This window comes from Actinomadura opuntiae (assembly GCF_030283205.1).
In the GTDB taxonomy this organism is placed as follows: Bacteria; Actinomycetota; Actinomycetes; order Streptosporangiales; family Streptosporangiaceae; genus Spirillospora.
This window is the reverse complement of the sequence record NZ_JASNWF010000007.1, coordinates 113,466-169,993: the sequence shown is the minus strand read 5'-3', so window position 1 is coordinate 169,993 and position 56,528 is coordinate 113,466. Positions and strand designations below refer to the sequence as shown.

At 73.5% G+C, this 56,528-nt stretch carries 54 protein-coding genes (1 of these 54 only partly in view); 26 read left to right on the top strand and 28 right to left on the bottom strand.

What is annotated here, in order from left to right:
• Positions 1-926, bottom strand: partial view of an alpha/beta fold hydrolase gene (locus tag QP089_RS16815; RefSeq protein WP_285912556.1) — the 5' portion only. It extends 31 nt beyond the left edge of the window; the window shows 926 of its 957 coding nt (coding positions 1-926); it begins with the start codon at positions 924-926; the stop codon falls past the left edge of the window.
• 187 nt (positions 927-1,113) lie between these two features.
• Between QP089_RS16815 and QP089_RS16810 the strand changes: the two genes are divergently transcribed.
• Both QP089_RS16810 and QP089_RS16805 read left to right on the top strand, forming a co-directional pair.
• Positions 1,114-1,950, top strand: a complete 837-nt coding sequence (locus tag QP089_RS16810) for a 3-hydroxybutyrate dehydrogenase (protein WP_285912555.1) — start codon at positions 1,114-1,116, stop codon at positions 1,948-1,950.
• 11 nt (positions 1,951-1,961) lie between these two features.
• Complete coding sequence (locus tag QP089_RS16805) at positions 1,962-3,845, top strand: helix-turn-helix domain-containing protein (protein ID WP_285912554.1); 1,884 nt, start codon at positions 1,962-1,964, stop codon at positions 3,843-3,845.
• Between the two features lie 62 nt (positions 3,846-3,907).
• Here QP089_RS16805 and QP089_RS16800 read toward each other — a convergent pair whose 3' ends face one another.
• From QP089_RS16800 to QP089_RS16780, 5 genes are read right to left on the bottom strand one after another with little or no spacing between them, the layout of a single operon-like run.
• Positions 3,908-4,888 carry a branched-chain amino acid ABC transporter permease gene (locus tag QP089_RS16800; RefSeq protein ID WP_285912553.1) on the bottom strand — a complete coding sequence of 327 codons (981 nt, stop codon included), beginning with the start codon at positions 4,886-4,888 and terminating at the stop codon, positions 3,908-3,910.
• On the bottom strand, positions 4,889-5,749 hold the full coding sequence (locus QP089_RS16795) for a branched-chain amino acid ABC transporter permease (protein ID WP_285912552.1): 861 nt from the start codon (positions 5,747-5,749) through the stop codon (positions 4,889-4,891).
• Between the two features lie 11 nt (positions 5,750-5,760).
• Positions 5,761-6,999, bottom strand: coding sequence for an ABC transporter substrate-binding protein (locus QP089_RS16790; RefSeq protein WP_285912551.1), 1,239 nt, complete (start codon positions 6,997-6,999; stop codon positions 5,761-5,763).
• A gap of 51 nt (positions 7,000-7,050) precedes the next feature.
• Positions 7,051-7,743 (bottom strand): ABC transporter ATP-binding protein, encoded by a 693-nt coding sequence (locus QP089_RS16785; protein WP_285912550.1) that lies wholly within the window; start codon positions 7,741-7,743, stop codon positions 7,051-7,053.
• On the bottom strand, positions 7,730-8,506 hold the full coding sequence (locus QP089_RS16780) for an ABC transporter ATP-binding protein (protein WP_285912549.1): 777 nt from the start codon (positions 8,504-8,506) through the stop codon (positions 7,730-7,732). Before QP089_RS16780 ends, QP089_RS16785 begins: the two co-directional genes overlap by 14 nt.
• Before the next feature lie 286 nt (positions 8,507-8,792).
• Between QP089_RS16780 and QP089_RS16775 the strand changes: the two genes are divergently transcribed.
• On the top strand, positions 8,793-10,112 hold the full coding sequence (locus QP089_RS16775) for a tannase/feruloyl esterase family alpha/beta hydrolase (RefSeq protein WP_285912548.1): 1,320 nt from the start codon (positions 8,793-8,795) through the stop codon (positions 10,110-10,112).
• 9 nt (positions 10,113-10,121) lie between these two features.
• Here QP089_RS16775 and QP089_RS16770 read toward each other — a convergent pair whose 3' ends face one another.
• Entirely contained in the window at positions 10,122-11,147 is a 1,026-nt protein-coding gene (locus tag QP089_RS16770; RefSeq protein ID WP_285912547.1) for a PHP domain-containing protein, read from the bottom strand.
• A gap of 83 nt (positions 11,148-11,230) precedes the next feature.
• Here QP089_RS16770 and QP089_RS16765 point away from each other — a divergent pair, with 83 nt between their 5' ends.
• The 9 genes from QP089_RS16765 (at position 11,231) to QP089_RS16725 (ending at position 20,492) form a co-directional block, all read left to right on the top strand.
• Entirely contained in the window at positions 11,231-12,544 is a 1,314-nt protein-coding gene (locus QP089_RS16765; RefSeq protein WP_285912546.1) for a sensor histidine kinase, read from the top strand.
• Entirely contained in the window at positions 12,541-13,209 is a 669-nt protein-coding gene (locus QP089_RS16760) for a response regulator (protein ID WP_285912545.1), read from the top strand. Before QP089_RS16765 ends, QP089_RS16760 begins: the two co-directional genes overlap by 4 nt.
• A gap of 139 nt (positions 13,210-13,348) precedes the next feature.
• The gene (locus QP089_RS16755; RefSeq protein ID WP_285912544.1) at positions 13,349-14,320 is read left to right on the top strand and encodes an alpha/beta hydrolase; all 972 of its coding nucleotides are present in this window, start codon (positions 13,349-13,351) and stop codon (positions 14,318-14,320) included.
• 144 nt (positions 14,321-14,464) lie between these two features.
• Positions 14,465-15,487, top strand: coding sequence for an alpha/beta hydrolase (locus QP089_RS16750; protein ID WP_285912543.1), 1,023 nt, complete (start codon positions 14,465-14,467; stop codon positions 15,485-15,487).
• A gap of 86 nt (positions 15,488-15,573) precedes the next feature.
• Entirely contained in the window at positions 15,574-16,755 is a 1,182-nt protein-coding gene (locus tag QP089_RS16745) for a PucR family transcriptional regulator (protein ID WP_285912542.1), read from the top strand.
• Positions 16,756-16,844: 89 nt separating this feature from the next.
• Positions 16,845-17,759 carry an ACP S-malonyltransferase gene (locus tag QP089_RS16740; RefSeq protein ID WP_285912541.1) on the top strand — a complete coding sequence of 305 codons (915 nt, stop codon included), beginning with the start codon at positions 16,845-16,847 and terminating at the stop codon, positions 17,757-17,759.
• Entirely contained in the window at positions 17,756-18,721 is a 966-nt protein-coding gene (locus QP089_RS16735) for a beta-ketoacyl-ACP synthase III (protein WP_285912540.1), read from the top strand. The genes QP089_RS16740 and QP089_RS16735 overlap by 4 nt, the downstream gene beginning before the upstream one ends.
• 56 nt (positions 18,722-18,777) lie before the next feature.
• On the top strand, positions 18,778-19,029 hold the full coding sequence (locus QP089_RS16730; protein ID WP_151544105.1) for an acyl carrier protein: 252 nt from the start codon (positions 18,778-18,780) through the stop codon (positions 19,027-19,029).
• Positions 19,030-19,184: 155 nt separating this feature from the next.
• Positions 19,185-20,492, top strand: a complete 1,308-nt coding sequence (locus QP089_RS16725) for a beta-ketoacyl-[acyl-carrier-protein] synthase family protein (protein WP_285912539.1) — start codon at positions 19,185-19,187, stop codon at positions 20,490-20,492.
• Between the two features lie 232 nt (positions 20,493-20,724).
• Here QP089_RS16725 and QP089_RS16720 read toward each other — a convergent pair whose 3' ends face one another.
• Positions 20,725-21,219, bottom strand: a complete 495-nt coding sequence (locus QP089_RS16720; RefSeq protein ID WP_285912538.1) for a DUF3145 domain-containing protein — start codon at positions 21,217-21,219, stop codon at positions 20,725-20,727.
• 285 nt (positions 21,220-21,504) lie between these two features.
• On the opposite strand from QP089_RS16720, the gene QP089_RS16715 reads away from it, so the two are divergent.
• From QP089_RS16715 to QP089_RS16700, 4 genes are all read left to right on the top strand, one after another.
• Positions 21,505-22,668 carry a S8 family peptidase gene (locus tag QP089_RS16715; protein ID WP_285912537.1) on the top strand — a complete coding sequence of 388 codons (1,164 nt, stop codon included), beginning with the start codon at positions 21,505-21,507 and terminating at the stop codon, positions 22,666-22,668.
• Positions 22,669-22,770: 102 nt separating this feature from the next.
• On the top strand, positions 22,771-23,337 hold the full coding sequence (locus QP089_RS16710) for an RNA polymerase sigma factor (protein ID WP_285912536.1): 567 nt from the start codon (positions 22,771-22,773) through the stop codon (positions 23,335-23,337).
• Positions 23,334-23,783, top strand: coding sequence for a hypothetical protein (locus QP089_RS16705; RefSeq protein ID WP_285912535.1), 450 nt, complete (start codon positions 23,334-23,336; stop codon positions 23,781-23,783). The genes QP089_RS16710 and QP089_RS16705 overlap by 4 nt, the downstream gene beginning before the upstream one ends.
• Positions 23,780-26,374: a CHAT domain-containing protein gene (locus QP089_RS16700; protein WP_285912534.1), complete on the top strand. Its 2,595-nt coding sequence runs from the start codon at positions 23,780-23,782 to the stop codon at positions 26,372-26,374. The genes QP089_RS16705 and QP089_RS16700 overlap by 4 nt, the downstream gene beginning before the upstream one ends.
• Before the next feature lie 48 nt (positions 26,375-26,422).
• On the opposite strand, the gene QP089_RS16695 is transcribed toward QP089_RS16700, so the two are convergent.
• The 4 genes from QP089_RS16695 to QP089_RS16680 all read right to left on the bottom strand — a co-directional run bounded on the left by QP089_RS16695 (position 26,423) and on the right by QP089_RS16680 (position 31,979).
• The gene (locus QP089_RS16695; RefSeq protein WP_285912533.1) at positions 26,423-27,253 is read right to left on the bottom strand and encodes a sulfurtransferase; all 831 of its coding nucleotides are present in this window, start codon (positions 27,251-27,253) and stop codon (positions 26,423-26,425) included.
• Between the two features lie 115 nt (positions 27,254-27,368).
• On the bottom strand, positions 27,369-28,502 hold the full coding sequence (locus QP089_RS16690) for an alkaline phosphatase family protein (protein ID WP_285912532.1): 1,134 nt from the start codon (positions 28,500-28,502) through the stop codon (positions 27,369-27,371).
• A 7-nt stretch (positions 28,503-28,509) separates the two neighbouring features.
• A complete protein-coding gene (locus QP089_RS16685) occupies positions 28,510-29,091 on the bottom strand; it encodes a DUF5998 family protein (RefSeq protein ID WP_285912531.1) in 582 nt (193 codons plus the stop codon).
• Between the two features lie 443 nt (positions 29,092-29,534).
• On the bottom strand, positions 29,535-31,979 hold the full coding sequence (locus QP089_RS16680; protein WP_285912530.1) for a bifunctional acetate--CoA ligase family protein/GNAT family N-acetyltransferase: 2,445 nt from the start codon (positions 31,977-31,979) through the stop codon (positions 29,535-29,537).
• A gap of 165 nt (positions 31,980-32,144) precedes the next feature.
• On the opposite strand from QP089_RS16680, the gene QP089_RS16675 reads away from it, so the two are divergent.
• Positions 32,145-33,068 carry a carbohydrate kinase family protein gene (locus QP089_RS16675; protein WP_285912529.1) on the top strand — a complete coding sequence of 308 codons (924 nt, stop codon included), beginning with the start codon at positions 32,145-32,147 and terminating at the stop codon, positions 33,066-33,068.
• 5 nt (positions 33,069-33,073) lie between these two features.
• Here QP089_RS16675 and QP089_RS16670 read toward each other — a convergent pair whose 3' ends face one another.
• Positions 33,074-34,099 carry a LysR family transcriptional regulator gene (locus QP089_RS16670; RefSeq protein ID WP_285912528.1) on the bottom strand — a complete coding sequence of 342 codons (1,026 nt, stop codon included), beginning with the start codon at positions 34,097-34,099 and terminating at the stop codon, positions 33,074-33,076.
• Between the two features lie 183 nt (positions 34,100-34,282).
• On the opposite strand from QP089_RS16670, the gene QP089_RS16665 reads away from it, so the two are divergent.
• Entirely contained in the window at positions 34,283-34,462 is a 180-nt protein-coding gene (locus tag QP089_RS16665; protein ID WP_285912527.1) for a hypothetical protein, read from the top strand.
• 127 nt (positions 34,463-34,589) lie between these two features.
• On the opposite strand, the gene QP089_RS16660 is transcribed toward QP089_RS16665, so the two are convergent.
• Together QP089_RS16660 and QP089_RS16655 are read right to left on the bottom strand one after the other, a co-directional pair.
• Positions 34,590-35,039 (bottom strand): HPP family protein, encoded by a 450-nt coding sequence (locus tag QP089_RS16660; RefSeq protein ID WP_285912526.1) that lies wholly within the window; start codon positions 35,037-35,039, stop codon positions 34,590-34,592.
• Positions 35,036-35,527, bottom strand: coding sequence for a carboxymuconolactone decarboxylase family protein (locus tag QP089_RS16655; protein ID WP_285912525.1), 492 nt, complete (start codon positions 35,525-35,527; stop codon positions 35,036-35,038). The genes QP089_RS16660 and QP089_RS16655 overlap by 4 nt, the downstream gene beginning before the upstream one ends.
• An 84-nt stretch (positions 35,528-35,611) precedes the next feature.
• Between QP089_RS16655 and QP089_RS16650 the strand changes: the two genes are divergently transcribed.
• Complete coding sequence (locus QP089_RS16650) at positions 35,612-36,184, top strand: CGNR zinc finger domain-containing protein (RefSeq protein ID WP_285912524.1); 573 nt, start codon at positions 35,612-35,614, stop codon at positions 36,182-36,184.
• 52 nt (positions 36,185-36,236) lie between these two features.
• Positions 36,237-37,142, top strand: a complete 906-nt coding sequence (locus QP089_RS16645; protein ID WP_285912523.1) for an NADP-dependent oxidoreductase — start codon at positions 36,237-36,239, stop codon at positions 37,140-37,142.
• A gap of 74 nt (positions 37,143-37,216) precedes the next feature.
• Here the strand turns inward: QP089_RS16645 and QP089_RS16640 are convergent, their stop codons facing one another.
• The gene (locus tag QP089_RS16640; RefSeq protein ID WP_285912522.1) at positions 37,217-39,310 is read right to left on the bottom strand and encodes a RecQ family ATP-dependent DNA helicase; all 2,094 of its coding nucleotides are present in this window, start codon (positions 39,308-39,310) and stop codon (positions 37,217-37,219) included.
• Positions 39,311-39,498: 188 nt separating this feature from the next.
• Between QP089_RS16640 and QP089_RS16635 the strand changes: the two genes are divergently transcribed.
• The 3 genes from QP089_RS16635 (at position 39,499) to QP089_RS16625 (ending at position 42,388) form a co-directional block, all read left to right on the top strand.
• Positions 39,499-40,827, top strand: coding sequence for a threonine/serine exporter family protein (locus QP089_RS16635; RefSeq protein ID WP_285912521.1), 1,329 nt, complete (start codon positions 39,499-39,501; stop codon positions 40,825-40,827).
• 71 nt (positions 40,828-40,898) lie between these two features.
• The gene (locus QP089_RS16630; RefSeq protein WP_285912520.1) at positions 40,899-41,225 is read left to right on the top strand and encodes a DUF8820 family protein; all 327 of its coding nucleotides are present in this window, start codon (positions 40,899-40,901) and stop codon (positions 41,223-41,225) included.
• A gap of 11 nt (positions 41,226-41,236) precedes the next feature.
• Positions 41,237-42,388: a DUF6745 domain-containing protein gene (locus tag QP089_RS16625; RefSeq protein ID WP_285912519.1), complete on the top strand. Its 1,152-nt coding sequence runs from the start codon at positions 41,237-41,239 to the stop codon at positions 42,386-42,388.
• Positions 42,389-42,486: 98 nt separating this feature from the next.
• Here the strand turns inward: QP089_RS16625 and QP089_RS16620 are convergent, their stop codons facing one another.
• From QP089_RS16620 to QP089_RS16565, 12 genes are all read right to left on the bottom strand, one after another.
• Positions 42,487-42,873: an ATP-binding protein gene (locus tag QP089_RS16620; protein ID WP_285912518.1), complete on the bottom strand. Its 387-nt coding sequence runs from the start codon at positions 42,871-42,873 to the stop codon at positions 42,487-42,489.
• A 270-nt stretch (positions 42,874-43,143) separates the two neighbouring features.
• Complete coding sequence (locus QP089_RS16615; RefSeq protein ID WP_285912517.1) at positions 43,144-43,998, bottom strand: STM4011 family radical SAM protein; 855 nt, start codon at positions 43,996-43,998, stop codon at positions 43,144-43,146.
• Entirely contained in the window at positions 43,998-45,290 is a 1,293-nt protein-coding gene (locus QP089_RS16610; RefSeq protein ID WP_285912516.1) for an STM4012 family radical SAM protein, read from the bottom strand. The genes QP089_RS16615 and QP089_RS16610 overlap by 1 nt, the downstream gene beginning before the upstream one ends.
• Positions 45,287-46,087 (bottom strand): STM4013/SEN3800 family hydrolase, encoded by an 801-nt coding sequence (locus QP089_RS16605; RefSeq protein WP_446474036.1) that lies wholly within the window; start codon positions 46,085-46,087, stop codon positions 45,287-45,289. The genes QP089_RS16610 and QP089_RS16605 overlap by 4 nt, the downstream gene beginning before the upstream one ends.
• On the bottom strand, positions 46,075-47,160 hold the full coding sequence (locus QP089_RS16600) for an STM4014 family protein (RefSeq protein ID WP_285912514.1): 1,086 nt from the start codon (positions 47,158-47,160) through the stop codon (positions 46,075-46,077). The genes QP089_RS16605 and QP089_RS16600 overlap by 13 nt, the downstream gene beginning before the upstream one ends.
• Before the next feature lie 22 nt (positions 47,161-47,182).
• On the bottom strand, positions 47,183-48,154 hold the full coding sequence (locus tag QP089_RS16595) for an STM4015 family protein (RefSeq protein WP_285912513.1): 972 nt from the start codon (positions 48,152-48,154) through the stop codon (positions 47,183-47,185).
• 96 nt (positions 48,155-48,250) lie between these two features.
• Complete coding sequence (locus QP089_RS16590; RefSeq protein WP_285912512.1) at positions 48,251-49,066, bottom strand: MetQ/NlpA family ABC transporter substrate-binding protein; 816 nt, start codon at positions 49,064-49,066, stop codon at positions 48,251-48,253.
• A gap of 32 nt (positions 49,067-49,098) precedes the next feature.
• Positions 49,099-49,755 carry a methionine ABC transporter permease gene (locus QP089_RS16585; RefSeq protein ID WP_285912511.1) on the bottom strand — a complete coding sequence of 219 codons (657 nt, stop codon included), beginning with the start codon at positions 49,753-49,755 and terminating at the stop codon, positions 49,099-49,101.
• Positions 49,752-50,819: a methionine ABC transporter ATP-binding protein gene (locus tag QP089_RS16580; protein WP_285912510.1), complete on the bottom strand. Its 1,068-nt coding sequence runs from the start codon at positions 50,817-50,819 to the stop codon at positions 49,752-49,754. The genes QP089_RS16585 and QP089_RS16580 overlap by 4 nt, the downstream gene beginning before the upstream one ends.
• Before the next feature lie 643 nt (positions 50,820-51,462).
• The gene (locus QP089_RS16575) at positions 51,463-52,296 is read right to left on the bottom strand and encodes a DUF4097 family beta strand repeat-containing protein (RefSeq protein ID WP_285912509.1); all 834 of its coding nucleotides are present in this window, start codon (positions 52,294-52,296) and stop codon (positions 51,463-51,465) included.
• Positions 52,293-52,940 carry a response regulator gene (locus QP089_RS16570; protein ID WP_285912508.1) on the bottom strand — a complete coding sequence of 216 codons (648 nt, stop codon included), beginning with the start codon at positions 52,938-52,940 and terminating at the stop codon, positions 52,293-52,295. The genes QP089_RS16575 and QP089_RS16570 overlap by 4 nt, the downstream gene beginning before the upstream one ends.
• A complete protein-coding gene (locus QP089_RS16565; protein ID WP_285912507.1) occupies positions 52,928-54,199 on the bottom strand; it encodes a sensor histidine kinase in 1,272 nt (423 codons plus the stop codon). The genes QP089_RS16570 and QP089_RS16565 overlap by 13 nt, the downstream gene beginning before the upstream one ends.
• A 518-nt stretch (positions 54,200-54,717) precedes the next feature.
• Between QP089_RS16565 and QP089_RS16560 the strand changes: the two genes are divergently transcribed.
• The 3 genes from QP089_RS16560 (at position 54,718) to QP089_RS16550 (ending at position 56,489) form a co-directional block, all read left to right on the top strand.
• Entirely contained in the window at positions 54,718-55,197 is a 480-nt protein-coding gene (locus QP089_RS16560) for a hypothetical protein (RefSeq protein WP_285912506.1), read from the top strand.
• A gap of 97 nt (positions 55,198-55,294) precedes the next feature.
• Positions 55,295-55,867 (top strand): hypothetical protein, encoded by a 573-nt coding sequence (locus QP089_RS16555; protein ID WP_285912505.1) that lies wholly within the window; start codon positions 55,295-55,297, stop codon positions 55,865-55,867.
• 40 nt (positions 55,868-55,907) lie between these two features.
• Entirely contained in the window at positions 55,908-56,489 is a 582-nt protein-coding gene (locus QP089_RS16550) for a TetR/AcrR family transcriptional regulator (protein WP_285912504.1), read from the top strand.
• Positions 56,490-56,528 lie beyond the last annotated feature (39 nt).

The following is a 56,528-nucleotide window of genomic DNA, read 5'->3' as shown; positions in this document are numbered from 1 at the left end:
TCGTTCACCTCGGCGGGCCGCTCCTGCTGGGTCCAGTGGCCGCATCCGGGCAGCCAGACCGTGCGGCGGAGGTTCGGCACGAAGTCGGCCATGGTCTCCACCGCGTGCATGGCGCCGACGGCGACGGTGTCGCGGTCCCCGGCGACGTAGAGGGCCGGCGGGCTGATCTGGGCGCGGTGCCAGGCGGTGGTCAGCTCCCAGTTGCGGTCCAGGTTGCGGTACCAGTTGATCGGCCCGGTGAAGCCGCTGTCGGCGTATTCGGCGACGTAGGTGGCGATGTCGTCCTCGCTCAGCCAGGCGGGCAGCTTCTCCGGCTCCGGGATGGCGTCGAGGAGCCCGCCGCCCTCCGGCGCGATCCACCCGGCGGCGGCGCCGCTGCTGTCGCCGGACGCGCCGTACATCAGCCGGCGGAAGGTGGCGGCGCGGTCGCGGTCGAGTTCGGCCTCGGGGACGTCCGGCTCCTGGAAGCGGACCATGTAGAAGCCGTCGCCGAACATCCGGCGCATCGCCTCGACGGGCGGCTTCGAGCTGCGCGGCCGGTGCGGCACCGACAACCCGACGACGCCGCGGACCTTGTCGGGCCGCAGTTGCGCGGTGTGCCAGGCGACCGGCGCGCCCCAGTCGTGTCCGACGACGACGGCGCGGCCGCCGCCGAGCGCCTCGATCAGGCCGACCACGTCCCCCACCAGATGCAGGATCGAGTACTGCCCGACGTCCGCGGGGCCGCCCGTCCGGGCGTAGCCGCGCTGGTCGGGCGCGACGGCGTGGAAGCCTGCGTCGGCCAGGGCGGTGAGCTGGTGGCGCCAGGAGTACCAGCACTCGGGGAAGCCGTGCAGGAGCAGGACGAGCGGGCCCTCGCCCGCCTCGGCCACGTGCATGCGCAGGCCGCTCTGGGACGCGATGCGGCGATGCGTGATCTCGGTCATCGGAACTTCCAGGGCTGTCAGGGGACCGGGCGGGCCCAACGGTAGCCCGTGTCCAAGATCATCGCGTGGCGACCGGAGCCCTCGTGACGAGGAACGGACCACTGTAAGGGTCGACCATACTGTTCGTCATGGGATTGTGTGTCGAGGCCACATGGGAGCCCGCCGCCGCGCTCCGTAGGTTCTGCCCATGACGAGCGTGACACCGCGGCCTCCCGCGCAGGACGCGCCGGGGCCCGCCGCCGGGCCGGCGCAGGGGCCCGCGGCCCGGGCCGGCGCAGCGCCGGACCTGTCGGGCAAGCGAGCCCTGGTCACCGGCGGCGCGAGCGGCATCGGGCGCGCCTGCGCCCGGGTGCTGGCCGGCGCCGGCGCCCGGGTCGTGGTCGCCGACGTGGACGGCGAGGCGGCGCGCCGCGCGGCCGAGGAGATCGGCGGCGTCCCCCTGCTCGCCGACCTCTCCGACGTCGACCGGCTGGACGGCATCGCCGCGGGCACCGACATCCTGGTCAACAACGCGGGCGTGCAGCATGTGGCGCCGGTCCACGAGTTCCCGCCGGAGGTGTTCGCGCGGATCCTGCGGCTGATGGTGGAGGCGCCGTTCCGGCTCGTCCGCGACGCGCTGCCCGGCATGTACGAGCGGGGCTGGGGACGGATCGTCAACATCTCCTCCGTCCACGGGCTGCGGGCCTCGCCGTTCAAGTCGGCGTACGTGACGGCCAAGCACGGCATCGAAGGGCTCTCCAAGGTGATCGCGCTGGAGGGCGCCGCGTACGGCGTGACGTCCAACTGCGTCAACCCGTCCTATGTGCGGACGCCGCTGGTGGAGGGCCAGATAGCCGACCAGGCGCGCGCGCACGGCATGGCACCGGACGAGGTCGTCGAGCGCGTCATGCTGGAGCACTCGGCGGTGAAGCGGCTGATCGAGCCGGAGGAGGTGGCCGCGCTGGTCGGCTACCTGTGCTCACCGGCGGCCTCGATGGTGACCGGCGCGTCCCTCGCCCTCGACGGCGGCTGGACGGCGCACTGACAATGGCCCGTATGTCCTGCGGCGTCTTCCTCGAACTGCTCGCCCGCGAGGCGTCCCCCGTCGAGTTCGAGGGGCCGCTCGTGCAGGCGCGGGCGCAGGGCGCCCCGGCCGCAGTGCTGGCGGAGCTGGAGGCGGCGAAGCTGGCCGCGCTGCGGGTCCGCGCCGTCATGCGGCGGCACGCCCGCCGGGAGGCGGAGCTGGCGGCGCTGTTCGACACCGCGGGCGACCTCGCCGGGCTCCGCGACCTGGACGCGGTGCTGGAGGCGATCACGCGGCGCGCCCGGCGGCTGCTGAGCGCCGACATCGCGTACCTGACGCTCAACGACGACGAGCGCGGCGAGACCTACATGCGGGTCACCGACGGGTCGGTGTCGGCGGCGTTCCGGCGGCTGCGGCTGCCGATGGGCACCGGCCTGGTCGGCCTGGTCGCGCAGACGGCGATGCCGTACACGAGCGCGCACTACCTCGGCGACGAGCAGTTCCGGCACCGCGGGTTCATCGACGAGGCGGTGGCCGAGGAGGGCATCGTCGCGATCCTCGGCGTGCCGATGCGCCTCGGCAGCCGCGTGATCGGCGTGCTGACGGCCGCGAACCGCAGCGAGCGCCCGTTCGACCAGGAGGAGGTCGCGCTGCTCGGCTCGCTGGCGGCGCACGCGGCGGTGGCGATCGACAACGCCCGCCTCCTGGAGGAGACGCAGACCGCGCTGGAGGAGCTGAGCGCCGCCAACGAGGTCGTCAAGGCGCGCAGCGCGGCCGTCGAGCAAGCGGCGCGCGCACACGACCGGATGACGGCGGTGGTCGTGCGGGGCGGCGGCGTCGAGGACGTCGCGGCGGTCGTCACCGAGCTGCTCGGCGGCACGCTGCACGTCCTGGACGCCGACGGCCGGCACCTCGCCACGACCGGGGCCGCGTCGGCGGCGCTGAGCGAGGATGAGCTGTCCGGCGTGATGGCGTCGGCGCACTCGGCGCGCGCGCAGGGACGCACCGTCCGGCGCGGCGACCTGTGGATCGCCTCGGTCACGACCGGCGACGAGATGCTCGGCACGCTGGTGCTGCGCACCGCCGACGAGGTGTCCGGCGCAGACCAGCGCATCCTGGAGCGGGCCGCGCTGGTGACCGCGCTGCTGGTGCTGTTCCAGCGCAGCGTGACCGAGGCGGAGGGCCGCGTCCGCGGCGAGCTGCTGGACGACCTGCTGTCGGACCGGCGCACGGACGCCGGCACGCTGACCGTCCGGGCCAGGCGGGTGAACGTCGACCTGACCGCGCCGCACGTGGTGCTGTGCGCGCGGTACGAGTCGCACGACCACCGGCAGCGCGCCGCCTTCTGGGCATCGTCGTTCGCGGCGGTCGAGCACGGCCTGGCCGCCTCGCGCGGCGACGAGATCGTCCTGCTGCTGCCGGGCGAGCGGGCGGGCGACGCGGCGCGCCGCGTCGCCAAGGAGCTGGGCGCCTCGCTCGGCCGCCCGGCGACCGTCGGCGCCGCGGGCCCGGTGCGCGGGCCGTCCGGCATCGCGGCGGCGCACACCGAGGCGCGGCGCTGCGCGGACGCGCTGCTCGCTCTCGGCCGCCTCGGGGACGGCGCCGGCGCGTCCGAGCTGGGCTTCGTCGGCCTGCTCATCGGCGACGCGCGGGACGTCCCGGGCTTCCTCACCGGCACGATCGGGCCCGTCCTGGACTACGACGAGCGGCGCGGCACGGCGCTCGTGCAGACGCTGGACGCCTACTTCGGCACGGGCGGCAGCCTGTCCCGGACGGCCGAGCGGCTGCACATCCACGTCAACACCGTCAGCCAGCGCCTGGACCGCATCGGCCGCCTCCTAGGCGACGACTGGCAGACCCCCGAACGCGCCCTGGAACTCCAACTCGCCCTCCGCCTGCACCGCCTATCTCGTTGAGTTGCGGCGAGTCGTCGTTATCCGAGGCCGCATAACAACGACTCGCCGCAACTCAACGCGGGTCAGACGGGGGTGGTGACCTTTGCGGGGGCCGGGTCGGGGCGGCGGGCGGTGCGTTTCGCCAGCAGGATGCGGGCGGTGCCCCAGACGCCGCGCCGGAACACCAGGACCACGACGATGAAGATCGCTCCGGTGATGATGCCGGTCTCCTGGAAGCCGGACGTGGCGAGGTAGTCGTTCAGCTCCACGATCAGCGCGGCGCCGATCGCGCCGCCCCACAGGGTGCCGATGCCGCCGAGGACGACCATCATCACCGCCTGCCCGGAGGTCGTCCAGTAGACGCCGTCCAGGGACGCGAAGCCGTGGCCGATGGCGAACAGCCCGCCGCCCAACCCGGACAGCGCCGCCGACAGCACGAACACCAGCAGCTTGTAGCGGTCGATGCTGTACCCCAGCGCGCGCGCACGCGCCGGGTTGTCGCGGATGGACACCAGCACGCGGCCGAACGGCGACCGGACGATCCGCCAGGCGACGAACAGGCCGGCGAGGATGAACGGCAGTCCCGCGTAGTAGAAGAAGAACGGGTCGGACAGGTCGGCGCCGAAGAAGTCCCTCGGGATTCCCTGCAGCCCGTTCTCGCCGCCCGTCACGTCCCGCCATTGGTTGGCGACGAAGTACACCATCTGCGCGAAAGCGAGGGTGACCATCGCGAAGTAGATGCCGCGCAACCGGATCGACAGGTAACCGATCGGGACGGCGAGCAACGCGGAAAACGCCGCGCCGCCAAGGATCGCCACCGGGAACGGCAGCCCGGAGTGCACCGCGATCAGGCCCGTCGCGTACGCGGCGGATCCCCAGAACGCGGCATGGCCGAACGACAGCAGCCCGGTGAAGCCGAGCAGCAGGTCCACGGCGGCGGCGAACAGCGCCCAGCAGGCGATGTCCAACGCCACCGGCGGGTAGACGAACCACGGCAGCACCAGCGCCGCGACGAGCCCGGCGGCCAGCAGGACGGGCCGTCCGGCGAGCCTCGACAACACCATTTAGAGGGCCTCCTCGCGGCCGAACAGGCCGGCCGGGCGCCACAGCAGCACGGCCGCCATCAGGATGAACACCAGCGTCTGCGACAGCGAGGGCACGTAGTAGTTGCCGAGCGCCGAGACGATCCCGACCGCGAACCCGGCGGCGACCGACCCGAACACCGAGCCGAGCCCGCCGATCACCACCACGGCGAACACCGTGATGATCAGGTCGGAGCCCATCAGCGGGTTGACCGCCCGCATCGGCGCGGCGAGCACGCCGGCGAACGCGGCGAGCGCGATGCCGAACCCGAACACCGGCGTCACCCAGCGGGCGACGTCGATGCCGAGCGCGCGGGTCAGCTCGGGCCGCTCGGTCGCCGCGCGGACGATCATGCCGACGCGGGTGCGGGTCAGCACGACCCACACCGCCCCGCACACCACGACCGACACCGCCAGCACGAACACCTGGTAGGCCGGGTAGGTGAACAGGCCGAGGTCGATGGAGCCGCCCAGCGCGGACGGGCGCGGGTACGGCTGCGACTGCACGCCGTACTCCCGCTTGACCAGGTCCTGGAGGATCAGCGCGAGACCGAAGGTGAACAGGAAGTTGTAGAGCGGGTCGAGCGGCGCCAGGCGGCGGATGAACAGCCGCTCCAGCACCGTCCCGGCCGCGCCGAGCAGGATCGGGACGAGCGGCAGCGCGACCCAGAAGTCCACGCCCCACGAGTCGAGCAGGACGTAGGAGCCGAACGCGCCGAGCATGTAGAACGCGCCGTGCGCGAAGTTGACCACGCCGAGCATCCCGAAGATGACCGACAGGCCGAGGGCGAGCAGGGCGTAGAACGCCCCGCCCACCAGGCCGTTGAACGCCTGTTGCAGCACGCCGGCCCGCCCTACGGCTTGCAGGCGGGGTCGGGCTGCTGGAACGCCTGCGCCGCCGGGATCGTCTTGAGGATCTTCTCGTAGTCCCAGGGCTCCTTGACCTCGCTGGACGGCTTCACCTGCGCGATGTAGGCGTCGTGGAGGAGGAGGTGGTCCTGGGCGCGGATGGTGCCGGTGGAGGTGAACACGTCGTCGACCTTGTGGCCTTCGAGCTGCTTCACCACGTCGTCGGCCTTGTCGGTGCCGCCGCGCTGCACGCCCTCCAGGTACTGCAGGGCCGCGGAGTAGTCGGCGGCGTGCACGGCCGTCGGGCGCTTGCCCGTCTTGGCCTGGAACTTGTCGGCCCAGGCGCGGTTGCCCTGGTTGGCGTTCCAGTACCAGAAGTCGGTGAAGCGCGTCCCGGCGAGGGCGTCGGGGCCGAGGGAGTGGATGTCGGTGATGAACATCAGGCCGGTGGCGAGGCCGACGCCCTTGTCCCGCAGCTTGTACTCGTTGTACTGCTTCACCAGGTTGACCAGGTCGCCGCCCGCCTGCATGGCGCCGAGCACCTGCGGCTTCGGCTTCATCCCCGGCGCCTTCAGCAGGAACGTCGAGAAGTTGTCGTTCGGGAACGGCGTTGGGTCGGACTTGACGACGGTGCCGCCGGTGTCCTTCACGGCCGCGGTGAACGTCTTCTGCATGTCCTGCCCGAACGCGTAGTCCGGGTAGACGATGTACCAGTTCTTCGAGCCGTCCCTGGTGACCTCGCTACCGGTCCCGTGGGCCAGCATGTAGCTGTTGTAGCCGTAGTGGAAGGTGTACTTGTTGCACTGCTTGCCTTCCAGCGCGGTGGACGCGGCGCCGACGTCGATGAACAGCCTCTTCTTGTTCTTGGCGACGGTCGCGACGGCCAGCGCGGCCGACGAGGTCGGCACGTCCACGATGATGTCGGCCTTCTGCCGGTCGTAGAGCTCCTGCGCCTTGGAGTTCGCCACGTCGGGCTTGTTCTGGTGGTCGGCGTCCACCACCTCGATCTTCTTGGCGACGGCCTTGCCGCCGTACTTGGCCTTGTAGTCGGCGACGGCCATCTTCACCGCCTCGACGGCGTTCTTGCCCGACAGGTCGGCGTAGACGCCGGACTGGTCGGTGAGGACGGCCAGCACGACCTTGCCGTCGCTGATCTTTCCCCCGCCCCCGCCGGGTCCGCCCGCGCAGCCGGCCAGCAGCGCTCCGGCGGCGGCGAGCGCCGCCGAACGTCGCACAAGTGTCATGGGGGTCTCCCTGCTGTGTTCCGAGGTGGTTCCGGTGACCGGGCGCACCGGCTAGATTCCGAGGTATTCGAGGAGCTCGCCCTCGCGGGCGCGGACCTCGTCGTTGTCCAGCGACTCCACGACGCGGCCCTCCGCGAGCAGGTGGTGGCGGTCGGCCACGGTCGCGGCGAAGTGCACGTTCTGCTCGATGAGCAGGACGGTGACGCCGGCCGCCTTGACCTCGCGCAGGATGGCGCCGATCTGCTGGACGATCAGCGGCGACAGGCCCTCGGTGGGCTCGTCGCACAGCAGCAGCCGGGCGCCGGTGCGCAGCACCCGGGCGAGCGCGAGCATCTGCTGCTCGCCGCCCGACAGCTTCGTCCCGGGGAACCGGCGCCGCTCGCGCAGCCGCGGGAACGTGTCGTACACCCGCTCCAGCGGCCACGGGTCGGGGCCCATCGCGGCGGGAAGGGTGAGGTTCTCCTCGACCGACAGCGTGGCGAAGATGCCGCGGTCGTCCGGGACGTAGCCGAGTCCGCGGCGGGCCCGCTTGTGCGGGCCGAGCGCGGTGATGTCCTCGTCCAGGAACCCGATCGTCCCCTTGGCGTCCTTGTGCAGGCCCATGAGGCAGCGCAGCAGGGTGGTCTTGCCCGCGCCGTTGCGCCCGACCAGGGTGACGATCTCGCCCTTGTCGACGTGCAGGGACACGTCCCGCAGCGCCTGCGCCTCGCCGTACCAGGCCGACAGTCCGTCAATGCGCAGCATTGGAGTCTCCGAGGTAGGCGGTGACGACGCGGGGGTCGTGGCGGATCTCGGCGTAGGGGCCCTCCACGAGCACCCGGCCCTGCTGCAGCACGGTGACCCGGTCGGCGAGGCTGGAGACGACGCTCATGTTGTGCTCGACCATCACGACGGTCAGCGATCCGCCCGCGTTCTCCCGGACCCGCTGGACGAGTCGGACGGTGCCGTCGACGTCCTCCACGCCCATCCCGGCGGTCGGCTCGTCGAGCAGCAGCACCTTCGGGTCGAGCGCGAGGGCGAGCGCCAGTTCCAGCGCGCGCTTGCGTCCGTAGGCGAGCGCGCCGGCGGGGGTGGCGCCGTGGCCGTCCAGGCCGACCTGTTCGAGCAGTTCGGCGGCGCGGCCGGAGAAGCGGCGCAGCGCCTTGTCCGAGCGCCAGAACCGCCAGCCGAGCCCGGTGCGGCCGGCCAGCGCCAGCTCGACGTGCTGGAGCGGGGTGAGCTCGGCGAACAGGCTGGTGATCTGGAACGACCGGGCCAGGCCGAGCCGCGCGACGTGCTCGGGGCGCCGGCCCGCCAGCTCGTGCGGGCCGAGCCGCACGCTGCCCGCCGTCGGCTTCAGGAAGCCGGTGAGCAGGTTGAACAGCGTGGTCTTGCCCGCGCCGTTCGGCCCGACCAGCGCGTGCACCGAGCCCTCCGCGACGTCCAGGTCGACGCCGTCGACGGCCCGGAAGCCGCGGAACTCCCGCACCAGGCCGCGCGCCGCCAGAACCGGGGCTGGACCGGCCATGCGCCCTCCTCGCTCAGCGTTCTCAGTGTTCGAAGCGACCAGTGACCCGGGCCACACCGGGTCGCCGTGACCGGGAACGCTAAATCCCGTCCGGAGGGCGGACCATGTGAGCCGCCCCCACATTCCGGCGGCCCGATACGGGCGTGACCCACATCACATGCAGGTCACGGCGGGCGGCACATGCCGCCGCCCCCGGATATGTGGGCCGCGCACGTGGCCGCGCCCGCGCCGGCTCACGACCATGACGGCACCCGTCCCCGCCCCGGGGACCGCCGAAGGAGCCGGAATGCCGAAGGTCCGCAGCCTCCTGACCGCCACCCTCCTGACCGGCGCCGCGCTCGGCGCCGCGGTCCCGGCGCCGGCGCAGGCCCGGGACTGCGCCCCGCGCGCGGCGGTCCCGGGCGCGCAGAAGCAGGTGGCGGCCTGCCTCAGCGACCTCACCACCGCGGGGACGGTCGCGTCCGGCCACACCGTCCCCGCCGACTGGGCGGGCCTGCAGTCCACCGCCACGAAGAACCCGGCGCACGTTCCGGGCGTCCAGATCGACGGTTACTTCCCCGACACCTCGACGACCAACGCCGACAACGGCTGGAACCACGACGCCCAGTTCGTCATCCGGCTGCCGGAGCACTGGACGGGCGGCCTCGTCGTCGCGGGCTCTCCCGGCAACCGCCGCCAGTACGCCAACGACTTCACCATCTCCGACTGGGCGCTCGCCAAGGGCTACGCCTACGCCGCCACCGACAAGGGCAACACCGGCACGGAGTTCTACACGGACGGCCGCCGCCCCGGTGACGCGATGGTCGAATGGAACGACCGGCTCACCCAGCTCACCCGCGCCGCCAAGAAGGTGGTGGCCCGCCACTACGGGCACTCACCCCGCCGCACCTACGCGGCGGGCATCTCCAACGGCGGCTACCTCGTCCGCTGGCAGTTGGAGAACCACCCCGAGCTGTACGACGGCGGTATCGACGCCGAAGGGACGCTCTGGCGCGCGGACGGTCCGAACCTGTTCACGTACCTGCCGTCCATCCTGCGCGCTTACCCGTCGTACGCGGCGACCGGCGACCCGTCCGCCCACAAGGCACTCCTCGACGCGGGCCTCGCCCCCGGATCGGAATTCCTGTGGCCGTTCCATAACCAGGTGTACTGGAACCTCACCCAGACCATCTACCGCAAGGAATTCGACCCGTCCTACACGGGTGACGAGTCGGCCTACAACTACGCGGCGCGTCCCCGCTCCGTCCATAAGGCGGTCGCTCGCGTCGCCCTGACGGGCCGCATCCACAAGCCGCTCATCACGCTGCAGGGCACCTACGACTCGCTGCTGCCGATCAGCACCGACTCCGACGTCTACTCCCGGATGGTTCGCGCCCGCGGCTCAGCGCTCTACCGCTACTACCGCGTCGAGGCCGCCAACCACGTCGACGGCCTCTACGACACCTACCCCGACCGGCTCCGCCCGCTCCTGCCCTGCATGCGCAGCGCGTTCACGGCGCTGGAGTCGTGGACGACGCACCACCAGCCCCCGCCCGCCAGCGCCACACTCCCCCGCCCAACAACCGGCGACCTCGTCAACACGTGCTCGCTGGAGACCGCCTCCTGACCGGGTCGTTCAGGTGCCGCGGGTCCAATCGAGGAGGGCGTTGGCGGGGAGGGTGTTGACCACTCGGTCGGTGGGGACTCCGCAGCGGGCGGCGCGCTCGCAGCCGAAGTGCTGCCAGTCGAGCTGGCCCGGGGCGTGCGCATCGGAGTCGATCGAGAAGCGGCAGCCGGCCTCGACCGCGAGGCGCAGCAGCCGCTTCGGCGGATCGAGGCGCTCCGGACGCGAGTTGATCTCCACGGCGACGTCGTAGGCGGCGCAGGCGTCGAAGACGAGCGCGGCGTCGAACTCCGACTCGGGCCGCAGCCCGCCCCGCTTCCCGCCCGCCTTGACGATCCGTCCGGTGCAGTGGCCGAGGACGTTCACGCGCGGGTTCGCGATGGCGGCGACCATGCGCTTCGTCATGGCGACGCGGTCCATGCGGAGCTTGGAGTGGACGCTCGCGACGACGACGTCCAGCCGGTCGAGCAGGTCCGGGTCCTGGTCGAGCGCGCCGTCGTCGAGGATGTCGACCTCGATCCCGGTGAGGATGCGGAACGGCGCGAGCCGCTCGTTCAGCTCGGCGACGACGTCCAGCTGGCGGCGCAGCCGGTCCGCGGACAGCCCGTTGGCGACCTTCAGGCGAGGCGAGTGGTCGGTGAGCGCGAGGTACTCGTGGCCGAGCGAGCGGGCGGTCTCGGCCATCTCCTGGATCGGCGACCCGCCGTCCGACCAGTCGCTGTGGGTGTGCAGGTCGCCGCGCAGGGCCGAGCGCAGCGCGGCGGTCGCCTCGTCCAGCGGCTCGCCCTCGGTGGCCTCCAGCCGGCGCAGGTAGACGGGGGTCTCGCCGCGCAGCGCCTCCTCGATGACGAGGGCCGTCACCTTGCCGATGCCGGGCAGCTCGGTCAGCGTGCCCGCGCGCGCCCGGTCCCGCAGCTCGTCCGGAGACGCCGCCTCGACCTGATCGGCGGCCTTGCGGAACGCCCGGACGCGATAGGTCGGCTCATGCGCGCGCTCGAGCAGGAACGCGATGCGGCGCAACGCTTCAACGGCCTCCACCCTCCGCACGCTACCCAGGTATGAGCGCGGTGTCGCACCGCGGTGTCATACGGGTGCGGGCGCCGCTTCTCTAGCCTGGGCTCATGGCCGGGCAGAACACCGACGACGCGTCCTCGGCGCCGAACGGCTTGCTGAGGGGCGTCCTCGCCGCGGCCGTGACCGGGCAGGCCGATCCCGTGCCGCCCGGACGCGGGTGGCCGGCGCCGCTGCGCTGGACGCGGTTCATCGGGATCGGGCGGCTGCCGTACGGCCTGGTCGTCAACGTGGTCGGCATCGGCCTGACGATCGCGCTGGCCGCCGGGACGAACTCGCTGCTGGCCACGCCGCAGCCGTTCCATCCAGGGCTGCCCGTCGCGGAGCCCGTCCGGCTGATCGCGTCGATCGCGGTGACGCTGCCGCTGGCGCTGCGCGACCGGCACCCGCTCGGCGCGTGGCGGCTGAGCTTCGTGGCGATCGCGCTCGTCCCGGCGGACCGCTGGCTGGGCGGCCCCTACCTGCCGGCCGGGCTGTTCGCCGCGATCGTCTGCCTGTACACGGTCGCGGTGCGGTGCCCGCGCGACATCACCATCGGCGTCGGCCTGCTGTCGCTGGCCGGAGTGTGGATCAAGGACGCCGAGAGCGCGGGCGGCGCGACGGTCGTGGTGCTGCTCGCCCTGGTCGTCGGGTACGCCGTCCGGCTCCGCAACACCTCCCGGATGCAGCTGGCCGCGCAGCGCCGCGAGCTGATCGAGCAGGAGAAGCGCCACCAGGCCGCGGAGGCGGTGCTGACCGAGCGGCAGCGGATCGCGCGGGAGCTGCACGACGTGGTGGCGCACCACATGTCGATGATCGCGATCCAGGCGGAGGCCGCGCCCTACAAGGTCGAGGCCGTCCCCGACGAGACCCGCAAGGACCTGTCGGAGATCCGCGCGACCGCCCTCGACGCGCTGACCGAGATGCGCCGGATCCTCGGCGTGCTGCGCTCGGAGGACGGCGCCGAGACCGCGCCGCAGCCGAGCCTGGAGCGGCTGGACGAGCTGGTCGCGCACGCGCGCGGCGCCGGGCTGACCGTCTCGACGCGGCTATCCGGCGACCTGGACGGGCTGCCGCCGGGCGTCGGGCTCACCGCGTACCGGATCCTCCAGGAGGCGCTGAGCAACGCGATGCGGCACGCGCCCGGGTCGAGGGTGGCGGTCGCGGCGGTCCGGGAGGACGGCATACTGCGGCTCGGCGTCGTCAACGGCCCGCCGGGCGACGGCGACGTCCCGGTCCCCTCTCCGGAGGGCACCGGCCACGGGATCATGGGGATGCGCGAGCGGGCGTCGATGCTGGGCGGCGAGGTGTCCGCCCGGGACACCCCGGACGGAGGTTTCGCCGTGAACGCCACCCTCCCGGTGAAGGCGCGGGACGCGACGTGACCGTGCGCGTGGTGATCGTCGACGACCAGGGCATGGTCCGCACCGGGTTCGGGGTGCTGCTGAACGCCCAGCCCGACATCGAGGTCGTCGGGGAGGCGGTGAACGGCGAGGAGGGGCTGCGGCGCGTCGCCGAGCTGCGGCCCGACGTCGTCCTGATGGACGTGCGGATGCCGGTGATGGACGGCCTGGAGGCCACCCGCCGGCTCCTCGACGGCGCCGGCGAGGGCGACCGGCCGAAGGTGCTCATGCTCACCACGTTCGACCTGGACGACTACGTCTACGAGGCGCTGCGCGCCGGCGCCAGCGGGTTCCTGCTGAAGGACGCCTCGGCGGCGGAGCTGGCCGACGCGGTGCGGATCGTGGCGGCGGGCGACGCGCTGCTGTCCCCGTCGATCACCCGGCGGCTGATCGCGGAGTTCTCCCGGCTGGGCGGGCCGCGGGCGCCGTCGCGCAGGCGGCTGCAGGACCTGACCGAGCGGGAGACCGAGGTGCTCGGCCTGGTGGCGCGGGGCCTGTCGAACGGGGAGATCGCGGCGGAGCTGGTCGTCGCGGAGCAGACCGTCAAGACCCACTTCGGGCGCATCCTGATGAAGCTCGGGCTCCGCGACCGGCCGCAGGCGATCGTGTACGCCTACGAGGTCGGCCTGGTCAGACCCGGCGACTGACACCCGGGCCGCCTCGGAGGTATCGCGCGTAGTACCGGGGACCGACGCCGCAGGACCGCACCGCCGGTTGATCCGCGCTCGGGCGTCCGGTTCGTAGCGTCCTGGTCAGTACTCCACCCACTGACCAGGAAGGGCTCCGATGGGCAGCGGTCACCCGGCTCCCGGCCGGCGCGCCAGGGCGGTCGCGGCCGCCGCCGTGCTGGCGGTGGTCGCCTCGGCGACGACGGCGGCCGGGCACGCGGAGGTGTACGCGGCGCCCGCGCCGCTGCCCGCCCTGTCGGCCGCGGCACTGGACGCCCGGTACCAGGCCGTGGACGCGGAGATCGCCCGGGCGCGGGCGACGGCCCTGCGGGTCCGCGACCGGGGCCGGGCGCGGGCGCTGGCGGCGTTCCTGGCGCCGGGCCGCCGGTTCCTGGCGTTCGACGCGCGCGGCCGCGGCCGGGCCGTGGAGGTCCTCGGCGACCTGGCGCGGGCCGACCGGATCGCGGTCGTGGTGCCCGGCGCCGACACCGCGCTCGCCAACTTCGACTCGCCGAAGTTCGTCGGCGGCGGCAGCCGCGCCCTGTACCGGCAGGCCCGCGCGGACGCGCCGGGCGAGCGGATCGCGGTGATCGCCTGGCTCGGCTACCGCGCACCGAGGACGCTGAGCCCCGAGGTGCTGACCAGCGGCCCCGCCGCCGACGGCGCCCGCGCGCTCGGCCGGTTCCTCACCGGCGTGCGCGCGGCCAACGGGCGCGCCCGGATCGCCCTGCTCTGCCACAGCTACGGGTCGGTGGTGTGCGGGAAGGCCGCCCGGCACCTGGCCCCCGCGCCGGTCGACGAGATCGCGCTGTTCGGCAGCCCCGGCGTCACCGCGCACCGGGCGTCCGACCTCGGCACGTCCGCCCGCGTCTGGGCGGGGCGCGCCGGCGGCGACTGGATGGAGTACGTGCCGAACGTCCGCTTCGCCGGGATCGGCTTCGGCGCGGACCCGGCGTCCCCGGAGTTCGGCGCGCGGCGCTTCGACGCCGGGACCGGCCCGCACAGCGCGTACCTCAAGCCCGGCACGGTCGCGCTCCGCAACCTCGCGCTGATCGCGCTCGGCCGCGACGCGCAGGTCGCCCCCGCCTGACCGCCCGCGCCCGCCGGGCCGCCACGCCCGGGCCGCCGTCCGCCCGAACCCCGCCGCGGGCCCGCGCATCCCACCACGTGCCCCCTTCGGCCGCGGAGCCCGCCCGGAATCCGCCGGCGCCCCCGGATGGTAGAAAGAGCGAAGATGCCGCCGCCACCCAAGACGACCTCCAGGCGCGCCCGACGGCTACGGCGGGCGCTGGCGGGCACCGTCTCCGCCGCGGCCCTCATGCTGACCACCGCCGGGACCGGGCACGCCGACCCGTACGCGCCGCCCGCCGCCGTCCCCTCGCTGGCGGCCTCGACGCTGGACGTCCGCTACGCCGCCGAGCACCGCGCGATCGAACGGGCCCTGCGGACCGCCCGCGACGTCGGCGACCAGGGCCGGGCCCGCGCGCTCGGCGCGTTCCTCGACCCCGGCCGCCGGTTCCTGTACTTCGACCCGCGCGGCGGCGGGCGGGCCGTCGAGGTCGTCGGCGATCTCGCGCACGCGCGCCGCGTCGCGGTGCTCGTGCCGGGCGCCGACACCACGCTCACGGCGTTCGACCGGCGGGGCGGCAAGCCCTGGTCCACGCCGGGCGGCGGCGCGCGGGCCGTCCGCGCCGAGGCCCGCTCGCTCGCCCGCGACCCGGGGCTCGCCGTCGTGGCCTGGCTCGGGTACGCCGCGCCCAGGACCTTCAGCGGCGACGTCCTGACCGACCGGCGCGCCGACGAGGGCGCCCGCAAGCTGCTGGACTTCCTCACCGCCATGCGCCGGGTCAACCCCCGCGCCGGCGTCGCGCTGCTGTGCCACAGCTACGGCTCGGTCGTGTGCGGGCGCGCCGCGCTCGGCGACCACGGCACCGGCGCGCCGGCCGCCGCGTGGCGGCAGGTCGGCGACATCGCCCTGTACGGCAGCCCGGGCACCACCGCGTGGAAGGCCGCCGACCTGAGCCGCACCGCCCGCGTCTGGGCGGGACGCGGCGCGACCGACTGGATGGAGGACGTCCCGCACGTGCGGATCCTCGGCCTCGGGCTCGGACCCGATCCGGTCTCGCGCGGCTTCGGCGCCCGGGTGTTCGCCGCCGGACCGGGCGGCCACAGCGACTACCTGCGCCCCGGCTCGCTCGCGCTGCGCGACCTCACCGCGATCGCCCTCGGCGACCCTGCCGCCGTCGCGCGCGGCTGACCGCCGTCCCGAAAGCGCCGCCCCCGGAGGGAACGGTTCGCTCACTCAGGGACGGATCATCTCCCGTTCGGTGGCACTCTGGGGAGGTGGACACCGCAGGCGAGGCCGAAATCCGCGAGCAGACCACCCAGCGCCTGGAGAAGGCGATGGGCACGTTCGGCACCGCGGCGCTGACCAGCATGGAGGAGCAGCTCCCCTGGTTCCGGCGGATGCCGCCCGACCAGCGCTCCTGGATCGGCCTGGTCGCGCAGGCGGGCATCGCCGCGTTCGTGGAGTGGTTCAAGAGCAACGAGCGGACCCGGCCCGCCATCGCCGGCGAGGTGTTCGGCACCGCGCCCCGCGAGCTGCTGCGCTCCATCAAGCTGCACCACACCATCGACATGATCCGGGTGATCATCGACGTGGTGGAGACCCGGCTGGACGAGCTGGCCGCGCCCGGCGGCGAGGCCCAGCTGCGCGAGGCCATCCTGCGCTACACCCGGGACGTGGCGTTCGGCGCGGCCCAGGTGTACGCGCGCGCCGCCGAGACCCGCGCCGCCTGGGACGCCCGGCTGGAGGCCCTGGTCGTCAACGCGGTGCTGCGCGGCGAGGTCGACGACGGCATGCACTCCTGGGCCGCGGCGCTCGGCTGGACGTCCAAGCCCGTCACGGTGATCGCCGGATACACCCCCGAGGACGAGGAGCCCGAGGTCACCATCGACCAGATGCAGCTGGCCGCCCGCCGCGCCCGCGCCGACGTGCTGGCCGGCGTGCACGGGCACCGCGTCATCGTGATCGTCGGCGGCGACGCCGACCCGATGGAGGCGGCCCGCCCGATCGCCGCCAAGTGCGGCCCCGGCCCGGTCGTCGTCGGCCCGCAGGTCGGCGACCTGTACGACTCCACCAAGTCCGCGCAGGCCGCGGTCGCCGGGCTGCGCGCCGCGGCCGGCTGGCCGGACGCGCCGCGCCCCGTCCAGGCCACCGAGCTGCTGCCCGAGCGGGCCCTCGACGGCGACGGCCAGGCGCGCCGGTACCTGGTCGAGAGCGTCTACAACCCGATGCTCGCCGCCGGCGCCCCGCTGCTGGACACCCTCACCACCTACCTGGAGCAGGGGTCGTCGCTGGAGGCGACCGCCCGGCTGCTGTTCGTGCACCCCAACACCGTCCGGTACCGGCTGCGCCGCGTCACCGAGCTCACCGGCCTCGCGCCCACGGACGGGCGCAACGCGTTCACTCTCCGCATCGCCCTGGTCCTGGGCCGCTTCGCCGCCCGCCCGCCCCGGGCATAGGGGTTGTAGGGGTCGTACAAAGGGGTGCTGACAAAGTTCGTTGCGATCGGCATCGAGAGCGCGGGGGCGTTCGCGGGAGGCTGGTCGTTGTGATCCTCCTCGCATCGCCCGGCCAGGGCGCCCAGACCCCCGGCTTCCTGCAGCCATGGCTAGAGATACCCGGAGTCGCCGACCGCCTGGCCTGGTGGTCGGCCGTCACCGGGCTGGACCTGGTCCGGTACGGGACGACCGCCGACGCCGAGGAGATCCGTGACACCGCGGTGGCGCAGCCGCTGCTGGTCGCCGCCGCGCTCGCCGCCCACGAGGTGCTGTACAAGGACGGCGTCCCGGGCGCCGTCGCCGGGCACAGCGTCGGGGAGCTGGCCGCCGCCGCGATCTCCGGGGTGCTGTCCCCCGAGGCCGCGCTGGTGCTCGTCCGGGAGCGGGGCCGCGCGATGGCCGACGCCGCCGCCGTCACCGAGACCGGCATGACCGCCGTGCTGGGCGGCGACGCCGACGAGGTGCTCGCCTCGATCGACAAGCACGGGCTCACCCCCGCCAACGTCAACGGCGCCGGCCAGGTCGTCGCCGCCGGGACGACCGAGCAGCTGGCGCGGTTCGCCGACGAGCCCCCCGCGAAGGCGCGGCTGCGGCCGCTGTCGGTCGCCGGCGCCTTCCACACCGACCACATGGCCCCCGCCGTCGACGCCCTGCGCCGCCTCGCCCCCGGAGCGCCCGTCGCCGACCCCCGCACGAGGCTGCTGCAGAACCGGGACGGCGCCGTCGTCGCCTCCGGCCGCGACTTCGTGGCGCGCCTCGTCGAGCAGGTCAGCACCCCGGTCCGCTGGGACGCGTGCATGGCGACGATGCGCGAGATCGGCGTCACCGCGATCATCGAGCTGCCCCCGGCCGGCACGCTGGTCGGGCTGGCCCGCCGCGAGCTGAAGGGCATCGAGCTGGTGGCCCTCAAGACCCCCGCCGACCTCGACAAGGCCCGCGAGCTGATCGAGGCGGACGCGTCATGACCGGGCTGCGCATCCCCGACGCGACCGCGGGCGCCCGCATCCTGGCGTTCGGCGACTACCGGCCGGCCCGGATCGTCACCAACGAGGAGCTGGCGCGGACCGTCGACACCAACGACGAGTGGATCCGCACCCGCGTCGGCATCCAGGAGCGGCGGATCGCCGGCGACGACGAGGGCATCGTCGAGCTCGGCGTGCACGCGGGCGGCAAGGCCCTCGCCAACAGCGGCCTCGACCCGTCCGACATCGACCTGGTGATCCTCGCGACCTGCTCGGCGGAGTCGCCGATGCCCGGCCACGCGCCGCAGGTCGCGCACCGGCTCGGCATCGACGCGCCCGGCGCCTTCGACCTGAACGCCGCCTGCGCCGGTTTCTGCTACGCGCTCGGCACCGCCAGCGCCGCCGTCCGCGCCGGCAGCGCCCGCAACGTGCTGGTGATCGGGTCGGAGAAGATGTCCCAGTGGATCGACTGGACCGACCGCTCCACCAGCATCATCTTCGCGGACGGGGCGGGCGCCGCGGTCGTCACCGGCAGCGAGTCCCCCGGCATCGGCCCGGTCGTGTGGGGCAGCGCCGGGGAGGACTACGACAAGATCATCATCGACGACCGGCACTCGTTCATCCGGCAGGAGGGCCAGTCGGTGTTCCGCTGGGCCACCACCGCCATCGCGCCGGTCGCGCTGGAGGCGTGCGAGCGCGCCGGGATCGCCCCCGGCGACCTGGCCGCCGTCGTCCCGCACCAGGCCAACCTCCGGATCATCCAGGCGATCGCCCGCAAGGTGAAGGCCACGAACGCCGTCGTGGCCGACGACATCGTGCACTCCGGCAACACCTCGGGGGCCTCCATCCCGCTGGCCCTGTCCCGCATGATCGAACGCGGCGACGTACCGTCCGGCGCCCCCGCCCTGCTGGTGGGGTTCGGTGCCGGTCTGTCCTACGCTGCCCAAGTCATCCAGATCCCGTAGGCCGTCACGCCTGCTCGCAGGCTCTGGACCAACCCATCAAAGGAGAATCCGAAACCATGGCAGTCGCCACCGAACAGCAGATCCTGGACGGCCTCGCCGAGATCATCGACGAGATCGTCGGCATCGACAAGTCCGAGGTCACCCCGGAGAAGAACTTCATCGACGACCTCGACATCGACTCGCTGTCGATGGTGGAGATCGCGGTGGCCGCGCAGGACCGCTTCGGCGTCGAGATCCCCGACGACGAGCTGCGCAACCTCAAGAGCGTCCAGGACGTCATCAACTTCGTCCAGAAGCTCCAGAGCTAGTTCCAGACGGTGGCCGGACGCGCACCAGGCGCCCGGCCGCGGGGAGGGCGCGCCGCCGCGCCGCCCCGGACGGGCCCGCGACGGGCCCGCCGGGCGGCCCGGGCCGGGCGCGCCCTGCCTCCAGTTCCGCCTCCAGTCCGCAAGGAGCACCTGCTATGAGCAAGAGCCAGACCAGGGTCGTGGTGACCGGTCTCGGTGCAACGACCCCACTCGGCGGCGACCTGCCGTCGACCTGGTCCGCCCTGCTCGCCGGAGAGTCCGGGGTCCGCAGCCTGGACTGGGAGGGCGTCGAGGACCTGCCCGTCCGCTTCGCCGCCACGCTGAAGGTGGACCCGGCCGAGGTGATGCCGAAGCAGTCGCTGCGCCGGCTGGACCGCAGCCAGGCGATCGCGCTGATCGCGGCGCGCGAGGCGTGGACCGACGCGGGCTTCGCCCCGGCGGTCAGCAACAAGACGATGCGCAACGAGGAGCCCGCCGGCGTGCCCGGCGGCTTCGTCGTCGACGGCGACCGGCTGGGCGTCGTCGTCTCCAGCGGCATCGGCGGCCTGCACACCGCGCTGAACAGCTACGACGTGTTCCGCGAGCAGGGCTGGTCGCGGGTGTCGCCGTTCACCGTGCCGATGCTGATGCCGAACGGCGCGTCGGGGCACGTCGGCATCGAGTTCGGCGCCACCGCCGGCTCGCACGCCCTGGTCAGCGCGTGCGCGTCCAGCGGCGAGGCCGTCGGCTACGCCATCGACATGATCCGCGCGGGCCGCGCCGACGTCGTGATCTGCGGCGGCACCGAGTCGTGCATCCACCCGCTGCAGATGGCCTCGTTCGGCCGGATGCGCGCGATGTCGACCCGCAACGAGGAGCCGGCGCGCGCGTCCCGCCCCTACGACAAGAACCGCGACGGGTTCGTGCTCGGCGAGGGCGCCGCCATGATCATCCTGGAGTCGGAGGAGCACGCCCGCGCCCGCGGCGCCCGCGTGCAGGGCGTCGCCTCCGGCTGCGGGTACTCCAACGACGCCTACGACATCGTGCTGCCCGACCCGAGCGGCGGCGGGCAGGCCAAGGCGATGCAGCGGGCGCTCGACGACGCGGGCCTGCGGCCCGAGGACATCGTGCACATCAACGCGCACGCGACCTCGACCCCGTCCGGCGACGTGGCCGAGCTGAACTCCATCAAGGCGGGCCTCGGCGAGGAGGCCGCCTCGAAGGTGGTCATCACCGCGACCAAGTCGATGACCGGGCACCTGCTCGGCGGCGCCGGCGCGCTGGAGTCGGTGTTCACGATCCTCGCGCTGCGCGACGGGCTGGTCCCGGCCGTCGCCAACCTGGAGGACCTCGACGACGACGTCGAGCTGGACATCGTCCGGGGCGAGCCGCGCAAGCTCTCGGACGGTCCCGCCGCGGCGCTCAACAACTCGTTCGGCTTCGGCGGCCACAACGTGTCGGTGGCCTTCGAGCGCGCCCTGTAATACCCCCGCACGACGTCAACGGCCCGGCGAGCAGAACTCGCCGGGCCGTTCCGTCTTCCCGCCCGTTCATGTCCCCGGCGACGACCCCAGCCCGCACGCGAGCGCGTTATCTGACCGGTGGGGGCGAAGCCGAAGGCGAGCCCCCACCGGGAAGCTCGCGAAGCGAGGCCGCGCTCGCCCAATCACGGTCAGAGGGCGAGCCGCCAGGCGAGCCCTCTGGGCCGGGATTGAATCAAACGGCAGCGTGGAGCCAGCGCACGGGGGCGCCGTCGCCGGCGCGCCGGAAGGGCTCCAGCTCGTTGTCCCACGGGGTGCCGAGGAGGCGGTCGAGCTCGTGCTCGAGGGACGCCTTGCCGACGGCCGCGTTCGCCATGACCGAGCGCAGCCGGTCCTCGGGCACCATGATGTCGCCGTTGGCGCCGATGACGCCGCTGAACACCCCGAGCGACGGCGTGAAGCTGTAGCGGACGCCGTCGCTTCCGGGCGTCGGGTCCTCGGTGGCCTCGAACCGCACCAGTTTCCAGTTGCGCAGCGCCGAGGTGATCCCTGCGGCGGTGCCCGGCCTGCCCTCCCAATGAAGCTCGGCGCGCAGCGTCCCCGGCGCGGCCGCCTGATCAGCCCAATCAAGGGAAACGGGCACGCCGAGGACACCTGCGGCGGCCCACTCGATGTGCGGGCTCAGCGCAGGTGGCGCGGAGTGGACGTAGAAAACGCCACGTGCGGTCACCGGACCTCCTGGATCTGTACCGAGGCTCGTCTTCCCCTACGGCCTCGTACGTCCCAAGACGGCGTCCGCGTCCCTCATTGTGCATCATCGGCCCCGGTCGCACCACCGTGAGTTCGTCGTTTGCCAGACGCTTGACCACGGGATGCACACCGTTCACCGGCCACGGCCGCCAAGCGTAGGCGCTCGTCCCGCCGCCCGCCGGGGTTTCCGCGCGTTGACCGGTCGCTTTGCGCGCCCGTTCCGGCACGATGAGTGCCCGGGTCGCGGCACGGGAGGCGGGGATCGATGTTCGACCAGGAGGCGCGGCTGGAACGGCTGCTCGGCCGGCACGGGGACGCGATGGTGGTGGAACCGGTCCCGGGGCGGCCGACGCTGGTGCGGCGCGACCAGATCCTCGTTTCCGGACAGGACGCCGGCGCCGCGCAGGAGCTGGTGCGGCGCTGGTGCGACGCGCGGCAGGACGAGCCGGGCGCGACGCGGCTGCTGTTGCGGCCGTCGGCGAAGGTGGACGTCTGCGAGCTGTCGGCGCAGCTGTCCGGGGGTGGCCGTCATCGGACACTGAGCGTCTCGCCGAACCATCTCGTGCACGGTCAGCCGATGTGGTGGAGCGGCCCGGCCGACCGGCCGCGTCCGGTAGCGCCGCTGCCCGTCCCGTCCGCCGCGGGCGCGCGCCGGGACGTGACGGTCGCGATCCTCGACACCGGCCTCGCGCCGCACCCCTGGTGGGACGGCGCCGAGTGGTTCCGCGAGCAGCGCGACGAGGTCGCGGAGGTACTCGACGCCGACCTCGACCTCGAACTGGACGCCCAGGCGGGGCACGGCACATTCATCGCGGGCGTGGTGCTGCGGCACGCGCCGACAGCGGCGCTGCGGGCGCGGCGGGTCATCGGCGGTGACGGCGTCGGCGACGAACTGGACGTGGTCCGGGCGCTGGCCTGGCTCGCGGCGTGGGGACGCGCCGACGTGGTGAACATCTCGCTCGGCTGCCACACCTTCGACGACCGCCCGTCCCCGGTGCTGGCGAGGGCGGTCGGCGCGCTCGGCCGCCGGACGGTGGTGGTGGCGTGCGCGGGCAACACCGCGAGCGAGCGCCCGTTCTGGCCCGCCGCGATGAAGGCGGTCGTCGCGGTCGCGGCGCTCGACGGCGACGACCGGGCCTGGTTCTCCAACTACGGCTGGTGGGTCGACGCCTGTGCGCCGGGCGTGGACGTCGCGAGCACGCATGTGTGGTTCGACGGCCCGCGTCCCTCCTCGGAAGGCGCCGATCCGGACCGGTTCGAGGGGTATGCGACGTGGAGTGGGACGTCGTTCGCCGCGCCGGCCGTCGCGGGACGGATCGCGGGCCTCGCCGCGGCGGAGGGCCTGGACGCGCCGTCCGCCGCCGACCGGGTTCTCGATCCGGCACGCGGGGTTACCCTTCCGGACCTCGGTGTAATCATCAGTTCTTGAACACGGTCCGATGGCGAAGCGGTAACCGTGCACGCTGAGTCGTCAATTCTCAACTTAGAGTTATCAGCCGATGTCAACGAATGACCGGCAGGAGACTCCTTGGTGGCTGGGCGGGACGACGATGCGGACGAGCTGGTGAGCAGGGCTCGGGAAGGGGACGGCGCCGCGTGGGCGCGGCTGGTCGAGCGGTACAGCGGGCTGCTGTGGTCGATCGCCCGCGCTCATGGGCTGGACGACGCGGACGCGGGCGACGTGGTGCAGACCTCGTGGCTGCGGCTGGTGGAGCGGATCGATGCGCTCGACGATCCGGCCGCGACGGGCTGCTGGCTGGCGACGACGGCACGGAACGAGTGCCTGCGGCTGGTGCGGCGGCGGGCACGCGAGCTGCCGCCCGCGGCACTGATGATCCACGGTGGGCACGGCGCGGGCGGCGGTCACGGAACGATCGGCGAGTTCCGCGGTCCGGACGAGGTCGCCGTAATGCGGGACCGGGTGGGCCGCGTCGGCGCCGCGCTCGAAGCGCTCCCCCGCCGCTGCCGGACGCTGCTGCGGCTGTTCGCGCAGGCCGCCAGCTACGCCGAGCTGGCGGCGGCGCTGGGCATCCCGGTCGGGAGCGTCGGCCCGACCCGGGCGCGGTGCCTGTCGGCGCTGCGGAGGCTCGTCCCGTGAACGACGAGGAGCTGATGGCGGGGGCGCGGGCCGCGTTCGACGCGCTCGACCCGGTGCCGGAGGGCGTGCTGGCTGCGGCGCGCTCGGCGCTGGGGTGGCGGATGCCGTCCGCCGCGCTGGCGGAACTGCGCCAGGACCTCGGCGCCCGCCCGGCGGCTGGGGTGCGCGGCGCGGCGGGACGGGCGCTGACGTTCGCCTGCCCCGGGTCGACGGTGGAGATCGAGGTGGCCGGGGACGGCCGGTACCGCGAGATCACCGGGCGGATCGTCCCGCCCGCGTCCGCCGACATCGTCGTCCGGCACCCCGGCCTTCCGCCGGACCGGCCGGTCGCGCGCACCGGTCCGACCGGGCTGTTCTGCCTTCCGGACGTGCCGGAGGGGCTGGTCAGCCTGCTGTTCCGCCTCGAGGACGGCACGTCGGTCGTCACCAGCTGGATCCGCGTATGAGCGAGGAGGACGAGCGGGCGCTGCTCTGGCTGACGGCGATCGACCCGGCGACGGCGCATGCCCGCGCGCTGACGTTGTTGCAGGCCGGCGACGACATCCTCGCCCTGAGGATCGCGGGCCTGGCGGCCAAGGAGCTGGGGCGCCTGGACGAAGGGCTCGGGTTCCTGCACCGCGCCCTCGACCTCGCGACCGGACGTGAGACGGCGGCCGCCGCGCCAGAGGAAGCGGAATGGCCGCTGTTCGCGGCGGAGCCCTGGACGGGCGACGTGCGTCCCGACCCCTATACCGCCGCGAAGGTGAGGATGAATTTGGTCGGGCTACTGACGGCCCGCGGAGACCTCACCGGAGCGCTCGCCCACGCGGAGGAGGCGGAGACCGTACTACGTGGTCCGGACGCGGACCGGCTCGCCGCCAACAAGGCCTGCGCGCTCGCGCGGGCGGGACGCGTCGCCGAGGCGCACGACGTCGCGGAACCGGCGCTCGCGGGCCTGCGGCGTGGGCACGACCCGGCCGCGCTCAACGGGCTGCTGAACAACATCGGCCTCGCACGGGCGATGCACGGCGACTTCGACGGCGCGGAGGAGGCGCTCGCGGAGGCCGTCGCGACCGGCGAAGCCGCCGGGCTGCGGCACCAGACGGCGATGGCCAAGGGCAACCTGGCGTTCGCGGTGTCGCGGCGCGGGGACGTCCCGCGCGCGCTCCGGCTCTACGCGGAGGCGGAACCGCAGCTGGCCGGGGAGCGCCTCGCGCAGTGCCGGCTCGACCAGGCGGAGACCCTGATCGCGGCGGGCCTTCCCAGGGAGGCGCGGCCGCTTCTCGACGCGGCCCTCGACGCGTCGAGAAGCCACGGCTACCGGTGCGACGTGGCCGACGCCCTGCTCCTGCGCGCGCACGCGGAACTCGCGGACGGCGACCCCGAACGCGCCGCCGGGACCGCCGTGGAGGCACGGGACGCGTTCGGCGCCCAGGAGCGCGCCGGATGGATCCCGCTCGCCGGCCATGTGCTGATCAAGGCGCGGTGGGCGGCGGGCGAGCGGTCCGAGGCGCTGCTGGCGGACGCCGCCGCGGCGGCCGGCCGGCTCGACGGCGGAGGCTGGGCGGGCGCCGCCGCCGAGATCCGCATCATCGCAGCGCGGGTGGCGATCGCGCTCGGCAGGCCGTCCGGTCACCTGCTGCCGCGCGTCGCCGGCGCGGACGCCCCCGCCGCGGTCCGGATCGCCGGCCTGCACGCCACCGCGCTGGAACGCCGGTCGCGCGGCGACGTCCGGGGCGCGCTCGCCGCCGTCCGGGACGGGCTGGAGGCGGCCGGGCGGCACGCCGAGGCGCTGGGCGCGCTGGATCTGAGGGCCCGCGCGGCGGGCCTCGCGGGCGAGCTGGCGGCGCTCGGCCTCGGCCTCGCCCGGTCGGCGCGGGAGCTGCTGGCGCTGGAGGAGCGGCGGCGCGCCATCGCCCGTCCGGGGCGGCTGCGGCCGCCCGCCGATCCGGAGCGGGCCGCGGCGCTGGCGGCGCTGCGGGCGCTCAGCGTCGCGCATACCTGCGACGCCGCGCGCGGCGGCGTGCCGTCCGTCCTCGCCGCCGATCTCGCGGCCCTGGAGGCGAAGGTCAGCGCGCGCACGCGGCACCGCTCGGGCGGCCCACCCGACCCGGATGTGCCGGAGGTCCCTGATATCGCCGCCGCCCTGGGCGAGCACGCCTTGGTGGAGATGGTCGCGGTGGACGGGGAACTGCACGCGGTGACCGTCGCAGGCGGCCAGGCCCGCCAGCACCGGCTCGGCGACCTCGGCGACGCCGTCCGCGAGACAGGGCTGCTCCGCTTCGCGCTGCGGCGGCTCGCGGAGGCGGACGACCCCGCGTCACTCGCCGCCGTCGCCGAGTCCGCCGGGCGCCTCGACCGGCTCCTGCTCGCACCGCTGCGCGCCGGCGTCGGCGACCGCGACCTGGTCATCGCACCGACAGGTCCGCTGCACGGCCTGCCGTGGGCGGTGCTCCCGTCGCTGGCCGGCCGCCCGTTCACGGTCGTGCCGTCGGCCGCCGCCTGGCTGCGCGCCCGCGAGATGCGTCCCGCCGGCGGACGCACCGTCCTGGTGGCAGGCCCGGGCCTCGGCCATGCCGGACGCGAGATCGCGGTGCTGCGCGGCGTCCATCCCGGGGCGACTGTCCTGGACGGGCCGGACGCGCGCGCCGAGCCCGTCCGGGACGCGCTCGACGGCGCCGCGCTCGCCCACATCGCCGCCCATGGCGAGTTCCGCGAGGGCAATGCGCTGTTCTCCCGGCTGCGGCTCGCCGACGGACCGCTCCTCGTCCACGACCTGGACGACCTGGCCGCGCCGCCCCGCATCGTGGTGCTGTCGGCATGCGACATCGGCCGAGCCGACGGAGGCGACGCCGTCGTCGGGATGGCGGGCGTGCTGCTCGCGCTGGGCGCTTCCACGGTGATCGCCAGCGTCACGCCCGTCCGGGACGCCACGACACCGGACTTCATGTCGGCGTTCCACACCGGCCTGGCGGCGGGACGGCCCCCGGCCCGCGCGCTGGCCGACGCCCCGCGCTCGATCGGCGTCGCGGGGTTCCTCTGCTTCGGCTCGGGATGACGGGCGCCCGTGGCCGGTCCCCGCCGGCCACGGGCCCGGAGGCGAAGGTCAGGAATCCCCGCTCGCGACGGGACGGGCCGGATCGGCGACCCAGTTCGACCAGGACCCGACGTACAGGGCGGCGGGGATGCCCGCGAGGTTCAGCGCGAGGATCTCGTGTGCGGCCGTCACGCCCGAGCCGCAGTAGGCGCCGACGTCCAGGGCGTCGGTGGCGCCGAGCTGCGCGAACCGCTCGCGCAGCAGCTCCGGCGGCAGGAACCGGCCGTCCACCCCGACGTTCCCCGACGTCGGGGCGTTGCGCGCGCCGGGGATGTGCCCGGCGACCGGGTCGACGGGCTCGGTCTCGCCGCGGTAGCGCTCGGCGGCACGGGCGTCCAGCAGGACCCCCTCCGTCGCCAGCGCCCCGGCGCCCTCCGCGTCCAGCACCGGAAGCTGACCGGGGCGGGCGAAGAAGTCGCCCGGCTTGACGTCCGGCTCCTCGGTGGTGACCTCGTGGCCCGCCTCCGTCCACGCCCGGTAGCCGCCGTTCAGCACGCGGACCTTCTCGTGGCCGAAGTAGCGCAGCGACCACCACAGGCGCGCGGCCGAGGTGGAGTCGGCGTCGTCGTAGACCACGACGAGGCGGTCCCCCGACACCCCGGCCCGGCGCATCGCCGCCTCGAAGTCGCCGGACGCGGGCAGCGGATGCCGTCCGGCGGGGCCCGGCGGCCCCGCCACGTCGCGGTCCAGGTCGACGAACACGGCCCCGGGGAGATGGCCCTTGCGGTAGGAGTCGATTCCCGGCGGCCCCGCCAGATGCCAACGCACGTCCAGCAGGACCAGGGGGGTCTGCTGCCGGAGCAGCCGGTCCAGCGCGGGCACTTCGATGAGAGGGTGCACATCGCCAGTTTGACCGCCATCGCCCGGATTAGGGAGGGGCACCACGGGGTTCGTCACGATCCGCAGCCTACGCACCACGGGCCGTCCGACACGCCGGTGGCCGCGGCGCGCCGGGTCAGGGCCGGGCGGCCGACAGCAGCGGGACGATCTGCTCTGCGGCGACGAGCGAGCCGTGCATGCCGACCATCCGGTTCAGCCACGGCTCCCGCTCGGACGCCACGATCGCCAGGTCCCCGTGCGGAACCGCGATCACGTCGCCGATGCGCTCCGCCATCCCGGGCGCGAGGGGGCCGAACCAGCCGTCCGCCACCGCCTCCTCGCGCGGCACCACCCACGCCCGGTCGCCGACCAGCGCGGTCCACGCGGCGAGGACGTCGGCGTGGGCGCCGGGCTCGCTGTAGACGTACCGGCAGCGCGCGTCGCCGCCGAGCAGCGCGACCCCTTCGCCCAGTTCGGGGACGGTATCGGCGTCGACGCGCTCGGCCGGATCGACCATGCCGTGATCGGCGGTGACGTACAGCGCGCTGCCCGCCGGCAGCACCGACACGAGCTCCTGCACGAGGTAGTCGACGAAGCGCAGCTGATGGCGCCAGTCGGGCGAGGCCGCGCCGAACTTGTGCCCGGTCGAGTCGAGGTCCGCGTGGTACACCGTCACCAGCGACCGGTCGCCGCGCCGCAGCGCCCGCTCGGTACGCCCGACGAGCTGCCCGAGCCCGTCGGCGGCCAGGTAGTCGGCGCCGCGGGCCGTGGCGCGGCTGAGCGGCGAGTCCCGGTACAGGCCGCGGGCCACGTAGGCGACCTCGACGCCGTCCGCCGCGGCCCGCTCGTAGATCGTCGGCGCGGGCTGGAAACGGGCCGGGTCGACCGAGTCGTCCTGCCAGCGCAGGCAGTTGAGCAGCCGCCCGGTGCCCGGGATCGCGACCTGCACGCCGAGCAGGCCGTGCCCGCCGGGCGGCAGCCCGGTGCCGAGCGACCCGAGGCTGGTGACGGTCGTCGCGGGGAATCCCGCGGAGATCGGCCCGCCACCCATCGCGTTCAGGTACGGCGCCTCGCCCGGATGGGCGCGCAACTGCTCCCAGCCGAGACCGTCCACCAGCAGGACGCAGGCGCGCGGCAGCTCGGGCAGGCCCAGCACGTTGACCGCGCCCGGAACGCCCATCGCCGCCAGCACCGAGACCGGGACGTCGGCGAGCGCGCCCGCCCCGTACCGCGGGACGGGCGGCGCGGGCGGCGCGGCCGGCCCGCTCACCGGTCGCTCACCGGGCGGTCGCCGCGGACAGCTCCTCGGCGAAGGCCAGCACCTGCCCGACGGCGTCCGCGCCGTCCGCCGCCTCGCTCACCCGCAGGGACAGGTCGTCGGCGGTGACGCTGCCGGTGTAGCCGTGGTCGGCCTCGCAGTTCTCGTCGCCGCAGGTCGCCGGCTCCAGGTCGATGTGCGCGATGGCGCCCCAGCCGATCGTCAGCACGACCTCGGTGGGCGGCACCCCCGGCACGTAGGAGGCCGGGTCCGGGACGACGCGCGTCACCGCGACCGACTGGACCCGCTCCAGCTTCACCGCCTCGGTGGTGGTGGACGCGTGCGGGCGCTCCATGCCCTCGCCGGGCGGGTGCTCGTCGGTGTGGCACACCAGCAGCCGGGACGCGGACAGCACCAGCACGGTCACGTGCCGCCGCACCTCCATCGCGGGGTCGAACGTCGCCTCGTGGTGCACGACGTACGCGACGACGCGCTCGTCCCCTATGGCCGACTCGACCGCGTCCGCGACCAGGGCCGGGTAGTAGCCGCTGCGCTCGATCGCCGTGCGCAAACCATGAGCGGTCGCTCGGGTTTCCCTCATGGCCCCTATCCTGCCCTGTCCGAGGGCGGGCGCGCACATGCCCGGCCCGATGGGCGGCCGTCCGGCGCGCCGCCGGGCCCGGCCCGCGCGGATACCCGATGAGCGTGCGGGTACGGGGGTCCCATGAACGAGAAAGGCCCGCTGCCGACCCCGCCGCCCGTGCCCCCTCCGACACCAGACCCGGCCCCCGCACCGGAACCGCTGGTCCCGCCGGTCGAGCCGCCGCCCGGTCCGATGCCGGGCCCGGCTCCCCAGCCGCCCGGGCCCGTCCCGCCGGGACCCGCGCCCGACCCCGTCCCGCCGGGCCCGCCGCCGGAGCCGACGCCTCCGGGACCCGCGCCGCAGCCCACCCCGCCGGCGCCGGATCCCGACCCGGTGCCGCCCGGGCCCGAGCCCGACCCGGTCCCGCCGACGCCCCAGCCCAGCCCGCCGGCGCCGCCCGGCTAGCGGAGGCGGCGGGGGCCCAGTTCCGTTCGCGGACCCAGCGGACGCTCCAGGCGCAGCGCGACGTCGCGCACCGCGACGCCGGACGCGTCCGCCATGACCGGGTCCAGTTCGAGGCGCGCCACCTCGGGCAGGTCGTAGCCGAGCCGCGACACCCGTAGCAGCAGCTCCTCCAGGGCCGCGACGTCCACCGGCTCCGCGCCGCGATGGCCGAGCAGCAGCGGCGCCGTGCGGATGGCGCGGATCAGCTCCGCGGCCTCCACGTCCGTGAGCGGCGCCAGGCGGTAGGCGCGGTCGTCGAGGAGGGCCGCGGTCTCGTCGGCCAGGCCGAAGGAGACGACGGCGCCGAACGACGGGTCCTCCATGGTCACGATCCGGGTCGGCACTCCCCCGCCCGCGTCCGGCCTGATCCCGATGCCGTAGCAGCCGAGCAGCTCGGCGGCCTGCTCCGGCGTCGCCTGCACCGGACCGCCGGAACCGAGCCAGCCCTCCACCAGCGCCCGCGCGCGCCTGCGATCGACGCCGGCCAGCTCGGGCAGATGCCCCGCCGGGGTCCGCCGCCACTGCGCGTACCGGATGACGTAGGCGAGCGCGCGGACGGCGTCCTCGGGCGCGGCGTAGGACGGCACCGACCCCTCGGCCGCCATCCCGTCCGGGCCGGTGATCCGCAGGTCGGACGGCATGCCCTCCGTCCCGAGGTACGTCGCCACGATCGGCTTGCTGGCCCCCGCCGCCAGCCGCAGCATCTTCTCCGGGACGCGCAGGTCGTACCCGCCGATCGTGGGCGGGGTGAACAGCGCCACGACCGCGTCGACGGTGTCGTCCTCCAGCGCGCCCGCCAGCGCGGCCTCGTAGTCGTCGGCGTCCGCCCGCGGGCCGAGGTCGACGCGCGGGCGGACCTCCAGGCCCAGCGCGACCGCCGCGTCCTGCGCCAGCAGCCCCAGCGAGTCGGAGTTGTCGATGATCGCGATCCGGTCGCCGGCCGGCAGCGGCTGGTAGGCCAGCAGCTGCGCCACGTCGAACAGCTCCGACAGGTCCTCCACGCGGATCAGCCCGGCCTGCTGGAACAGCGCGCTGACCGCGTGGTCGGGCAGGGTCAGCGCCCGGGCGGCGTGCCCGATCGGCACGCCCTGCGTGCTGCGGCCACTCTTCACCGCCACGATCGGCTTGCGGCGGCCCAGCCGGCGCGCCAGCCGCGCGAACTTGCGCGGGTTGCCCAGCGACTCCAGATAGAGGAGGACGGCCTTGGTCGCCGGGTCCTCCTCCCAGTACTGCATTAGGTCGTTGCCAGACACGTCGGCCCGGTTCCCCGCGGACACGAACGTCGACAGCCCCAGGCCGCGCTCCGCTGTCCGCTGCAGGATCGCGATGCCGAGCGCGCCGGACTGGGAGAAGAAGCCGACCGGGCCGCGCCCCGGCAGGGTCGGCGCCAGCGTCGCGTTCAGCCGCACCTCCGGGTCGGTGTTGGCGATGCCCAGGCAGTTCGGACCGACGACCCGCATCCCGTAGGCGCGCGCCAGGCGCACCAGCTCGTCCTGGTCCGCCCGTCCCTCCGGGCCCGTCTCGCCGAACCCCGACGACACCACGACCAGGCCCCGCACGCCCTTGCCCGCGCACTGCTCGACGACCTCGCGGACCGCGTCCGCCCGCACCGCGACCACCGCGAGGTCCACGTCGTCGGGGATGTCGAGGACGGACGCATAGGCCCGCACCCCCGCGACCGCCGTCGCCGTCGGATGCACCGGATACACCGGCCCGCTGAAGTCCCCGCCCAGCAGGTTCCGCAGGACGGTCTGCCCGACGCTGTGCTCGGCGCGGCTCGCGCCGACCACCGCCACCGACCCGGGGAACAGCAGCCGCTGGATGGAGCGGGACTCCGCCCGGTGCTCGCGCGCCGCCATGACCTCCACCGACGTCTCCGTCGGCTCCAGGTCCAGGACGAGCTCGATCACACCCTCCTCGAACCGCTGCTCCGCCCGGTAGCCGGCCTCGCGGAACACCCGCGTCATCCGCCGGTTGTCGGGCAGCACGCTGGCCACGAACCGGCGCACGCCCCGCTCCCGCGCCGCCGCCGCGATGTGCTCCAGCAGCACCGCGCCCAGCCCCCGCCCCTGATGGGCGTCCTCGACCAGGAACGCGACCTCCGCCGTCTCCGGACGGTCGGCCAGCATGTCGTACCGGACGACCGCCACCATCTCGCCCGCGATCGTGGCGATCAGCGCGGCGCGCCGGTCGTGGTCCACTCCGGTGAAGTGCTCGACCTCACGGTCGGTGAGGTACGGGCGCGGCGAGAAGAAGCGGTAGTAGATCGACTCCGGCGACAGCCGCGCGTAGAAGACCCGCAGGAGATCGGCGTCCTCGCTCCGGATGGGCCGCAGATGCGCCGTCCCGCCGTCGCTCAGGACGACGTCGGCCTCCCACTGATCCGGATAACCCTCGGTCACCTACCCGAGCGTAGGGCACGGGGCGCCGCGGGCACCCGGAGGAAAAAGCCGCGATCCCCGGTTTCGCTGCGCGTTCGAGACCTAATCGGGGGCCGGCACCTGTTACGGTCGTTCCACGCCCTGGATGCCGCTCGCGCGGGCCGTGTTGATCGAGGTGATGACTCCATGACGCGCGTGGTCGTGGTCGGCGATCTCATGACAGACACCGTGGCACGTGCCGCGTACCCCTTGGCCAAGGGCAGTGACACGCCCGCCGCCGTGACGATCCATGGAGGTGGGTCGGGCGCCAACGTCGCGTCCTGGCTCGCCCTGGAGGGCGTCGAGGTCGCGTTCGTCGGCCGCCGCGGCTCCGACATCGCGGGCCGCAACCGCGACATGGAGCTGATGGGGTACGGCGTCGACGCCCGCCTGGTCATGGACCAGGAGCGTCCCACCGGCACCTGCGTGGTGATGGTCACCCACAAGGGCGACCGGACCATGCTGTCCGACCCGGGCGCCAACGCGGCGCTGCTCCCCGAGGACATCGAGCGCTGCAAGGACCTGTTCTCGCAGGGCACGCACCTGCACATGTCCGGCTACTCGCTGATCAACGAGGGCTCCCGCAAGGCCGCCGTCCACACCCTCGAGATCGCCCGCAAGGCGCAGATGTCGGTGTCGGTCGACGGCGGCTCGTCCTCCCCGCTCAAGCGGATGGGCGCCGAGCCGTTCCTGGAGATGACGCAGGGGGCCCGGCTCCTGGTCGTGACCGGCAAGGAGGCCGAGATCCTCACCGGCCGCGAGAACCCGGCCGCCGCCGCCAAGGTGCTCACCGCCTGGTACCCGCAGGTCGTCATCAAGGTCGGCGCCGACGGCGCGCTCTGGTACACCAACGGCCGCCCCGAGCCGGTAACGGTCGCCGCCGAGCCGGTCGAGAAGGTCGTGGACGGCACCGGCGCGGGCGACGCGTTCGTCGCCGGCTTCCTGCCGGTGTGGCTGGACGGCAAGCAGCCCGCCGACGCCCTCACCGCCGGCTGCCACCTGGCCGCCCAGGCCACCCAGCACCTCGGCGCCCGCCCGTCCCTCGACGTGGTCGACAACCAGATCAAGTAGAGGGGTCAGGCGAGGGGGGTGTAGGTGCGGACGTCCTCGCGGACGGCCGCCCAGAGGCGGTTGAGCGGGTGGCCTGCGTCGTAGCGCTCGAGGTCTGCGCGGCGGACGAAGGCGCCCGTCATCAGCTCGGCCTTCGGCTCTAGGTCGTCGTGCAGGGCGATGGCGCGCAGCGGCACGGTGCCCGGGTCGTCCTGCGCGGCCATCCCGCGCCCGATCGAGCCGGTGACGATCATGCAGCCGCGGACGAAGCCGGAGCGCAGCAGCGACAGGCCGTAGTGCACGTCGTCGATGTCGGCGACGACGGTCAGCCGGTCCCGGAACGCGGGACCGTACCAGGTGGCCAGCAGGTCGGCGACCAGGCCGGCGGGCGGCAGCACCAGCGGGACGCGGCCGAGGCGGCTGGTGCGGACCGGGCCGTCCGGCAGCTCGCTCTCCGGCAGGTTGGTGAGCAGCAGCGCCTGCCCGCGCGCGTACTCGACGACCTCGTACTCCGTCAGCCGCCGGTCTCCCTCCGGCGTGCTGACGATGCTGCCGCAGACCAGGTCGACCTGCTTGGTCTCCAGCCGGGACCACAGGTCCTTGGTGCGGACGTGGGCGACCTTGAACTCGACCTCGCGCTGCCGGAACTCCTCCGACACCCGCGCCCACGCGCGCGACACGATCGGCAGGGTGAACTCGGTGGTGCCGACCGTCAGCATCCGGCCGAGCCGGCGGCGGCTCCAGTGGATCGACTCCAGCCAGTTCGCGATCGTCGTGCGGGCCAGTTCCACGGTCGTCTCGCCCGTCGGGGTGAACAGGAAGTCCTTGCCCCGGCCCTGCCGGACGGTCAGCACCTCCCCGCACAGCGCCTGGCTGTTGCGGTTGAGGGTGTCCAGCTGCTTCTGGACGCTGGACTGCTCGCGGCCGAGCGCCCGCGCGGCGCGCAGCGCGGACCCCGTCTCGTGCACCACCAGGAGCGTGCGCAGCTGGTCGAACGTGGTGTCCAGCAGCCCGGGCGGGCAGTCGAGGAGCGCGTCGAGGGTCGGTGACACGGGGAGGGACATTACTACCTGCCTCGTTCGTCCCGCCGAAATGGCCGTCCGTTCATTTGAGCGGGAAATGATGACATTTCCCGCTCAACTTATCTCAAGATGTTCTCTCAAACAGCTGGACAGAGTTTTCTGACCTCTAGAACACTTTCCTCCCATCGTCCCCGTACCCGAGGAAGCAGATCCGTGACGCCGACCCGTCCCGCGCAGCCCGTCCCGCCCACCGCCGCGGGCCCGCCGGAGAAGATCGCCGTCCCCGTCCTGCCCTCGGCCGTCCCGCCGCAGCCGGAGGACCGGCTCGTGTACCCGGCCCTGCGGGGCGAGCCCGCCGGGCGGCGTTCCGGCGGGCTGGACGGGGTGTCCTGACCCCGGTTCGCCGCGGCTCTTCTCCGCCGCGGCGCCCGGACCGGTCGCCGGTCCGTGCGCGGGGCCGCGCGCACGGACCGGCCCGCACCGCCCGCGCCTACAGGGGCGCGCGGGCGGCGCCTCGCGGTCACGGCCGGGCCGAACCCGCCTCGGCGCGGGTCCGGCCGCCCGGGAGCCCCAGCGCGGCGAGCGCCGCCACCCCGAGCGCCCCCGCCAGCAGCGCGACCGCCGGCGCCACCGCTCCCCCGGCTCCCACGAGCGCGGCGGACGCGACCGCCGGGGCGTGGAACCGCCCGGCGAGCACCATGGCCGCCACCGCCAGGCCGGCCGCGACGGTCGCCGCCACCGTGCCGGGGCCGGCGACCAGCGCCACCGCGAACCCCGCGGCGACCGACAGCGCGTGCCCGGCGAGCACGGCCGACGCGCGCGCCGGCGGAGTCCCGGGAGCGACCGCGACGAGCGCGGCGGAGGCCGCCAGCGGCGGGGCCAGCAGCGGCTCGCCCGCCACCGCCTGCACCACCGCCAGCGGCACCAGCATCAGCAGCGTCCCCCAGACCGGGCGCAGCGGCGCGTTCACAGCGGCAGCCAGTCGTTCTCGGTCCCGGCGACCTTGTTGACGTAGTTCGTCAGCGTCTGCAGCGCGACGATCCCGATGATCTCCAGGATCTGCGCCTCGCTCCACCCCGCCCGCCGCGCCGCCGAGTCGTCGGCGCGGCCGCGGTTCTCGGTCAACTCCCGGGCGAAGGCCACCGCGGCCGCCTCCTTCGGGTCGGCGGACGTCCCGGTCTTCGCCGCCTCCACCTCGGCGTCGCCCAGCCCGGCGGCGCGGGCGCCGTGGGTGTGCGCCGCGAGGCAGTACGCGCAGTCGTTCGCCGCGCCGACCGCCAGCGCGACGCGCTCGGCCGTCGCGGGCGGCAGCGACGCCTTCTTGAGCGAACGGGACAGCCCCAGGTACCCGTCCAGCACCGCGGGCGCGTTCGCCATGACCCGCAGCATGTTCGGCACGCGGCCGAGGCGCTTCTCCAGCGCGTCCAGCTTCGGATCGTCCTGCACGGCCTCGATCATGACCCGCTCCTTCTAACGGAACCCGATGAGATATCCCGTTATAACATAACGGCGATCAAGCGCATATCCCGTTAGAGTTGTGACATGAGCGACGATCCGCTGGCGCTCCGCCTCGCCGGGACGATCCGGGCGCGGCGCGCCGGCCTCACCGACCGGTTCGCCACGCCCGAGGGCCTCACCTCCTGGGTCCGCGAGCAGGACCTGGCGCCCTACCTCGACACGGCCGCGTTCACGGCGGACGAGGCCGCCCGCGTCCAGATCGTGGAGCTGCGCCAGGCCGTCCGCGCGCTGTTCGCCCGGCTCGTCGCCCCCGCGCCGCCGAGCCGCGCGGACGCCGACGCGCTGCCGCCGTTCGAGCAGGCCCTCGACCGGCTCAACCGCACCGCGTCGCCCGTCCTGCGGCAGCTGCGCTGGCAGGACGAGCCGCGCGAGGAGCTCGCTCCCACGGTCGACGGCGCTGCCGCCCGGCTGACCGCCGCGCTCGCCGACGCGGCCATCGGCTTCTTCGCCGATCCGATCGCCGCCCAGGTGCGGGTCTGCCCCGCGCCACGCTGCGTGCTCTATTTCGTCAAGAGGCACCCGCGCCAGGAGTGGTGCTCGGTGGCCTGCGGGAACAGAGCCCGTGCCGCCCGGCATTACCAGCAGCACCACCGTTGATCGCGGCCCGCACCCGGGCATGCGCATTCGACCGAACGAGAGAAGAACCGCCATGCGCGCTATCAGATTCGCCGAGTACGGCGCCCCGTCCGTGCTGACCGTGGTGGAGACCGCCGTACCCGAGCCGGGACCGGGACGCATCCGGGTGGCCGTCCGCGCCGCCGGGGTGAACCCGATCGACGTCAAGGTGCGGTCGGGCTCCATGTCGGGCGGCAAGCCATTGGCCGGTCCCCGCGGCCTCGGCTCGGAGGTCTCGGGCACCGTGGACGCGGTCGGGGACGGGGTCACCGATGTGGCGGTGGGCGACGCCGTCGCCGGCTGGGCCGTCGGCGGCGGCTACGCCGAGTACGCGCTGATGGCCGTGTACGCGGCCAAGCCGGACGCCCTGACCTGGGAGCAGGCCGCGGCGCTTCCCGTGGCCGGCGAGGCAGCGCTGCGCGCCCTGCGCGCGCTCCAGCCCCGCAAGGGCGAGACCCTCCTGATCAACGGCGCCTCGGGCACCGTGGGCGCCATCGCCGCGCAGCTCGCCGTCGCCGACGGCGTCACTGTCATCGGCACGGCGGGGCCCGCGAACCTGGACCGGGTGGGTGCCCTGGGTGCGGTCGCCACCCCCTATGGCGCGGGGCTCGCCGACCGGGTGCGCGCGCTCGCGCCGCAGGGCGTGGACGCCGTTCTGGACGCCGCCGGGCACGGGGCCCTTCCGGACGCCATCGCCCTGCGCGGCGGTGTGGACCGCGTGGTCACCCTCGCGGATCCGGCCGCCTCCGAGCTCGGCGTCCCGTTCCTGTCCGGCGGCGCCGAGGACCAGACGGCGGAGGTCCTGCACACCGTGCTGGAGGCCGCCGCCGAAGGCCGGATCACCCCGCCCGCCCCGCAGCGCATGAGCCTGAACGAAGCCGCCCAGGCCCACGAACAACTGGAGAAAAGAGGCTCCGGCAAGCTGGTCCTTCTCCCCTGACCACCCCCACTCCCACAAGAACTCCCTTCGCTCACCGAAAAGTTTGGCGTGGTTCTTAGGTGTGGAGTGGCCGGTCAGTTGGGGGTGGCCAGTACGAGTGGAAGGACCGCTTGGGCCCCTGCTTCTTTCAGGAGGCGGGTGGCGACGGTCATGGTCCATCCGGTCTCTATGCGGTCGTCGATGAGGAGTACGGGGCCTGAAGCCTCCTTCGCGGCGATGGCGACGGGGTCGGGGAGCGTCAGCGAGTTCCACACGGAGCGGAGGCGCTGGGCGCTGTTGTGCCGGCGCGGGACGGGCTCGCCCACGGGGACCAGCTCGCCCAGGTAGGGCAGGCGGCCGATCTCGGCGATGCGGTGGCCGAAGGTGCCCACCAGGCGGGGACGGGAGCGGGACCCGACCGTGATGACGCCGGCCGGGCGGGCGGACCAGTCCCAGGCGGTGAGGACCTTCACGACGGCGTCGACCATGTCGGCGGGGACGTCGGTGTCGCCGGCGGCGAACAGGTCGCGGAGCCGGTTGCCCCAGCCGATGTCGGTGAGCCGGCCGAGCGCGCGTCCGGTCTCGGCCTGCAGGTCCGGCTTGATGCGGCCGGAGACGCCGAGGTCGTCCTTGACGCCGGTGGGCCACATGCGGCGGGGCGCGACGTCGACGCCGGGGCGGTGCAGGCGGTCGCGGGCCCGGGCGGTGTCCTCGGAGGCGACCTCGGCGGCCCGGTGCTCGCCGGTGCAGTTGTCGCAGCGGCCGCAGGGCGCCGCTCCGGGGTCGTCCAGCTGCTTGCGGAGGAACTCCTCGCGGCAGGACGCCGTCGCGATGTAGTCGAGCATGGCCTGCTGCTCGCGGCGGCGTTCGGAGGTGACGCGCTCGTAGCGTTCGCGGTCGTAGGCCCAGGGGCGGCCGGTCGACGTCCAGCCGCCCTTGACGCGGTGGACGGCGCCGTCGACGTCGAGGACCTTCAGCATCATCTCCAGGCGGTTGCGGCTCAGGTCGACCTGGGGTTCGAGCGCGCCGGTCGACAGCGGGCGGTCGGCGGCGTCCAGCACGTCGAGGGTGGCGCGGACCACCTGCTCCGGCGGGAAGGCGAGGCTGGCGAAGTAGGCCCAGATCTCGCGGTCCTCGCGGCCGGGCAGCAGGATCACCTCGGCGCGGTCGACGCCGCGTCCGGCGCGCCCGATCTGCTGGTAGTAGGCCACCGGGGACTGCGGGGCGCCGACGTGCACGATGAAGCCGAGGTCGGGCTTGTCGAAGCCCATCCCGAGGGCGCTGGTGGCCACGAGCGCCTTCAGCCGGTTGGCCTGGAGGTCCTTCTCGGCCTGGAGGCGCTCGGCGGGCTCGGTCTGCCCGGTGTAGACGGTGACCTCGTGGCCGCGGTCGCGGAGGTATCCGGTGATCTCGTGGGCGGCGGCGACGGTGAGGGCGTAGACGATGCCCGATCCCGGCAGGGACGCCAGGTGCTCGCCGAGCCAGGCGATGCGCTGCTCGGCGGTCGGCACGCTGACGACCGACAGGTGGAGCGAGTCGCGTTCGAGCGGGCCGCGCAGGACGAGGGCGTCGTCCCCGGCGAGCTGCTCGGCGACGTCCTGGGTGACGCGGGCGTTGGCGGTGGCGGTGGTGGCGAGGACGGGGATGCCGGGCGGCAGGTCGGCGAGCAGGGTGCGCAGCCGGCGGTAGTCGGGGCGGAAGTCGTGCCCCCAGTCGGAGATGCAGTGCGCCTCGTCGACCACCACGAGCCCGGCGCCGGCGGCGAGCCGCGGCAGCACCAGGTCGCGGAAGTCGGGGTTGTTGAGGCGTTCGGGGCTGACCAGCAGGACGTCGACCTCGCCGGCCTCCACCTCGGCGAAGATCCGCCGCCAGTCGTCGGTGTTGGCGGAGTTGATCGTGCGGGCGTGGATGCCGGCCCGGTCGGCGGCCTCGATCTGGTTGCGCATCAGCGCCAGCAGCGGTGAGACGATCACGGTGGGGCCGGCGCCGCGCTCGCGCAGCAGCCGCGTCGCCACGAAGTAGACCGCGGACTTGCCCCACCCGGTGCGCTGCACGACCAGGGCGCGGCGCCGGTCGACGACGAGGGCGCGGATGGCCGTCCACTGGTCGTCGCGGAGCCGGGCGTGCTCGCCGGCGAGGGCGCGCAGGCAGCGCTCGGCGTCGTCGCGGAGTCCGTCGGGAGTGCTCATGCCCCCTTGGTATCAGCGCCGTCCGGACGGTCGCACCCGAATCACGTTCTGTGGATAACCTCACGGGTCCCGCTGGTGATCATCGAATCGGCCCTGGGTAGCCTGCCGTGAAGATCGATTTCATGGCGGAAGGACACCGGCGGGGGATGGGCGCGGCGCAACGCTTGCGGCGGACATGGCATGTCCTGATGGACGGGTCCCCGCCCGAACCGCCCGAGGACGAGCCGAGCGAAGAGGTCGACCCCCGCGCGGTCGACCTGGTCCTGCGCGTCGGCGAGCTTCTCCTGGCCAGCGGCGAGACCACCGAGCGCGTGAACGAGGCGATGCTCGGGTTGGCGGTCGCCTACGAGCTCCCCCGGTGCGAGGTCCAGGTCACGTTGACCAGCATCCTCGTCTCGGCCCATCCCGGCAAAGGCGCGCCACCAGTGACGGGGGCCCGGGCCATCCGGCGCCGTACGCCCGCCTACTGGCGCCTCACCGGTTTGCACGCACTCGTCCAGGAGGCGTCCATCGGGATGCTGGAACTGGACGAGGCCCATAAGCAGCTGGCGCAGATGAAGAGGGGGCGCGGCCCGTACCCGCCGTGGCTCATCGTCGTCTCGCTGGGGCTCATCGCCGCCTCGGCCAGTGTCCTCTCCGGCGGCGGCCCGCTGGTCGCGGGGACGGCGTTCGTCGCCACCCTGCTGGGCGACCGCACCGCCGCGGCCCTCGCCCGCCGCGGCATCGCCGAGTTCTTCCAGCTGACGGTGGCCGCCGCGATCGGCGCGGCGGGCGCAGCCATCGTGGTCGCGATGGGCAACCCGCAACACGCCTCCACCATCGTCACCGGCGCGATCCTCGCACTGTTGCCCGGGCGGCCTCTGGTGGCGAGCATCCAGGACGGCATCACCGGCGACCTCGTCAGCGCGGCCGCGCGCGGGCTGGAGGTCTTCTTCATGATCGCCGCGATTGTCGCGGGCCTCGGCGCCGTGGTGTACATCGCGGTGAACGTCGGCGTGCCGATCGACGTGAGCCACCTGCCCGCCGCGCCGGCGACGCTGAGGCCCGTCCCCCTGATGGCGGCCGCCGCGGTGTCGGTGACCTTCGCGGTGTCGCTCGCGGCGCCGCGGGACGTGCTCCTGGCCTCCGCCCTCGGTGGCGCGCTGATCTGGGCGCTTTATGTGCTGCTGCGAGGATGGAACGTTCCGCCCGTGCTGGCCTCGGCGGTGGCGGCGATCGTCGTCGGTGTGCTGGCCAACTGGCTGGCGCGCCGCCACGGGGCGCCGGTGATGCCGTACGTGGTGCCGGCCATCGGTCCCCTGCTGCCGGGGACGGCGCTCTATCGCGGGATGGTCGAGCTGAACACCGGCTCCCCGCAGTCGGGCGTACTGAGCCTCATCGGCGCGCTGTCCGTGGCTCTCGCGCTGGGCGCCGGCGTCAACCTCGGTGGCGAGCTCGTGCGCGCGTTCCAGCGCGTCGGGCTCACGGCGGGCGGACGCTGGGCGCGGCCGGCGGCCCGCCGCACCCGGGGCTTCTGACACCGCCCCATCAGTACGCCGGCGTCCAGGCCCTGCCGAAAACTGTCGGTGGCGGCCGCTACGTTCGCGGCATGTACCGACAGGGAGACATCCTGATCCTGCCCGTACCCGAGGGGGAGGTCCCGCGGTCCGTCCGCGACCTCCCGCCGTCCCCGAGGGACGGCCGGGGGCGCATGGTGCTCGCGCTGGGCGAGGCGACCGGGCACGCGCACGCGCTGTCCGCACCGGGTTCGCTGCTGCGGGTCCCCGACCCGCTCGCGCCCGACCATCTGCACCTGCCGTCCGGCGGGCGGCTCGTGCACGAGGAGCACGCGGCGATCACCCTGCCCAAGGGCTGGTACAAGGTGATCCGCCAGCGCGAGTACGTGCCGGGCACCGTCCGGGTCGTGGCGGACTGAGGGCGGCGGGCATGTTCACCGAGATGCGGCGGGAAACGCACTTCGTGGTCGGCGACTGGCAGGCGGCCGCGTTCCGCACCGATCCCGCCGACCGCCTGCGGGCCGAGATGGCGGTGGCGGCCGCCTACGCGGCCGCCGGCCTAGCCGTCCCGGAACGGTTCGTGTGGGTGCCCTCCCCCGCGCGCGGGGCCGTCGCCGCCGCCGTGGTCGCCGGGCACGCGGGGGCCTTGCGGAAGGCGGCGCTGGACGACCTGGTCGAGCAGGCCGACGCCGACCTCGACGGGGCCGCGGCGGGGGCGGGCGTCCTGGCGGACGTGCGGACCCGTCCCTGGGAAGCCGAACGTACCGCGGCCTGCTCCGAACAGGGGCCGGAGCAGTGGCCGCGGACGTGGGGCGAGACCGGGGGCCTCCTGTGGAACCAGGTCCAGTCGCTGGTCACGCGGGTGCGAGCGGCCATCGGCGAGCAGGCGCAGGGCAGGTCCATCCGGGCGGGCGATGAGCTGCCGACGCCGGAGGAGAACGCGGCCGAGGCCCTCCTGCGGGCCGCGACGCTGGACGCCGTCCTCGGCCAGCACGATGCGCCGTGGCTGGCGTTGTTCGAGTCGCTGGGCCGGTTGGACGGGACCCTGGCAGGGCTGGCGGAAGCGGCGCGTTCGACCGGCTGGTGGTGGCCCTACGAGCGGCTGGTCATCATGTCCGAGCGTCCGTGCGAACTCCACCGGGACGAACCGGGACGGCTGCACCGCGGGGACGGCCCGGCCCTGGCCTATCCCGACGGATTCTCCCTGCACGCATGGCGCGGCATGCCGATCCCGCCCGATTTCGTGGCCTCGCTCACCGGCCTCACGGCGGACCGCATCTCGGCGGAGGAGAACGCGGAGCTGCGCCGGGTCATGCTGGAGATATTCGGCTATGACCGCTACCTGGCGGAAACGGGGGCCCGGCCCCTGCACCAGGACGAGACCGGCGTGCTGTGGTCCATCGACCTTCCCGGCGACGAGCCCGTCTTCATGGTCGAGGTGGTCAACTCCACGCCGGAACCGGACGGGACGCACCGCACCTACTACCTGCGGGTCCCGCCCTCCACGCGCACCGCGCGCGCGGGCGTGGCGTGGACGTTCGGTGTCGACGAGGCCGACTACCACCCGCGGAAGCAGACCTGAGCCCCTGGACGGCGGCTCCCGGCCGGTACGCGCCGTCCGTCGTTGTGGCGGGGCCTCTTGGTAGCACTTCCCCAGTCACCAAGAGGCGCCCGCCCGGCTCAGGGGGTGACGGCCTGCGCCCAGGTGACCTTGCCCTCGTCGGTGGGCCGCCATCCCCAGGCGCGCGACAGCGAACCGACGAGGAAGAGCCCGCGGCCGCCTTCGGCCTGCATGTCGTGCGGGGGTTCGACCGGTCCCTCGGGGTTGTCGTCCCATACCTCCACCATGGCCGTCTTGTCGTCGGGCAGGTACAGCACGAGGGTCACGGCACCGGCATGGCGGATCGCGTTGGTGACGAGTTCACTGGTGATGAGCTCGACGTCGCCGGTGGTGTCGGGGCGGTCCCAGCCCGCCAGCGCGGCGCGGACGATCTCGCGCGCTGCGCGCACCGATGTGTCCACCGTTCGCAGCGCGAGGACGAAGTGGGGGCGTTCGAGAAAGTCCACGGCATCGCCTAACGGTCGCCTGCTACCGCCAGCATGCGCCCTCAGGGGCGGACGCGCACGGGATCCGGTCCCTCCGTCCGGACCGCCCGTGCGGCTCGGCCACCGCCTGGTTCGTTCACCGTTCGCAGTCATCCGGCTCCGTTTAGTGACCATCTCGGACCACCCACAGCGTGGCGGCCCCGGCGGAGAATTGCAAGACGGTGCCGGAAGCCCGTCGCCGCGCTCACCGGGCGCCGTAGGGGCAGGTCGCAGAGGTGGGTCACCGTCCGGCTACATCTGCCCGTACAGCGCGGGGACGCGTTCGAGGACGCCGCCGGCGAACGTGTCGTAGAGACCGAGCGGCTCCAGGTGGACATAGCCGATATGGCAGTCGCACGTGGCCTGCGGGCAAGGGCGCGGGGCGAGGGCGTCGCGGAACGAACCGTCATAGAGGTTGCCCAGGACGGCAGGGACGAAGTGGCAGCGGCGCACCGTGCCCTCGCCGTCGACCGATACGACGGTGTCACCGGTGCGGCAGGCGAGACCGCGGCTGGCGTGCGGATGACGGCTGACGGGGAAAAGCGGGTCCAGGGCCGTCCAGCGGGCGGCCTCCTCATCGCTGTAGGTGCGCCCCTCGGCGGCGTTGACCCACAGGTAGGTCCCGGTGGGCAGGTCGTCGCGGAGGCGGCGTGCCGCCTCCAGATGGGAGGGCTCGCCGACGATCCCGACGCTGTGGCGGATGCCGCGTTCGGTGAGTTCGCGGCACTTTCCCAGGAAGCGCTCATAGGGAACTTGGTCGGGATGGTACGTCGCCCATAGCGCGAGCTTGGACGGGTCGGCTCCGGACGTCCACGACACGCGGTGGCTGAGATTGGTCTGGATCGCGACGCGCTCGACGTGCGGCAGATGGCTCAACTCCGTGAGCGCCCGCCGGTACCAGGACCTGATGAGTCCTTCGCCCCACGGCGTGAACAGGATCGACACGCGGTGCTCCTGGTCGGCGACCCACGCGGTGAAGCGTTCGAGGGCTGCGCGGTCGGCGCGCAGTTGCTCCGGTGTGTCGCGCCGTTTGGCGAACGGGCAGTAGGGGCAGTCGTAGTCGCAGCTGGCGAGCGGGCCCCGGTAGAGAATCGTGAGGTGTTCCATCAGCGCGCCTTGTACGAGGCCATCGATTCCCTCACGCGTCGGGAGAACAGCGCCGGTCCGATGGCGTCGGAATGGGCGAGCCCCTCGGGGGTCAGTCTGAGAGTCGTCTCCGTGGTCTCCAGCCAGCCGAGGTCGTCGAACGGCGCCAGTTCCACGGAGAAGTCGTCGCAGGGCTCGGTGCCGAATCGTGTCCTGTAGGAGCTGCGGTCGAGCCCGCTCGTCTGTAGGAGCGACTGGAGGAAATGGCGGCGGCGCTGTTCCCCGGCGTCCAGTTCGAAGCCGACCCGTGCCGTGGCGAAATCGTCCTCGCGCACATAATCGTCGATGATGGACCGGACGTGTCGCTGCTCTACCGCGTACTCGAAGGAGTAATGCAGACCGGCCGTGTACGAGCGCGCTCCGCAACCCAAGCCGACCATCCCGTCGGTCTGGCAGCAGTATTCGGTGCCGCCGGTCACCCCTTCCGGCCGCCGGAACATGCGCATCGACACCTGCTCATAGCCTTCGCTCAAGAGATGGTCCCGGCCGAGCCGGTACAGGGCGAGGCGCTGGTCGTCCCAGTCCTGCGCGCGCCGTCCCAGGCCGGTGAGCGGGCGGACATAGAGCGGGTAGAGGTAGAGCTCCTCCGGGCGCCATTCCAACGCGGCGTTCAAGGAATGCAGCCACGTCGCGGGCGTCTGGCCGTCGATGCCGTAGATGAGGTCGATGTTGAGCGTCGGGAAACCGACGGCGCGGATCCGGTCGAGAGCCGCCTCCACTTCGGCGCGTTTCTGGGGGCGCACCGCGGCGCGGGCCTCCTCGTCGATGAAGCTCTGCACACCGATGGAGACCCGGGTGGTGCCGCGTTCGGCGAGCACGGTCAACCGGTCGGTCGTAGCCGTCGCCGGAGACGTCTCCACACCGAGCGGCCCCTTGCCGAATCCGGGGAACCTGCCGGCGATGTCGCAGAGCCGTTCCAGTTCCGCAGCGGTGAAATAGGTGGGGGTTCCGCCGCCGAAGGCCGCGGTGGCGAACGATGCGCCGCCGCCCAGTGCGTCCAGTACGGCGGTCGCCTGGCGGTCGAGGGCGTCCAGATACGCGCCCGTCAGTTCTTCGGGAGCGCCCGTGCGCGTGAAGAGGTTGCAGAAGCCGCACCGCATCTCGCAGAAGGGCACGTGCATGTAGAGGAACAGCGAGTCCGATGGTTCTGCCGTCCATACCTTTTGCAAGGAGGGCTCGGGTTCCAGCGGCCGGTACGCGGTCTTGTGCGGATAGGCGTAGACGTATGCCTGGTAAGGGGCGGTGGTGGTCACGGCAGAACGAACTCCCCGTACGGAACGGTCCACACGACCTCGTGGCCGATGCGGTGACCGGTGTGGCCGTCCTCTCCGTACGCTGTGCCGTGGTCGGAACAGACGATGACGAAGCATGGACGGCGCATCAACTCGAACAAGCGCCCTATGTGAGCGTCGACGTGGCGTAGCGCGGCGGCGTGGCTGGCGCGCGTGTCCCCGTGCGCGCGCGTGGCGCCGTCCAGGTAGAACCAGTTGGGCTGGTGCAGGGACGCGACGTTCAGCAGGAGGAACAGGCGGCGCTCGGCGGGCAGGCGCGCCATGACGTCGGCTATCCGGTCGATCTGGTTGGGCAGCGACGCCGGATCGGTCACGCCGAACTCGGGTTCCCAATGGCTTTCGGCGAACAACGACGGCAGGACGGACCCGAGCGGGGTGAGCTTGTTGAAGAAGCCGACGCCGCCGACGCACACCGTGTGGTAATCGGCGGACGCGAGTCCGGTGGGCAGGTCAGCGGCGTCGAACGTCCAGGTACCGGCGGCGGTCGTCTCGCTACCCGGAAACGTCCCCGCGAACAGCCGTGGATGCGGGCCGGGGGACGCGGGCGTGGGCAGGAAGCCGGCCAGCATCGCGGCGTGCGCGGCATAGGTGAAGCTGCCCGGCGTGTGGCGGCGCTCCCAACGGCCCCCGGGCAGGAACGAGGCCAGGGTGGGCGTCTCACCGGCGGCGGCCAGTTCGGCGGCCACGTCGTAGCGCAGGGTGTCGAGCGTCACCAGCAGCACGTCATGGCTGCCGATGACCCCGTTCATGTCGTACATGCGGGCGCGATCTCCGACAAAGCTGCTCTGACCTGGGCAGTGTAGGTGTCGAGTCCTTCCGCCGGGCCGCCGTCAAGGCCGGTGAGCCCGGGAAGCAGATCGCCGAACGCGTTGACCTCGCAGACGGCGAACCGCTTCATGCCCTGCAGGACGAGCAGGTCGACGCCCACCATCGGGCTCCGCGGGAAACATGCCGCCGCCCGCGCGCACACGTCCAGCGCCCGGCGCCAGCCTTCCGGCCCGAGCGCGCGCCGGACCGCTGTCATGTCGCCTCTCGTGCCACCGAGGTGCAGATTGGTCATGGGGTTGCGGCTTGTACGGGCGACCGCGTGCGTAGGGGTACCGCCGATAACGACGACCCGCAGGTCGAACACCCGGCCGCCGAGCGACGCCTTGGGCAGCCAGCGCTCTACGTGCAGCCCGTCGGGCGTGAGGGCGTTGACAAGGGCCGCGACCTCCCGCTCCGTTTCATAGGCGCGGACCCGCAACGAGTTGAACAGACCGCCCTCGCCCATGGCGGCCGACGTGACGGCCCGTACGCGGCCGCCCGGCGCGGTCTGCAAGGCCACGACCCCGGACGCCGACGACCCGTGCACCGGCTTAAGGAAAACCCTTCGCTCACCTAGTTCGTCCATGTGCGCGCGCAGTTCCGCATAGGAGCTCACCGGTGGAAGCGCGCGCGGAACGGGCACGTCCTGCGCCGCCATCCGCGTGTGCGACCGGCGCTTGTCGAACATGACCGCGATCTCCTCGACGTCGCCGAGGAGGCGGGCGCCCGCGCGCGCGGCGGCGTCCTGGATTCGCTCCAGCGCCGTAGTGAACGTCGCGTACCAGCGTCCACCGCCGCCGACACGAGACGGGTCACCGGGCCCTCGCAAGAGCGCGTCCGCCGCCGGGTCCTCGCCTGGAGAGTCGATGCGGAGCACGTCACCGGGGTCGAGCACGATGCTTGCGCCGCGCAGGACATCCGTCCAGGCGATGACTCTAGGCTCGGGCAGGCCGCACGACCGGCACGCGCGCGCGAACATCGCGGGACGCCGGTCGCCCGGCGTCCCGACCACGACGAACCTCATCCGGCCACCGCGGCGCGGGCGCTCACTCCGACACCGCGATGTAGTGCCATTCGCCGTCCGGCTTCTCCTGCTCGCTCAGGTCGACGTCGACGCCGGGGAGCGCGGCCTTCACCCGCTCCACCATGGCATCGGACAGGAAGTGGTGGTGCAGGTCCAGCTTGCGCAGGTGGGTGAGGGGCTGCCCGGACAGCAGCGCCTCCGCGCCCTGGTCGGTGAGGATGCCCATCGCCAGGCTCAGCGACTCCAGCCGCGCCACGATGGGCGCGCCCGCGACCGCCGTGGCGATCTCGTCCTGGATCTGGCTGTCCTCCAGGCCGAGGTGGCGCAGCGCGGGCAGCCGCTCGCCCGACAGCAGCGGGGCCAGGTCCGCGACGGTCGCGTCGCCGCCGTAGTTGTCCTCGCCGAGCCACAGGTCGAGGTGCTCCAGGTTCGGCAGCTCGCTCGCGCCCACGGCCTGGACGATCCGTGCGGGCAGCCCGCCCGACTCGAAGCGCAGCACGCGCAGGTGTGCGCTGTTGATCGAGGACAGCACGAGACCCTGCGCACCGCGGATCTCGAAGCGCTCCAGCTGCGGGAAAGCGGTGAACAGCGGCGAGATGTCGCCGTGCTCGATCCAGGAAATCTCCGCCTCCTCCCCGGTGATGTCACCGAGGAAGAGCGCCTTCAACTTCGGGAACGCGGCGGCGCTGGCGGTCAGCAGTGCCACCGGGTCGGACGTGCTTTCGTCGTAGGACGCGCCCCAGTAGCCGATGACGAGCGCCGTGATCTCGCGCGTGTCGACGGTCTCCAGGAAGCGCGCGAAAGTGTCGGCGAAGGACTCCTCGTCGAACATCGTCCCGACGTACCAGGCGGCCTCGCCGGCGGGCGGGAGATCCTCGCCGGTCCCCTGCCCGCCGGTCGCGCCGTCTTCGTCCTCGTCCGCCACCCCCGTCTCGCAGGTGAAGGCGGCCACCGGAAGGCCGGCGTATTCCTCGAGATGCTGGTAAACGCCCATGGGTCCCTTTCGCGAGTTCGTCGGGCCCATGGTCTATCAGGACGGGCGGACAAATCGCGTCGCCTTCGGCGCGCTCCGCTCGCGGACGCCCCGCCCTTAGGACGCCATCAGCACCGAGCCCTTGTACTTGTCCTGCACGAACTTGCGCACCTCGGGCCCGCGCAGCAGCTGCACGAGCTTCTTCACGCGCGGGTCGTTCGCGTTCTCCGGCAGCGTGACGATGCCGTTGGCGTAGGGGTTGCCCTCCGGCTTCTCGGCGACGAGCGCGTCCTTGGCCGGCGACAGGTTCGCCTCCAGCGCGTAGTTGCCGTTGATGACCGCCGCGTCAACGTCGCCGAGCGAGCGGGGCAGCTGCGCGGCCTTCAGCGGCTTGAACTTCAGGTGCTTGGGGTTGCTCGCGATGTCCTTCTCGGTGGCGCTCGTGGGCGCGCCCGGCTTCAGCGTCAGCAGACCGTTGTCGGCGAGCAGCTTCAGCGAGCGCCCCTCGTTCGCCGGGTCGTTGGGCACCGCCACGGTCGCGTTCTGCGAGAGGGCCTGCAGGCTCTTCACCTTCTTGGAGTACACGCCGAGCGGCTCCAGGTGCACGGGCGCGACGAACGTCAGCTTGGCCCCGGACTTCTTCTCGTACTCCTGCATGAAGGGCACGTGCTGGAAGTAGTTGGCCGTGACCTGCTTCTCCTTCAGCGCGGTGTTCGGCTGCTGGTAGTCGTCGAAGGTCACGATGTCCAGCTTCAGCCCCGCCTTGCCCGCCAGATTGTCCTTGACGTACTTCAGGATGTCGCCGTGCGGAACGGGGTTGACGGCGACCTTCAGCGGGGCGTCCGGATCGTCGGACGCCCCCGAGGAGCCGCAGGCCGCCAGGCCCGCGACCAGGCCGAGGGAGGCGAGCGCGATGGTGATCTTGCGAAGCACGAGGAGTGCCTTTCTGTGCGGAGAGAGCGGTGTCACTTGTGGGACAGGCGCCGGGCGACGAGGTCCCCCGCCGCCTGGATGATCAGGACGAGGACGACGAGCAGCAGCACGGTCGCGACCATGACCTTCGTCTCGAAGCGCTCGTAGCCGTAGGTGACGGCGAGGTTGCCGAGCCCGCCGCCGCCGACCGTGCCGGCCATCGCGGTGTAGCCGATCAGCGCGATCACGGTGACGGTCAGCCCGGACACCAGGCCGGGCCGGGCCTCGCGCAGCAGCACCTTGCCGACGATCTGCCGGCGGGTCGCGCCCATGGCGTCCGCGGCGGCGATCACACCGGGATCGACCTCGCGCAGCGCGATCTCGACGAGCCGCGCGTAGAACGGGATGGCGCCGACGGTCAGCGGGACGATCGCGGCGGCGTTGCCGATGCTGGTGCCCACCACGACGCGGGTGAAGGGGATGATCGCCACCATCAGGATCAGGAACGGCAGCGACCGGCCGATGTTGACCACCACGCCAAGGACCTTGTTGACCGGCGGCGCGGGCAGCAGCCCCCCGCGCTCGGTGACCACCAGCAGCACGCCGAGCAGCAGCCCGAGCACGGCGGTGAACAGCGTCGCCACCGCGGTCATGTAGAGCGTCTCGCGGGTGGCGGGCCACAGCAGCGGCATGACCTCGTCCCAGCTCATCGGGCGTCCTCCTCGGCGGGCTCGGTGATCGGGTGGGCGGAGGGCGACGGCGTCCCGCCGTGGGCGCCCGGACGCGTCGCGGGCGTCCTGACCTCGACGGTCAGGCCGGACTCGCGCAGGAACGCCAGCTGGGCCGCGTTCACCGACGGGTCCCCCGGCAGCTCGAGCTGGAGGCGGCCGACCCGCTCGCCGCCGACCGTCTCGACGGCGCCGCCGAGGATGTTGACGTCCAGCGAGAACTTGCGGGCCAGCGCCGTCACGAACGGCTGGTCGGTCGTCCCGCCCACGAAGGTGACCTCGACGAGGGTCGTGCCGTCGCGGGGCTCGGCGGCCGGAAGCGGGAACAGCCCGCGCGCCAGTTCGGACCCGGGCCGCGCCAGCAGCTCGGTCACCGGCCCCGACTCGGTGAACCGGCCGTCGCGCATCACCGCGGCCGAGTCGCAGATCCGCTTGACCACGTCCATCTCGTGGGTGATCAGCAGCACGGTCAGGCCGAGGCGGCGGTTCAGGTCGCGCAGCAGCTCCAGGATCGAGGCGGTGGTCTCCGGGTCGAGCGCCGAGGTCGCCTCGTCCGACAGGAGCACCTGGGGGCGCCCGGCGAGCGCCCGGGCGATGCCGACGCGCTGCTTCTGGCCGCCGGAGATCTGCGCCGGGTAGGCCCTGGCGTGCCCGGTGAGCCCGACCAGGTCCAGCAGCTCGGCGACGCGTCCGGCGCGCTCGGCGCGCGGGACGCCCATGACCTCCAGCGGGAACGCGACGTTGCCGGCCACCGTCCGGCTGCCGAGCAGGCCGAAGTGCTGGTGGATCATGCCGATGCCCTGGCGGGCGCGGCGCAGCTCGGCCCCGCGCAGCGCGAGCAGGTCGCGCCCGCCGACCACGACGCGGCCCTCGTCCGGGCGTTCCAGCAGGTTGACGCAGCGCAGCAGGGTGCTCTTGCCGGCGCCGCTCGGGCCGAGCACGCCGAAGACCTCGCCCTCGCGGACGGTCAGGTCGACGCCGTCGACGGCGGTCACCTCGCGCCCGCGGGCGCGGTGCACCTTCCGAAGTTTTTCGATCTGAATCACAGAGAATCATCCGTGCGGACGGGCGCCGCCGGAGCCGGCGGCGGTGCGGGTGGTGGACGGGTCCGCCCTGGAGGCGTGCCCGGTCAGCGAGCGGCGGAGCCCGGACGTGCGGGGGCCGGGCCGCGCGGGCCGCTCCGGCGGTTATCCACAGAACGCGATTCCACTTCCGCGTCCCGGACGGCCGCCCGACGATGGCCTCGACGGGTCCGGCCGAGCGGCCGGGCCCGCAGGCGGCGGCCTCGCGCTCGTTCGGGCGCGCGGCCGGTCAGGTCCGACCAGGGGGGTACGGGGCGTGGCTCAGCAGGTGGCGTTGGATGTTCATGCGCGACTCGGGTCTCGGAGTTCGCTCGCTTCGGGGCGCGAGGCTCAGGCGGGGGCCCTCAGCGGTCACACATTCGCCGGCAGCACGTACGCCGCATGGCCCGCGGGATCAGCGGGCCGCGCTCACGGCGGGGACGTACGAGGCTCATGTCATCAGTCAACCAACCAACGACAAATGACGCAAATCGCCGCAACGCCGAGAACCGGCCGGTCAGCGCCTTCTGCCCCTCCTCCGCGGGCGACGCCCAAGGCCGGCCGCACGCCGCGGGGCGCGCGGCCGGCCGGCCGGGCGCTTCGCCCGAGCAGTGCGGGCCGGGGGTGGTCAGTCGTCGCGGTAGTCGACGTAGGACGCGCCCGAGCCGCTGCGGACCGAGATCAGCCGGTCGGAGCGGTCGTCGACGAGGGCGGGGTTGAGATGCGTGCCACCCGAGCCGGTCCAGCCCTGCACCCGGTAGTGGGAGCCCGCCGGCACGATGACCTTCACCGAGCCGGCACCGGACGTGAGGTCCACGAGCCGCGGCGGCTCGGTGTAGCGCAGGTCGAGCTCGCCGGCGCCCACGTCCACCCGCGTCTCCGGCGAGGCGAGGCCGGTGCCGCGGATCGTCCCCGAGCCGACCCGCGCCCGCAGCGCGCCCCGCGCGTCGGCCACTCCGATCTCCCCCGACCCGGTCCGCAGGTCCAGGGCGCCCGCGATCCCGCGCACGGTGATCTCCCCCGAGCCCGACCTGGCCGAGACCCGCACGCCGGCCGGCACCCGGACGTCGATGTCGGCGCCGCATTCCCACTCGTCGTAGAGCCCCATCGACCGGGGGCACCTGGAGACGATCGACAGCACGCCGTCCTTGACCGTCTCCGTCACGACCGGCTTGTGCAGCACCCAGCTCAGCCGCTTGTACACCCGCGCCTGGCCGTCCGGGCCGGTCCCGACCGACACCTCGGAGCTTCCGGCGTCGAGCCGCAGTTCCGTGATCGCCTGGTGGTAGGGGGTGGCGTACTCCGCGGTCCGCCGCATGGCGCGCCCCCACGTCACCAGGCAGACGGGCGCCACCATCACGATCGCGGTCGCCGCCGCGAGGAAGATCCAGACACCGCGGCGCCGGGGGCGGTCCGTAGCGGCCTGCGGCGCGGTGGCGCCGCGGGCCTCGGTGGCGGTCATGTCTCTCCGTCCAGGAACCGCAGCACGGCCAGCACGCGGCGGTGGTCGCCCTCGGCGTGCGGGAGGTCGAGTTTGGCGAAGATGTTGTTGATGTGCTTGGCGACGGCGCTCTCGCTCACCACGAGGGCCGCGGCGATCCCCGCGTTCGAGCGGCCCTCCGCCATCAGCGCCAGGACCTCCTTCTCGCGCGGCGTCAGCCGGTCGAGGGGGTCGCGGTGACGGCGCAGGAGCAGCTGCGAGACGACCTCGGGGTCCAGGGCCGTGCCGCCGGCGGCCACCCGGCGCAGCGCGTCCAGGAACACCGACACGTCCGCGACGCGGTCCTTGAGCAGGTAGCCGACGCCGCTGGTGCTGGTCGACAGCAGGTCCGCCGCGTACCGCTCCTCGACGTACTGGGAGAGCAGGAGCACCGCGACATCGGGCGCCTCCCGCCGCATCACCAGCGCGGCGCGGACGCCCTCGTCGGTGAAGCCCGGCGGCATCCGCACGTCGATGATCGCGGCGTCGGGGCGGTGCTCGCGCACGGCCGCCAGCAGGCCCTCGGCCTCCCCGACCGCCGCCGCCACCTCGAACCCGGAGGTCTCCAGCAGCTTGATCAGCCCGGCCCGCAGCAGGACCGAGTCCTCGGCGATCACAATGCGCACGGCAACTCCACGGTGACGGTCGTCGGCCCCCCGGCGGGACTGATGATCCGGAACGTACCGTCCACGGACCGGACCCGGCGCGCGAGCCCGGTCAGCCCGGTGCCCCTGGACGGGTCCGCGCCGCCCACGCCGTCGTCGGCGACGGTGAGCAGCAGCCGGTCGCCGCGGCGCAGCGCGGCGACGTCCACCGCGGTCGCCCTGGCGTGCTTGACGACGTTGGTGAGCGCCTCGGACACCACGAAGTACGCCACCGCCTCGACGGTGGAGGACGCCCGCGGCTCCACCTCGACGCGCAGCCGGACCTCCAGCGGCACCCGTGCCGCGACGCCGGACAGCGCGGCGTCCAGCCCCCGGTCCTCCAGCACCGCCGGGTGCAGCCCGCGGATGAGGGTGCGCAGCTCGGTCAGCGCCTCCTTCGCCTCCTCGTGCGCCTCGACGATCACCCGCATGGCCTCGTCCGGCACCCCGGTGAGGGTCTCGCGGGCCAGCCCGAGATTCAGCGCGAGCGACACCAGCCGCTGCTGCGCGCCGTCGTGTAGGTCGCGCTCGATGCGGCGGCGTTCGAGGTCGGCGGCGTCGACGACGCTGGCGCGCTTCTCGGCCAGGTCCTCGACGCGTCGCTCCAGCTCGGCGGCACGGTCGGGGCCGAGCAGCGCGGCGGCCGCGCGCGCGTCCAGGCTTCGGATCCCGGCCGCGATCCACGGCGCCGCGACCAGCAGCAGGACTCCGGCGACCGTGAGGAGGCTGACGCGGATCGTGTCACCCTTGTCGGTCACGCTCAGCGCGCTCGTGGCGGGCAGCGCCCACGCGTACGCGTGGCTGAACGCGAAGATCAAGCCACCCGCCCAAGCAGCGAGGGTGGCCAGCCCGCCCAGCCCCAGGAGCGGCCCGACGACCAGGTGGTACCGCAGCACCCGCCACACCTCCGGGGAGCGCAGCCGGCGCAGCACCTCCCACGGGCGGCCCTCGTCGAACCCCGGCATGGGCGGGATGTGCAGGCCCAGCATCGCCCAGCAGCGTTCCCGCTGCCAGCGCGTCAGCGGGCGCAGCGCCAGCAGCGTCAGGACGCACGAGCCGGCCAGCACGAACATGATCGGGGTCACGTTCACCGGCGCCCAGAAGGGCCAGACCGAGCACAGCACGGCCCAGCCGGCGAACTGCAGAGGCACCCCCGAGACGACGAACGTGGTGTCGCGCCACGCCGCCGGCGACCACGGAGCGTGCGCGAAGGCACGCCGGGCCGGAGAGATGGATGCCATGGACGCAACCGTATTGCCCCAGTTCGCGCGTCGCCATGGAGTGAGCATCCGGTCCCGTGGTGAACCTGGTGCCACTCCCATTCGGATAGGCGCGCTACTGATCGTGAGCCGTTCCGCGGCCAATGTTGATCTCGCACCCGACAAGCGGTGCCAGATCACCAGGGAGTCCGCCCATGGTCGCGAACACCGTCCCCTTCACCCCCGCCCTCCGCCCCCGGCGGGCCACCTCCCCTGCGACACCGCCCCACCGAGCCCCAGTCCCCCCGGCACAGGACCGCTCGACGTCGGGCCGCCCAACCTCAAGCCGCCTGGCCTCGAACCACCTGACACTGCGTCGCCTGGCGTGGGACCACTTGACGTCGGGCCGCCTGACAACGGGCCGCCTGTCCCCGGGCCACGTGACACTGGGTCGCCCGACATGGGGTCGTTTGACGTCGGGCCGCTGGGGGTCGGGGCGGCGGTGGGAGCGGCGCATCGGTCTGGGGTTCATCGGCGGCGCCGTCGTCATGGTGCCGTGGATGGTCGTGCTCGCCCGGACCCTGCCGTCCACCGCCCACGTGTCGAACTGGTCGATGGCCTGGGTGGGGCTCGACGCGATGATGGCCGCCGGGCTGCTGGGCACCGGCGTGCTGCTCGCCCGGCGCGACCCGCGGCACGGCCTGACCGCCGCCGCGACCGGCGCCCTGCTGGCCATGGACGCGTGGTTCGACGTCCTGACCTCGGCGCCCGGGGCGGAACGCACCCTGGCTCTGGCCTTGGCGGCCGGGATGGAACTGCCGCTCGCGGGCGCGTGCGGAATCCTGGCCGTGCGCGCTCTCCGCCCCCAACGAGGGGCCGTGCAACCGCCCGATGACAGCGCCGGAAAGGAGGGTCGCCGGCCGGAATCGCACGGCCGCCCATCCGCTCCCACCTGGACGGGCAGGAATGTGAAAGGGGCGGAAGACGTGCCGATGAAGGGCAGATGGCAAAGCATCGACGCGAGTACGCCAGACGGGTGAAACCAGACGAGCCGGACCTCTAGAGTGAGTCGAACCTCGGGGCCCTCTCACGCGGGAGGGCCCCTCGCCCTGCCTGCACGATCAGAGGTCCCCGAACATGAACGACCACGAGGTGCATGAGGAGTGCCTGCGGCTCCTCCGGGACGGCATGCCCGATCCCGCCCCCCACACCTTCGACGAGGAACGGGACTTCCTTCCGCTCGGCCTCGACATGGACGGCGACGTCGCCGTTGTAACGTTCCTACACCAGTGGGGCGGCTCCGGGGTCGATCCGTTCATCGAGGGCCGGACGTTCCATCGGCGGGACGGCGAGTGGATGGGCCTGGGCGGGGGCGGCAGCTCGGCGCCCTATGACCCGCTGGTGCGGCGCTCCTCCGGCGAGATGGGCCGGTACCTGTACAAGTACGGCTCGGGACGCACGGTCCGCAACGCCAACCGGCTGCTGCCCTGGGGCGCGAAGTGGGTGAACGAGGCGCGGCTGCGGGCGTCGGCCGAGGTCACCCGGGTCCGGGTGGGCAGGCGCTTCCTGGACGTCCCCTCGCACGGGCACATCGTCGTGGTCTGGGGCGCCCGGCGCGGCCCGGTGCTGGAGGCCCTCGCGGCGGACGGGTCGGTCCTGGACACCCTGGACCTGGACTATCCCGCCGTCCCGGTGCGCTCGGAAGCCTGATATTTGACCGAACGGTCTCGATAGCCGTACGGTCACCTCCATGGCGCGCACCAAGGAGTTCGATCCGGACGCCGCGTTGCAGCGCGCGCTGGAGCTGTTCTGGGAGCGCGGGTACGAGGCGACCTCCATGGCCGACCTCGTCGCGCATCTCGGCATCGCCCGCGCGAGCATCTACGCGACGTTCGGCGGCAAGCACGCGTTGTTCCTGCGGGCGCTCGAACGCTACCTCGAGACGACCGACCCGAAGATCGCCGAGGCGCTGGCGCAGCCCGGTCCGGTCCTGCCGGCCGTCCGGGCGCTGATCGAGCGCTACGCCGAGGAGGCGGGCCGGGAACGTCCGCGACTCGGCTGCCTGGTGGTGAACACGGCGGTCGAGCTGGCCGCCCGGGACGCCGAGGCCGCCCGCCTGGTCGAGTCGAGCTGGGCCTTCCTCGAAGCGTCCCTCACCTCGGCGCTGACCCGCGCCCGCGCGCAGGGCGAGCTCTCCGAGAACGCCGATCCGCGCGCCCTCGCCCGGCTGCTGCTGGTGCTCTTCCAGGGCATGCGCGTCCTCGGCCGGGCCCCGGCGGAGGACGGCCGCCTCCGCGACGCCGCACGCCAAGCCCAAGCCCTCCTCACCTGACCCGCCCAGGCAGGCGAGACGACACCCGAAAGCCCGCCA

Bases quoted from the DNA above. Each gene is read 5' to 3' on its own strand.
- QP089_RS16810 (WP_285912555.1), top strand. From the start codon at position 1,114: ATGACGAGCGTGACACCGCGGCCTCCCGCGCAGGACGCGCCGGGGCCC.
- QP089_RS16805 (WP_285912554.1), top strand. From the start codon at position 1,962: ATGTCCTGCGGCGTCTTCCTCGAACTGCTCGCCCGCGAGGCGTCCCCC.
- QP089_RS16800 (WP_285912553.1), bottom strand. From the start codon at position 4,888: ATGGTGTTGTCGAGGCTCGCCGGACGGCCCGTCCTGCTGGCCGCCGGG.
- QP089_RS16790 (WP_285912551.1), bottom strand. From the start codon at position 6,999: ATGACACTTGTGCGACGTTCGGCGGCGCTCGCCGCCGCCGGAGCGCTG.
- QP089_RS16785 (WP_285912550.1), bottom strand. From the start codon at position 7,743: ATGCTGCGCATTGACGGACTGTCGGCCTGGTACGGCGAGGCGCAGGCG.
- QP089_RS16780 (WP_285912549.1), bottom strand. From the start codon at position 8,506: ATGGCCGGTCCAGCCCCGGTTCTGGCGGCGCGCGGCCTGGTGCGGGAG.
- QP089_RS16775 (WP_285912548.1), top strand. From the start codon at position 8,793: ATGCCGAAGGTCCGCAGCCTCCTGACCGCCACCCTCCTGACCGGCGCC.
- QP089_RS16765 (WP_285912546.1), top strand. From the start codon at position 11,231: ATGGCCGGGCAGAACACCGACGACGCGTCCTCGGCGCCGAACGGCTTG.
- QP089_RS16755 (WP_285912544.1), top strand. From the start codon at position 13,349: ATGGGCAGCGGTCACCCGGCTCCCGGCCGGCGCGCCAGGGCGGTCGCG.
- QP089_RS16750 (WP_285912543.1), top strand. From the start codon at position 14,465: ATGCCGCCGCCACCCAAGACGACCTCCAGGCGCGCCCGACGGCTACGG.
- QP089_RS16735 (WP_285912540.1), top strand. From the start codon at position 17,756: ATGACCGGGCTGCGCATCCCCGACGCGACCGCGGGCGCCCGCATCCTG.
- QP089_RS16730 (WP_151544105.1), top strand. From the start codon at position 18,778: ATGGCAGTCGCCACCGAACAGCAGATCCTGGACGGCCTCGCCGAGATC.
- QP089_RS16725 (WP_285912539.1), top strand. From the start codon at position 19,185: ATGAGCAAGAGCCAGACCAGGGTCGTGGTGACCGGTCTCGGTGCAACG.
- QP089_RS16715 (WP_285912537.1), top strand. From the start codon at position 21,505: ATGTTCGACCAGGAGGCGCGGCTGGAACGGCTGCTCGGCCGGCACGGG.
- QP089_RS16700 (WP_285912534.1), top strand. From the start codon at position 23,780: ATGAGCGAGGAGGACGAGCGGGCGCTGCTCTGGCTGACGGCGATCGAC.
- QP089_RS16685 (WP_285912531.1), bottom strand. From the start codon at position 29,091: ATGAGGGAAACCCGAGCGACCGCTCATGGTTTGCGCACGGCGATCGAG.
- QP089_RS16675 (WP_285912529.1), top strand. From the start codon at position 32,145: ATGACGCGCGTGGTCGTGGTCGGCGATCTCATGACAGACACCGTGGCA.
- QP089_RS16655 (WP_285912525.1), bottom strand. From the start codon at position 35,527: ATGATCGAGGCCGTGCAGGACGATCCGAAGCTGGACGCGCTGGAGAAG.
- QP089_RS16650 (WP_285912524.1), top strand. From the start codon at position 35,612: ATGAGCGACGATCCGCTGGCGCTCCGCCTCGCCGGGACGATCCGGGCG.
- QP089_RS16645 (WP_285912523.1), top strand. From the start codon at position 36,237: ATGCGCGCTATCAGATTCGCCGAGTACGGCGCCCCGTCCGTGCTGACC.
- QP089_RS16640 (WP_285912522.1), bottom strand. From the start codon at position 39,310: ATGAGCACTCCCGACGGACTCCGCGACGACGCCGAGCGCTGCCTGCGC.
- QP089_RS16635 (WP_285912521.1), top strand. From the start codon at position 39,499: ATGGACGGGTCCCCGCCCGAACCGCCCGAGGACGAGCCGAGCGAAGAG.
- QP089_RS16630 (WP_285912520.1), top strand. From the start codon at position 40,899: ATGTACCGACAGGGAGACATCCTGATCCTGCCCGTACCCGAGGGGGAG.
- QP089_RS16625 (WP_285912519.1), top strand. From the start codon at position 41,237: ATGTTCACCGAGATGCGGCGGGAAACGCACTTCGTGGTCGGCGACTGG.
- QP089_RS16615 (WP_285912517.1), bottom strand. From the start codon at position 43,998: ATGGAACACCTCACGATTCTCTACCGGGGCCCGCTCGCCAGCTGCGAC.
- QP089_RS16605 (WP_446474036.1), bottom strand. From the start codon at position 46,087: ATGTACGACATGAACGGGGTCATCGGCAGCCATGACGTGCTGCTGGTG.
- QP089_RS16600 (WP_285912514.1), bottom strand. From the start codon at position 47,160: ATGAGGTTCGTCGTGGTCGGGACGCCGGGCGACCGGCGTCCCGCGATG.
- QP089_RS16595 (WP_285912513.1), bottom strand. From the start codon at position 48,154: ATGGGCGTTTACCAGCATCTCGAGGAATACGCCGGCCTTCCGGTGGCC.
- QP089_RS16585 (WP_285912511.1), bottom strand. From the start codon at position 49,755: ATGAGCTGGGACGAGGTCATGCCGCTGCTGTGGCCCGCCACCCGCGAG.
- QP089_RS16575 (WP_285912509.1), bottom strand. From the start codon at position 52,296: ATGACCGCCACCGAGGCCCGCGGCGCCACCGCGCCGCAGGCCGCTACG.
- QP089_RS16565 (WP_285912507.1), bottom strand. From the start codon at position 54,199: ATGGCATCCATCTCTCCGGCCCGGCGTGCCTTCGCGCACGCTCCGTGG.
- QP089_RS16560 (WP_285912506.1), top strand. From the start codon at position 54,718: ATGGTCGTGCTCGCCCGGACCCTGCCGTCCACCGCCCACGTGTCGAAC.
- QP089_RS16555 (WP_285912505.1), top strand. From the start codon at position 55,295: ATGAACGACCACGAGGTGCATGAGGAGTGCCTGCGGCTCCTCCGGGAC.
- QP089_RS16550 (WP_285912504.1), top strand. From the start codon at position 55,908: ATGGCGCGCACCAAGGAGTTCGATCCGGACGCCGCGTTGCAGCGCGCG.